This is a genomic window from Pantoea leporis, assembly GCF_028048155.1.
GTDB classification, from domain to species: Bacteria; Pseudomonadota; Gammaproteobacteria; order Enterobacterales; family Enterobacteriaceae; genus Pantoea; species Pantoea leporis.
The window spans coordinates 57,319-114,989 of sequence record NZ_JALMEU010000004.1 but is presented as its reverse complement, the minus strand read 5'-3'; the positions used below and the strand labels follow the sequence as shown (position 1 = coordinate 114,989).

The following is a 57,671-nucleotide window of genomic DNA, read 5'->3' as shown; positions in this document are numbered from 1 at the left end:
AGCGATCCGGTTTCAGCGCATCGACGCGCATCAAACCATGAATAAAGTAGGACACGCCGCCGAGCGCCGATTTCAGCTTTTCAGGCGTTTCGGTGGTGATGCGCGTGCCAAATCCGCCGGTCGCCATATTGATAAAGTAGCGATCGCCGTTCACGCGCGCCAAATCGATAGCCGTGGCTTTTCCCACCAGCGCGAGACGTAAAGCCGGTTCCATCCCTTCAGGAATACCGACGCTGGTGGCGAAATCATTGGCGGTGCCGAGCGGTAAAATGCCCAGCGCCGGACGCTGCTGCTCGGGTAATCCCGCCAGCGCGGTCGCGATCTCATTAATGGTGCCATCACCGCCGCCAGCCACCACGGTTTCTGCCTGCAAAGCGACCGCTTCTTGTACATAACGATCGCCATCACCTTTTTCCCAGGTGACGCGCACCGCCAGATTAAAGCCTTCATCACGCAGCGTATTCACCGCAGCGCGCAAATCTTCATTACCTGCGCCTTTCCCGTTGAGGATCAGCAGCGTCAGCGGTTTGTTTTGCATTATCAGTTCCTTGATGCGAGAGACAGAGCACTGGTTATAGCATAGCTGGGGAGAGAACTTTATCGGCGGGCGACGAAAAAATCGGTGGGCGATCAAAAAAGAAAACCCGCACGGGGGAGCCGGGCGGGTGAATGAGGTGGTTCCTGGTACTACCTGCTTTTATTCTTACTCGTTAGCAGCAGGCGAGATTCTAAAGCGAGGCGAAGAAAGGGTCTGTGATCCTACTCTAACTTCGCCATTTTCTTTTCTTTATGTGCGATTTTTCCCGTGAGGATCGTAGGTGCTGTGGCCATCGGTGAAATTACGCAACAGCAGGGCGAAGGCGAGGTTGACCGATTCCGGGACCGGGATCCACACGCGGTGTCCATCACCTGGCGCCACGTCCACCGCCGATCCTTTATCGTTCTGCATGGTTTCCAGCGTGCAATTGAGGTTGCCTTCGGGCGTCATGATCTCGACAGAATCCCCGAGCATAAACTTATTCTTTACCGCAATCTGCGCCCAGTCACCGCGACGTTCGCCGGTGAATTCGCCGACAAACTGCTGGCGCTCGGAGATGGAGAAACCTTGCTGGTAGTTCTGATAGCTGTCATGGGTATGACGACGCAGAAAGCCTTCGGTGTAACCGCGATGCGCCAAACCTTCCAGCGTCTCCAGCAGCGCTGGGTCGAAGGGTTTACCCGCAGCGGCATCGTCAATGGCACGGCGATAAACCTGCGCGGTGCGCGCGCAGTAGTAGAAGGATTTGGTGCGGCCTTCGATTTTCAGCGAGTGAACACCCATTTGGCTCAGACGTTCAACGTGCGCCACCGCGCGCAGATCTTTTGAGTTCATGATGTAGGTGCCGTGTTCATCCTCGAAGGCGCTCATCACCTCACCCGGCTTCATCTTCTCTTCCAGCAGGAACACGCGGTCGGTGGTCGCGCCGGCGCCCAAAGTCGGCTCCTGCACCTTAACCGGCTCATGGAAACCGACGATATTGCCCATCTCATCCTGCTTGCCTTCTTCCACTTTATATTCCCAGCGGCAGGCGTTGGTGCAGGTCCCTTGATTCGGATCGCGTTTGTTGAGGTAGCCCGAGAGCAGGCAGCGGCCGGAGTAAGCCATGCACAGCGCGCCGTGCACGAAGATCTCAATCTCCATTTCCGGCACCTGCTGACGGATTTCTGCAATCTCATCCAGCGATAGCTCGCGTGAAAGAATCACGCGCGTCAGCCCCATCTGCTGCCAGAATTTCACCGTGGCCCAGTTGACCGCGTTGGCCTGCACCGACAGATGAATCGGCATCTGCGGAAAGGCTTCACGCACCAGCATAATCAAGCCGGGATCGGACATGATCAGCGCGTCCGGCTGCATGGCAATGACCGGCGTCAGATCGCGGATAAAGGTTTTCAGTTTGGCGTTGTGCGGGGCGATGTTGACCACCACGTAGAATTTCTTACCGAGCGCATGGGCTTCATTGATGCCCTGCGCCAGAATCTCGTGGGTGAATTCGTTGTTGCGCACGCGCAGGCTGTAGCGCGGTTGGCCAGCGTAGACGGCATCAGCGCCGTAGGCAAAGGCATAGCGCATATTCTTCAGCGATCCCGCTGGAGAAAGCAGTTCAGGTTTTAACATGGATTTTCTCACTGATGTCAGGTCAGCATGCCATCGTGGATGGCAGGTGCAGCGGCCGCATTATACGGCCCTGCAAAAGGTGGGGAATTGTAGGCAGGCCCGCACCCGATGTAAATTGACCTGGATCAATGTAAGCCGTTGCAGGCTACAGCAAGCGGCAGACGTCAGCTTCCCAGCGATACCCCATGCCGTACACCGCGCGGATAAACGGCTGTTCCGCATCGAGGCTTTCCAGCTTGCGGCGCAGGTTTTTGATGTGACTGTCGATAGTGCGATCGGTGACTACGCGGTAATCGTCGTAGAGATGATTGAGCAACTGCTCGCGCGAGAACACTTTTCCCGGCTCCAGCGCCAGCGTTTTCAGCAGACGAAATTCGGCGGGCGTCAGCTCCAGCTGTTGTTCACGCCAGCTGGCCTGAAAGCGGCTCTCATCAATATGCAGAGGCGATTCCTGCTGCGCCTCTTCCGGCGAACGTTTGACGCGGCGCAAAATGGTTTTGACGCGCGCCACCACTTCACGCGGGCTGAACGGCTTGCAGATATAGTCATCCGCGCCGATTTCAAGCCCCAGCAGGCGATCAATCTCCTCGGTGCGCGCGGTCACCATGATGATCGGCAGTTCCGAGAAACGTCGAATTTCGCGGCACAGGGTTAAGCCGTCGCGGCCGGGCAGCATCAAATCCAGCAGCATCAGGTCCGGCGGCGTGTGCTGAACATAGCTCAACACCGCGTTACCGTCGGCAATGTGGTGCGTGCGATAGTTGGACGCCTGCAGATAATCAATCATCAACTGCGCCAGTTTGGGTTCATCTTCTACTACAAGGATCAGAGGATCGCTATTTTCCGGGCTCATAAGTGGCGTCTAGTGAGGAACATACGGCAAGTTTAGCGTGATTTGCAGTCCACCTAAATCAGAGTGATCCGCACTGATGCTGCCGTCATGCGCTTCCACGATGTTTTTACAGATCGCCAGGCCAAGCCCAGAGCCGCCGCTGGCGCGATTGCGTGAACTTTCCGCGCGGAAAAATCGTTCAAATAATTGTGCCTGATGGGCCGGATCAACGCCCGGCGCGCTATCCGCAAAGCGCAGCTGCCAGTTTTCGCCCGCCAGCTGCATCGAGAGCTGCACCGCGCCACCGCTGTCGGTGTAACGCAGGCTGTTTTCCAGCAAATTGGTGAACAGCTGCATCAGGCGATCGGGATCGCCAAAGCTCTCCGCCTGCGCGGGTAACGCCAGATTAAGAGCTAAGCCGCGGCTGCGATAGCGTTCGCCGAAGCTGCCGGCCACCACTTCCAGCAGAGTGACCAGATCAACCGGCTGCTTGCGATAGGCGAGGGCGCCCGCGTCAGATAATGACAGCTGATGCAGATCCTCCACCAGTTTCGTCAGCACCACCACTTCACTTTGCAATGAACTGATGGCTTCCGGCGTCAGCTTGCGCACGCCATCCTGCATCGCTTCCAGCTCACCGCGCAGAATCGCCAGCGGCGTGCGCAGTTCATGGGAGATGTCGGCCATAAAGGCGCGGCGGTTGCTTTCGTTCTTTTCCAGCGAACTGGCAAGCTGGTTGAAGTCGCGGCCCAGTTGGCCGAGTTCATCGCTGCTGCCGACTTCCACGCGGGTAGCGAAATTGCCCGCCGCCAAATGGTGCGTGCCATCCACCAGCCGTTTTACCGGTGCCAGTAAACCGCGCGCCAGCAGCCAGGTGACCAGCGCGGCGAGTAACCCGGTCAGCGCCACAATCATCCAGCTGGTGCGTCGCTGCTGCTGATCAAAGTTGATGTCGGTGCTGCGCGTCAGACGTTCTGCCGGTGAGGCAATCACCCAGCCAACAATTTTGCCGTTGCTGGTGGTGATATTGCGCCGGGTACCTTCCGGCGGTACCGGCTGGCGCGGCCCTGACAGCACTTTGTATTGCTGATCGATAATCCAGAACTGCGTGCGCCAGCCGTGCGGCGGTAACTGATTCACGCTGCCCGGATTCTGCTCCAGCGAGCGCAAAATTGAAAAAATCAGCTTGTCATTGCTGCGCAGAAAATCCCAGCTACCGTGCTGTTCATACTGATCGGCCAGCGCATCGCTCAGCAGGGTTAAGCGCTGCTCGTTGCCCTTTTTGATGTAATCCACAAAGCCGTGCTCAAAGCTGAGCCGCACGCCCCAATGCATGGTGATGATCACCAGCATGCAGGTGGAAAAAATCGCCGCAAACAGCTTGGCACCAATGCCCCATTTTACCGGCCGCTTCATCCTTTGCTCCTGCCTCTAAGGTCAACGTTTTTACTGACATCCTTCGGTACGCGCCAGAACACCAGCGCCGGCAGCGCAATCACCAGCGCCATGCATAGATAGGCGTAAATGAAGGTTTGATGCGCCGCCGGGCTGTCGGCTACCACGCCGTGGCCAAATGCGCCCAGCAGCAAACCGGCCACGGTGACGCCAATACTCATCGACAGCTGCATGATCATTGACAACAACGAGTTGCCGCTGGAAGCCAGATCGTCCGGCAGTTCCTTTAGCGTCAGGGTATTCATCGAAGAGAAGCGGATGGCGTTGACCATGCCCTGCAGCAATAACACCACCGGCAGCAGCCAAATCCATCCCAGCAGCGCCACCAGCGGGAACAGCAGCACCACCAGCGCCAGTGACAGGGTCGCGCCGACCAGCGCATTGCGATAGCCGAACAGGTTGACGATGCGCACCACCACGCGCTTAGTCCCCATATTGCCGAGCACCATTGGAATCATCATCAATCCGGCGTGGAATGGGCTATAGCCGAGGCCGACCTGCAGGAAAATGGGCGTCATAAACGGCAGCATGCCGCTACCGATGCGGCCGGTAAAACTGCCGATCAGGCCAATTGAATAGATGCGGTTATCAAACAGTTTCAGGCTGAACAGTGCGTTATCGTTGTTGCGGCCGTGCATCAGGTAGAACAACAGCGAAAACACCCCAACCAGAATCAGTAAGCCGAGCAACAGCGGCGATCCGCCGGCGCTGCGCTGACCATCCAGCGCCATCGTTAAGGTCGCCATGCCGACGGCCAGCAGCACAAAACCGAGGAAATCGAAGCGCCGCGTCTGCATGGTGTAATTCGGCATCAGCGTCAGCGTGGCAATCGCACCAATGATGCCAACCGGAATGTTGATCAGGAAAATCCAGTGCCAGCTGGCGTACTGCACCAGAATCCCGCCCAGCGCCGGGCCGAGCAGCGGACCAATTTGTCCCGGCGTGGTGACGAAGGTCATCGCCGACATATATTGCTCGCGCGGCACAATTTTCATCACCGTTAAGCGGCCAACCGGCACCATCATCGCGCCACCAATTCCTTGCACCACGCGCGCCATAATCAGCTCATCGAGCGTGGCGGAGAAGGCGCACAGCAGCGAGCCGATGCTGAACAGCACAATCGCGCAGAAGAAGATATTGCGCACGCCAAAACGGTCCGCCAGCCAGCCGCTGATCGGCAACGTAATCGCCACCGTCAGCACATAAGAGACGATCACCGAGTGCATATTCAGCGGGCTGACGTTGAGATCGCGCGCCATCGACGGGATCGCGGTATTGACGATGGTGGTATCCAGCGCCTGCATAAAGAAGCCAAACGCGACGATCCACAGCTGCCAGCGCACGGTGGCGTTTTGAGGTGACATGCAGGTACCCGTTATGTCAGATCCAGTTTTCGCAGATCAGCCCATTCACGCGTGAAAATTCACGCAAATTGTTCGATACCAACGTCAGGGCGGCACTGCGCGCATGAGCGGCGATGTGAAGATCGTTCATGCCGATCGGCGTGCCATTTTTCTCAAGCTCTGCGCGGATAGCGCCATAGTGGAAAGCGGCTTTGGCATCGTAATTCAGCACATCAAGGCGTGAGACAAAATCTTCAACGGTACGTAGGTTCCGCTCAGGAAAGGCGCTCTTTTCTGAGCCGTGAAACAGCTCCGCCAGGGTGATCGTCGAGATAACCATCCGGCCGACATTGGCGTTGAAACGTTCGAGCACTTCAATCGGCCGCCGCTTGATGACGTAGATAACAATATTGGTATCCAGCATGTAGCGATGCATTAAAACGCTTCCCGCTCAGATTGTTCCTGCGAAGCACGCTCATCCATAAAATCATCGCTCACCGTCGGACCGTCGAGGAAAAAACTGTCCCAGGCGTTCTCTATGGGCGTGAGGATGCGCTCCTTGCCAATCGCTCTGACGGTGACGTTTTTCACATCATCAGGAAAACGAACGTCTGCTGGAATGCGAACGTTTTGCGTCCTGTTGCTGGTGAACACGGTACCTTGTGACATATAAACCTCCACAGTATTGAACTGGTTAAAGTTTACGCTCTTGGTGCTACATAGCAAGCGTATGTAGCAGGTCATTCAGCGGCTAACTGAACCTTTTTCTTACGCCGCCGCAGCTTATCCATCATCAAATAGACCACCGGCGTGGTGTAGAGCGTCAGCAGCTGGCTCATCACTAAACCCCCGGCGATGGTGATGCCGAGCGGCTGACGCAGCTCCGCGCCGTCACCGCTGGTCAGCACCAGCGGCAGTGCGCCAAACAGTGCGGCGAGCGTGGTCATCAGAATCGGGCGGAAACGCAGCTGGCACGCCTGGAAAATCGCATCGCGCGGCGACAGATTGCCGTTGCGCTCGGCATCCAGCGCAAAGTCGACCATCATGATGGCGTTCTTCTTCACGATACCGATCAGCAGCAGAATGCCAATCAGCGCAATCAGGCTGAACGGCGTGTTGAACAGCTCCAGCGCCAGCAGCGCGCCGACGCCCGCCGACGGCAGCGTGGAGAGAATGGTCAGCGGATGCACGTAGCTCTCATACAGAATGCCCAGCACGATATACACCGCCGCAATCGCCGCCAGCATCAGGTAGAGCTGATTGGATTGCGACTGCTGGAACACCTGCGCGGTGCCGGCAAAGCTGCCGCGCACGCTGGAAGGCACGCCAAGCGCGGTGATGGTGCGGTCAATAGCTTCAGACGCCTGCGACAGCGATACGCCTTCCGGCAGGTTGAAGGAAACGGTGGACGCCGCCGACAAGCCTTCGTGGTTCACCGATAGCGGCGCGTTGGCCGGTTGCCACTTGGCAAACCAGCTCAGCGGAATCGCTTTGCCTTCGCTGTTGATCACAAACATCTGATCGAGTGAACTGATGTCCTGGGTGTAGCGCGAATCAACTTCCATCACCACTTTGTACTGATTAAGCGGTTGATAAATGGTGGAGATCTGGCGCTGGCCAAAAGCGTTATTCAGCAGGGCGTTAGCGGCAGAGACATCAATGCCGAGCCGCGCCATGCTTTCACGGTCGTAAGTCAGGTTCATTTCACTGCCGTTGTCCTGCTGATCCGAGTTGACGTCCGCCAGCTCGGGCAGGGCGGCGAACGCCTGACGGATTTTCGGCTCCCATTCGCGCAAATCATTCAGGTTATCCGACAGCAAACTGTACTGATAGCTGGCGTTGGACTCACGTCCGCCAATGCGAATGTCCTGCACCGCGTTGAGATAGAGATTGGCACCGGGCTCTTTCGCCAGCTTGATACGCAGCCGGGCGATCACTTCCTGCGCGCTTTCGCTGCGCTCGGAGAGTGGCTTGAGCGAGACGAACATCGAGCCACTGTTAGTGCGCGAACCGCCGGTAAAGCCGGTGACGTTATCCACTGCCGGATCGGCTTTGATGATGTTCATGAAATCCTGCAGCTTGCCGCGCATCGCCTGGAACGAAATGCTCTGATCCGCCGAGATAAAACCTTGTAAGCGACCGGTATCCTGCTCCGGCATAAAGGTTTTCGGGATCGAGATGAACAGCCACACGGTGAGCGCCACGGTGCCGAGCAGCAACATCAGCACCCAAATGGCGTGATTCAGCACCCAACCCAATGAGCGCGCGTAGCCGTTTTGCACTTTCATCAGCAGTTTGCCGAAACCGCGGAGACGCGGCTGGCTGCGTTTGACCTGCGGTTTCAGCAGATAGGCGCACATCATTGGCGTCAGCGTGACCGAGATAAACAGCGAGATCAGAATCGCCACCGACAGCGTGATGGCGAACTCCGAGAAGAAGCGACCAATAATGCCGCCAATCATCAGCAGCGGCAGGAACACGGCAATCAGCGATAGGCTCATCGACAGCACGGTAAAACCGACCTCGCGCACGCCGGTCAGCGCCGCCTGCAGCGGCTTCATGCCCGCTTCGACGTGGCGCGCAATGTTCTCCAGCACCACAATGGCGTCATCGACGACAAATCCGGTGGCGATGGTCAACGCCATCAGCGACAGGTTATTCAGGCTGAAGCCACACAGATACATGGCGGCGAAGGTGCCAATCAATGAAACCGGCACCGCAGCGGCGGGGATCAGCGTGGCGCGCCAGTCACGCAGGAAGGCAAACACCACCAGAATCACCAGCGCGACGGCGATGATCAGCGACTGCTCCACTTCATGCAGCGAGGCGCGAATCGTTGGCGAACGGTCCTGCGCAATTTGCAGATCGATGGCGGCGGGGATCACGTCGTGCAGTTCCGGCAATTCGCCACGAATGCGATCGACGGTATCGATGATGTTGGCTTCCGGCGATTTACGCACCACCAGCAGCACCGCCGCTTTACCGTTGGTCATCCCGGCGTTGCGCACATCCTGCACCGAATCCTGCACGTTAGCGACATCGCTGAGGCGCACCGCCGCACCGTTGTTGTAATGCACCACCAGCGGCTGATATTCGCTGGCGGTTTGCAATTCTCCGTTGGTACGTAACTGCCAGCGCTGCTGCACATCGTCAATCGCGCCCTGCGGACGGCGCTGGTTGGCGTTGCTGATGGCGGTGCGCACCGCATCCAGTGATACGCCCTGGTTGAACAGCGCCTGCGGATTGAGTTCAACGCGCACCGCCGGCAGCGAACTGCCGCCGACTGTCACATCGCCCACGCCCTCAATCTGCGACAGTTTCTGCGCCAGTTGCGTTGAGGCGTAATCATACAGCTGACCGGGATTATAAATGTCTGAGGTCAGCGTCAGGATCATGATTGGCGCATCGGAAGGGTTGGCTTTGCGATAGCTGGGACGACTCGGCATGCCGGTTGGCAGCAGGCTTTGTGCGGCGTTGATCGCCGCCTGCACATCGCGCGCCGCACCGTTGATGTCGCGATCAAAATCGAACACCAGAATGATGCGCGTGCTGCCTAGCGAGCTGGTGGAGGTCATTTCGTTGACGCCCGCGATGCGCCCCAGCGAGCGCTCCAACGGCGTTGCCACCGATGCCGCCATGGTTTCCGGCGACGCACCGGGCAGCGAAGCCGAAATCAAAATCACCGGGAAATCCAGCTGTGGCAGCGGCGCCACCGGCAGCAGACGGAAGCCGAGAATACCGGCCAGCGCAATCGCCAGCGTCAGCAAAGTGGTGGCGACCGGACGATGGATAAACAGCGCGAAAAACTTCACGACTGCGCCTCCGGGCGCTTAAAGCGACGGCGCGTTGCGTGCGACAGGCGATCAAACAGCAGATAGATCACCGGCGTGGTGAACAGCGTCAGCACCTGGCTCACCACCAAACCGCCCACCATGGCGATGCCCAGCGGACGACGCAACTCCGCGCCAACGCCGGTGCTCAGCATCAGCGGCAGTGCACCGAGCAGCGCCGCCAGCGTGGTCATCAGAATTGGGCGGAAACGCAGCAAGCACGCCTGATAAATCGCCTCGCGCGGCGGCATGCCTTGCTCACGTTCCGCTGCCAGCGCGAAGTCGATCATCATGATGGCGTTTTTCTTCACGATACCGATCAGCAAAATAATGCCGATAATGGCGATGATATCCAGCTCATTACCGCTCAGCATCAGCGCCAGCAGCGCGCCGACACCGGCGGTGGGCAGCGTCGAGAGAATAGTGATGGGATGGATAAAGCTCTCATACAACACGCCGAGCACGATATACATCGCCACCACCGCCGCCACGATCAGCCACACGGTGCTGGACAGCGCCGCTTCAAAGGCCAGCGTGCTGCCCTGGAACTGCGTCATCATTTCGGCGGGCATGCCCACCTGATCTTCCGCTGCGCTCACCGCTTTCACCGCATCGCCCAACGAATACCCTTCCGCGACATCAAACGAGAAGGTCGCCGACGGGAACTGGTCGAGATGGTTGATGCTGAGCGCGGCGTGGCGCTGCTCAATCTGCGCGATGGCGCTAAGCGGCACGCTGCCGCCGTCGCTGCTGGTCAGACGAATGCCGTCGAGGCTCGCCAGTCCTGGCGTGGCGTCGCTGTTCTGCTCCAGCACCACGCGATACTGATTAGCCTGGGTGTAAATGGTGGAGATCAGGCGCTGGCCAAAGGCGTTATACAGCGCGTTATCCACGTCGGCCATGCTGATGCCGAGGCGGCTGGCGCTGTCACGATCGACTCTTACAAAAGCTTCCAGACCTTGATCCTGCCAGTCGCTGCTGACGTCGCGCAGTTGCGGCAGCGTGTTAAGTTGCGCCAGCAGTTTCGGCACCCACAAACTCAGCGACTCCAGCGAACCAGATTGCAGCGTGAACTGGTACGGCGTGCGACTCGCCTGGGTATCAATGGTCAAATCCTGCACCGGCTGCAGCCATAGGGAAATGCCGGGCACTTTGGCTAACGCCTGTTGCAGACGCTGCTGCACGGCCGGAATGCGATCGTCACGCTCATCCAGCGGCTTCAGGTTGATTTGCAGGCGCGCGCTGTTGAGCGCGGCGTTGGTGCCATCGACGCCGACAAACGAGGTCATGCTCTGCACCGCCGGATCTTTCATGATGATCGAGGCGACATCGCGCGTGCGCTCTGCCATGTTGGCGTAAGAGACCGACTGCGGCGCCTGCAAGGTGCCCTGAATAATGCTGTTATCCTGCTGCGGGAAGAATCCTTTGGGGATCACGATCCACAGCAACACGGTGATCAGCAAGGTGCCGAGCGCTACCGACAAGGTGATCCACGGATGCAGCAGCACGCGCGTTAAGCCGCGTCCGTAACGGGCAATAATGCGGTCAAACATCGCTTCGCTGGCCCGCGAGAAGCGGTTCTGCTTACGCAGCGATTCAGCGCTTAACATGCGGGCGCACATCATCGGCGTCAGCGTCAGCGACACCACGGCGGAGATCAAAATCGCCACCGCCAGCGTCACGGCGAATTCTCGGAACAAGCGGCCAATCACATCGCCCATAAACAGCAGCGGAATGAGCACCGCAATCAGCGAGAAGGTGAGGGAGATAATGGTAAAGCCAATCTCGCCCGCGCCTTTCAGCGCCGCCGTCAGCGGCTTTTCGCCTTTTTCGATATAGCGCGAGATGTTCTCGATCACCACGATGGCGTCATCAACCACAAAACCGGTGGCAATGGTCAGCGCCATCAGCGTCAGGTTGTTGATCGAGAAGCCCAGGAAATACATCGCGGCAAAGGTGCCGACCAGCGACAGCGGCACGGCGACGGCGGGAATGAGGGTCGCCGGAACGTTACGCAGGAACAGGTAAATGATCATCACCACCAAACCCATCGCCAGCATCAGTTCGTGCTGGGTATCGCTGACCGACGCGCGGATGTTGGTGGTGCGGTCGGTAAGCAGTTTCACCTCCACCGATTTCGGCAGCGTGGCGGTTAATCCGGGCAGCATGGCGCGAATATTATCGGCGGTGGCGATGATGTTAGCGCCGGGCTGGCGCTGCACGTTGAGCACAATCGCCTGCTGACGGTTCGCCCAGGCGCCCAGCCAGCTGTTTTCGGCACCTTGTTCGATGGTCGCCACATCGCCCAGTCGCACCGGCGCGCCGTTGTTATAGCTGATGATCAGCTTGCGATAGTCTTCCGCCGAGGTCATCTGATCGTTAGCCGACAGGGTAATTGAGCGCGTTGGGCCGTCGAGGCTGCCTTTCGCCGAATTGACGTTAGCGTTAGTAATGGCGGTGCGCACCGATTCGCTGGTCAGGCCGAGCGCAGCCAGCGCCTGGGTGTTCATCTTCACACGCACCGCAGGACGTTGCCCGCCCGACAGCGTGACTAAACCCACGCCCGAAACCTGAGAAATCTTCTGCGCCACGCGCGTTTCCACCATGTCCTGCACCTGCGTGAGCGGCATGCTGGTGGTGGTGACGGCGAGCGTCATGATCGGCGGGTCGGCCGGATTTACTTTGCTGTAGACCGGTGGATTTGGCAGATCGCTCGGCAGCAGATTGGTGGCGGAGTTGATCGCCGCCTGTACTTCCTGCTCGGCAACATCCAGTGGCAGCGTCAGCTGAAACTGCAATGTGACAACCGACGCGCCGCCCGAACTCTGCGACGCCATCTGCTTCAGGCCGGACATCTGGCCAAACTGGCGTTCCAGCGGCGCGGTAATGGAAGAGGTCACCACATCGGGAGAAGCGCCGGGATAGAGCGTAACCACTTGAATGGTCGGATAATCGACTTCAGGTAACGCGGAGACCGGCAGAAAACGGTAGCCGAGCACGCCGGCTAACAGAATGGCGATCATCAGCAGCGTGGTGGCGACCGGGCGCAGAATAAACAGGCGCGAAGGTCCACCGCTGCTGTCAGGAGGCATCACCTGCATTATTGACGCTCTCCGCGTGCGGGCTGCGCAGCGCGCGTGCTGTGGGTCGCGACGCTTTGCGGTGCCACCACTTCAACGGTGGCACCTTCCGTCAGGCGATCGAGCCCGTCGGTCACCACGCGTTCGCCTGCTTCGAGGCCCGCGCTGATCACCACTTTCTGGCTATCCTGCAAACCGGCGGTGACGCGTTTTTTGCTCACTTTGTTGTCGCTGTTGACCACCCAGACAAAGTGACCGTCGTTGCTCATCTGCAATGCGGCGGTGGGGATCACCACCGCATCCTGCAAGGTGTCCACTTTCAGACGCGCATTGACAAACTGATTCGGGAACAGCGTGTCATCTTCGTTGCTGAAGCGTGCTTTGAGTTTGATGGTGCCGGTGGTGGCATCGATCTGGTTATCGAGGCTCAACAGCGTGCCGCTGGTCAGCAGCGTTTTGTTGCTGCGATCCCAGGCTTCGACGATCAGCGGCTGTCCGCTTTTCTGCGCCTTGAGGATTTGGCTGATGTTGTTCTCGGCGACGCTGAACACCACGTCAATGGGGTGCGTTTCGGTGATCACCACCAATCCGGTGGTATCGCCGGAGGTGATGTAGTTGCCGACATCCACCTGCTTCAAGCCGACCCGTCCACCAATCGGCGCAGTAATGCGGCTGTAGGTGAGATTAAGCTGGGCGCTGGCGACGTTGCCTTCATCAGCTTTAAGGGTGCCGAGCGTTTCGCTCACCAGCGAACGTTGCGTATCGAGTTCCTGCTGCGACACCAGCGAGGTTTTCGCCAGTTTTTCATAGCGACTGAGATCGCGGCGCGCGTTGGCGAGCGTAGCCTGGTCTTTTGCCAGTTGGCCCTGCGCCTGAGTTAATGCCACCTGATAAGGGCGCGGATCGATTTCCGCCAGCAGCGCGCCAGCGGCCACTTGCTCTCCTTCCTGGAAGTGCAGCGCCATCAATTGGCCGTCAACGCGGCTGCGCACCGTAACGGTGTTGGCGGCGGTCACGGTGCCAAGGCCACTGAGGAAATACGGCACGCTTTGGGTGGTGGCAGCGGCGGCTTGCACTGGCGCTAAGGGGCGTTTGCCACCTGCGCCGCGACCACGCTGCTGCTGACCTTCGGCCTGCGGCTGTTTATTCGGTTCCGCTGGATGCTGCCACCAATAATATCCGCTCGCCAGCACGGCAATCACGGCTACGGCCAGTAAGCTTGTTTTAATTCGACGGTTCATCAAGGCGTGTGCTCTCCAGCATTTTTCGTTTTCCCCAATGCGAAATATAAAAATAGCCATTTCGCAAACGAATGATTGTAGTCGCCCGGACCGGGCAAAAATTGAAGGAAATAAGAATATCGCCCCATTAAAGGTAAGTATTCATATTCTGTAAATATTCTGCCAGCAATAGGCATAAGCGCGGCAATTTCCTTTGCTAAGCTCAATACAGACCTGTCTCGTTTGAATAAGGAGAACAAAATGAGTCAACAGAAACTCCGCCAGCTCGGCGACAGCGGTATTGAAGTTCCCCGTCTCACCTTTGGCGGCAATGTGTTTGGCTGGACGGTGGGTGAGAAAACCTCATTTTCCCTGCTTGATGCGCTGGTGGAGAAGGGCTTGTTCTTCATCGATACCGCCGACGTTTATTCGCGCTGGGCGCCGGGTAACGAAGGTGGCGAATCGGAAACCATCATCGGTAAATGGCTGAAGAAAAGCGGCAAGCGCGACAGCATCGTGCTGGCCACCAAAGTCGGCATGGAGCTGTCGCCGGAGAAAACCGGCCTCAAGCCGGCTTACATTCGTCAGGCGGTAGAAGATTCGCTGCGCCGCCTGCAAACCGACGTCATCGATCTTTATCAGGCGCACCGCGATGATGACACTACGCCGCTGCTGGACACGCTGAAAGCCTTCGATTCGCTGATCAAAGAGGGCAAAGTGCGTGCCATTGGCGCGTCTAACTATAACGCTAAACGTCTGCAGGAAGCGCTGGACGTGAGCAAGCAACATGGCCTGGCGCGCTATGAAACCCTGCAGCCGGAATACAATCTCTACGATCGTCAGGAGTATGAAAGCGGTTTGGAGCAGGTTGCGGTGAAAAATGGCCTCGGCGTGATTAACTACTATTCGCTGGCCAGCGGCTTCCTCAGCGGTAAGTACAAAAAGCCAGAGGATGCCAGCAAAAGTCAGCGCGGGCAGGGCATCGTCGACAAGTACCTGAATGAACGCGGCAAGCGCATTGTTGAAGCACTGGAAGATGTTGCCGCCTCGCACGATGTGTCGGCAACGCAGGTGGCGCTGGCGTGGCAGATTGCCCGTCCGAGCATTACCGCTCCGATTGTCAGCGCCACGTCGCTGGAGCAGTTGGATGAGTTGGTGAAAGCCACCCAGCTCGAGCTCAGCAAGCAAGAGATCGAAGAGCTGGCGAGCGCCAGCAAACTGTAAGGTTTTCAGGGACGCTGCGGCGTCCCGCTATTTTCCAGCTCTGCCTCACAAAAAATGCCATTTCCCACAAAAGATTTTCAATCATCGACAGATGTCACAATTGCGCTAACGCACTATCATCCTGCAGTAAACTGCGCACATATTTGCAAAAACTGACAAATCCTCAGCACTATCCTCTGTTCGATCCATTCCAGTAACTTCATATAAGAATAACCATCATGAACAGAAAAGAAGCAGTGCAGCATTTACCCCGCCTGGCAGCGGGAACTCTGATGTTTGCGATGCTGAGTGCATCTGCGCTGGCCGCTGATGCTTTCAGTTACGACTCTCCCTATATGTTTGGTGATTGGGGCGGTTACCGAACGCAGCTGGAAAATGACGGCATAAAATTCGACGTTAACTACACCATGGAAAGCGGCTCCAATCTGGCGGGCGGCGCCGATACCAACACCTCAATGCGCTACAGCGATCAGTGGGCGTTTGGCGCTAACTTCGACCTGGAAAAACTGCTCAACTGGCAGGATGCGCAATTCCAGATGACGATTACCGATCGTAATGGTCAGAACATTTCCGACAAGGTCGCCGATCGTCGCACCGGCATGTTGTCCTCCACTCAGGAAGTGTACGGACGCGGCCAAACCTGGCGTTTAACCCAGTTCTGGTTAAGCAAAGGTCTGTTCGATAACACCGTGAACCTGAAAGCCGGTCGCGTTACCGTCGGTGAAGATTTCGATAACTTTGACAGTAAGTTCCAGAACCTGGCGTTCGGTAGCGGCCAGGCCGGTAACTGGCGTGGCGATCGCTGGTTCAACTGGCCGGTGTCCCAATGGGGCGGCCGCGTGAAGGTGAATATCACACCTGAAGTGTTCTTCCAGGTGGGCTTCTATAACCAGAACCGCGCCAACTACGATCGCGGCGACGGATTCCGTCTTGATACCAGCAACTCCGAAGGCAATCTGGTGCCGGTAGAGTTGGGCTGGAAACCGACGTTAGGCGCCGACAAGCTGCCGGGTAATTACCGTATCGGCTATTACTACTCTTCGGTTAACGGCGACAACTACGGCAGCTGGCGCGATGGGGCTTATCAAAGCCAGGATCACGCTTACGGCGGCTACGTGCTGTTGCAACAGCAGCTGACCGCGCAGGGCGGCGATGCCAGCAGTGGTTTGGGCGTCACCGTTCAAGCGGTGATGAACGACCATAAAACCTCGAAAACGGATAACTATCAGTCGGTGAGCTTCACCTGGAAAGGGCCGTTTGATGCGCGTCCGCAGGATGAGATTGGTGTGGGTGCGGCACGTATTCATGTTAACAGCGCCTACACGCGTTCGCAGCGAGAGCAGAACAACGCGAACGGTGAGACCGACTTCAATAGCCCAACCTACCTGCCGATTCAGGATGGCTCAGAGTACAACTATGAGATCTACTACAACGCCCAGCTGACCAAATGGCTGCAATTGCGTCCGAACCTGCAATATGTGGTGGCGCCGGGGGCGGTAAGTGAAGTGAAAGATGCGTTTGTGGGTGGGATCAGTGCGAACGTGAATTTCTAATCTGGCAGAATCTGTGACTTTGCCCTCTCCCTTTGGGAGAGGGCAGGGAGAGGGGATTATCTGAACATCACTTCAGCCCAGCGGGCGAGGCCGGCGGTCACCGAGGCGAAGTCATCGCCGCTGGCGATAGGCGTATCGGGCAGCGCCTGCTGTAACGCCGCACGCAACACCGGAGAACGTGCGCTACCGCCGGTGAGATAAATCACTTCCGGCTTGGTTTCGCAGGTGGCGAGCGCCAGATGCACTTGCTCCAGAATGCGCTCCAGCGGTTGATTAATCGCTTCTTCCAGCTGCGCAGCGCTAATTTGCGCCTGCAATTGCGCGGCGATAAACGCCAGCGAGGCATCGGTCTCTTTCACCTCCGACAGCGCAATCTTGCTCTCTTCCGCTGCACGCACCAGACGATAGCTCAGCTTCTGCTGCCACACTTTCAGCAGGTGCGCCACTTTGTCGCTGTGTTCAGCATCGCGAATCAAATCGCGCAGCAGTTTGCCGCTGGCCGCGGAATAGAAGTCGCTTTGTGCCGGAACGTCGTTGATCGCCACCGCATTCCACCACGGCAGCGCGGGCAGCGCGGTGCCTTTCTGCGTATTGCCACCGAGCCCCAGCAGCGGCATCAGGGTTTTAAACGCCAGCATAATGTCGAGATCGTTTCCGCCCACGCGGCATCCGCTGTGGCCAAGTAAACTTTCACGGCGATCGGTTTTATGACGCCATTCCGGCCCCATCAGCAGCATCGAGCAGTCGGTGGTGCCGCCGCCGATATCGACGACTAATACGCGCGTCTCTTTCTGCAGCGTGGCTTCGAAATCGAGGCCCGCCGCCACCGGCTCAAACTGGAACTCCACATCACGAAAACCGGCGCGCTGTGCCGCTCGCAGCAGAATGCCTTGCGCCTGCTGGTTAGCCTCTTCGCCGCCTAAACCCTGGAAGTTAATAGGGCGGCCAATCACCGCTTGCTCAATCGGGCGATCGAGCTGGGTTTCGCCTTGCTGACGAATGTGCAGCATCATCGCGCACACCAAATCTTCAAAGAAGGCGATCTGCTGTGGCTTCAGGCCGTTAGCGCCGAGGAAGGATTTCGGTGACTTCACGAACCACACTTCTTCGGGATCGACCATATATTGCTGCAGCGCGGTCAAACCGAACTGCACGCTGCCTGGCGTGACGTCGATATCTTCTTCGCGGTTATAGCGCAGCGCACGCTGCAATAAGGCGGTGCCTTCGCTGTCGGGCGTTGGCACCTGATGATGGCGATGCAGCCATTCGCTGATCGCTTCACGCGTTGGCGCGCAAATCATGGAGGGAAGCAAGCGCTGACCATTCTCCAGTGTCAGCAGGCGCGGCGTGCCATTATCGCTGACCGCAATTGAGCAGTTTGCTGTGCCGTAATCGAATCCGATAAACATATTTATCCCCCATGCCGGAAAAAAGGGGGCGACTTTAGCGCAGCCAGCGCGGGCTGGCAATGGGCAGACGTGGCAGATTACATCTGCACTTCCTGATAAACGTGATACTGACCACGGCCCGCGTGTTTTGCGCTGTAACAGGCGACATCGGCCTGTGACATCACCACATTGCTGATGCAGTTGCGTTGATCAATTTGCGTGATGCCGGCACTTGCGCCGACATGATAAGTCTGCTCCTGCCACATAAAGCGATATTCGCTCACGGCGGTGACGATACGCTGCACCACGTCGCGCACCTGATCCACTTCGCAATTCGGCATTAGCACGCCAAATTCGTCGCCGCCCAAACGCGCCAGCATATCGCTGCTGCGCAGATGATGCGGCATCAGCTCTGCCAGTTCGCGCAGCAGCGCATCACCGGCGGCATGCCCGGCGGTATCGTTCACCGCCTTGAATTTATCCAGATCGATAAATACCAAGACGTGATGGGTGTGGTTGGCCGCCGCATCGTTCACCAACTGCTTCAAACGCTGCTCGAAGCTGTGGCGATTTGGCAGGCGCGTCAGCATATCGTGTGAAGCGCTGTAGCTCAGGCGCTTCATCACCTTGCGCGATTCACTGACGTCCTGAATAACCATCACCGCGCCGATGCTGGCGCCGGTCAGGGTTTTCAGCGGCGTGATGCTGTAGTGGATCTCCACGCGCGTGCCGTCTGGTGTATGCAGCACCAGCTCTTCATCGAGTTCGGGAGAGATTTTTTCGTCCGGCAGCTGGCACAACAGCAAATTATCGACGCGCGGGCCGCTCGCGCCGCGCGTGATGTTAAGCAGTTCGGTAATGGGTACGCCTGCGGCTTTTTCCTGTGGCCAGCCGCTCAGCGTTTCGGCCACCGGATTCATAAAGGTGACGCGCATTTCATCATCGGTACTGATCACCGCTTCACCGATGGAATCGAGGGTGATCGCCATGCGCTCTTTTTCCTGGAACAGCGCTTCATTCAGCGCGCGCAGCGGCGTGATGTCCTGACAGATGCCGAGCATACGTTCAATCTGCCCATCCTGACTCAGAATGCGGTTGGCCTCAGAGCGCACGTAGCGCGGGCCTTCCGGTAGATTAATCCGGTATTCCAGCTGGAAAGCGCTGCGGCGTTCGATGGCCTGCTGCACCGCAAGCGTGGCGGTTTCCCGCTCGGCCGGATCAAGCAGATGCACCCACAGATCGTAGGTGGGCGTCTGGTGCGGACTTAAGCCAAATAGCTCATACATGCGCTTGTCCCACAACATCTCGCCGGTCAGCAGATTCCACTCCCAGACGCCAATGCCGCCAGCTTCATTGGCCAGCGTGATGCGCTCCATCAAGCGTCGATTAATCTGCTCACTCTGCTTCAATTCGGAGATATCGATAATCTGCGCGATGAAGTAGTGCGGCTGTTGCGCGGCGTCGCGCACCATCGATACCGTCAGGCGCGCCCAGACGATTTCGCCATCCTTGCGGAAATAGCGCTTCTCCATGGTGTAGGTCATGATTTCACCCGCCACCAATCGCTCCAGCTGCTGTAAATCGTTGTTGAGATCGTCGGGATGGGTGATTTGCTGGAAGGTGAGCTTTTTCAGCTCATCGGCCGGGAAACCCAGCGTCTGGCACAGTGAATGATTGACCTGCTGCCAACCGCCATTCGGCGAAACCAGCGCCATGCCAATCGCGGAGTATTCCATAGCGTTACGGAAGCGGGTTTCACTCTCGCTGATATGATGCTTCTCGCGCTGGAAGGCATCCATCACCAGCGCCATCACGTGGCTCGGCAGCAGCACCAACAGAAATGGCAGCCAGGTGCTGACCTGGCCGAGCAGCATGCCGTTTTGCGCCAGGTTGACCCAGTTAAAGGCCAGCAGAATCGAGATGAAACTGGCGTTGAGGAAGAACAGCAGAAACGCTTCGAACTTGGGTAGCCGCACCGAGCACCAAAAAAGAATCACCACAATAAAAGTGAAGGGCCACGGCAGAAAACGCAGCGACAAATAGCTGGCGAGCAGCGTGACAAGCAGCGTCAGGCCGGTTTCCAACTGACGGTCTGGCGTCAAAATCTGGCGCAGCGGTTTATTTGGCCACAGCAATAACACCGGGCCAAACGCCAGCACGCCGATCACCTCAGAAATCACCCACGTCGAGAAGAAGGGCAGTGACGCATTGCTGCCCACATGCAGCATCCACAATGCCACGACGCCACCTAACAGCGGCGCAATCAGGCCGGCGCATAGGGCAAAGCGCACCCAGTCGAGTAACGAATTGAGCGGGGCGCGGCGATCGAGCAGCGCGCGCAGCATCACGCCGCCCAGAATCGCCTGTACCATATTTAAGATGGCGAACTTAATGTTACTGAGTGCGGGACCAATAATGATCAGATTGGCCAACGCGGTACCCAGTACGCAGGCAAGCAGCAGTAAGGGAACGTGTTTGGAGTGGGCGCGAAACACGATCACCGTCATCAGCGCGGTGGAGTACCAAAGCGGCGAAATACGGCCACTGACAACAATCAGTTCCAGGCAAAATAGCGTCAGTAGAAAAGTGAGCCCGCCAATGAGCAAGGCATTGAGCCAGGTTCGCTGTGGCCTTTCCTGTGAAGTTAGTATCTCGAGGGTCATGCAAGAATCCAGCAGCGCGCACCTGATTCACGATGGAAAATGCGCCAATCAATCACTATTTTGCATGCTAGCACATCTGTTTGAGATGTCTGCGGGGAATTCGACTTTAGTCGTTATTCACTGAATTGATTGGCCCTTTGCGCGCAAAGGGCCAAACGGTATTAGCGAAAAAGATCGGCGCGGGTAAACGGCTTTTCTAAGCCGGCAAGATTGGCAGAGAAGCGTTCGAGGAACTGTTGGGTGGTGGCGACGCGGCCGTGGCTCAGCAGCAACAGCGGCACCAGCAGCGCGACGCCAATCTGCGGCAGGCTAAAGCCCTTCAGTGAAGTGCGGCGCTGCGTCAGCAGGAATGCGGTGCTAAGCGTAAAGCCAAGCATCAGGCCCGCCAGCACTTCGCTTTTGGAGTGCGCGTGGATGACCAGGCGCGACAGGCCAACCATCAACGGGATCAGATAGCCGATGCCAATGGTAAACAGGCGCCAGCGCGGCGACCAGCGGCCGGAGATCAGCCACATCATCACCGGCCAGAGCGTGGCCGACATCGCGCTGTGGCCGCTGAAGCCGGTAAAGTTGAATCGGGCGCTACCAATGCCAAAGCCGAGAAACAGGATTTTCGAGACGCTCACCACCAGGCCAGCCAGACCAAACGCCAGCACCCAATACCAGACGGTTTGGCGGTTGTCGCTTTTCCATGGCAAGACCAGCGCGATGATCACCGCGGTCGGGATCAGCAACATGCTGTCGCCAAAATAGGTCAGGGTTTTCCAGCTCATACTTTTCCTTGCGGCTATATTCGGAGTGCCAACGCCGGCTACAGTGTTGGCAGATGAACAGTGTATCGATTAAGCGTCTGGCTGCAAAAGGGGATATTCTGAAAAGCCGTTGGCCCATTTCTCTGGCATCAACCCGGTGAAATACCTATAATTGCCGCCAACTAACCCTCTCATTCGGCCCGTTGCAGCTTCGGCTTAGGCAGGCTCCAGTTATCAGGTCTTAAAAAAGTATGACTGACAAGTCTCATCAGTGCGTGATCGTTGGCATCGCAGGTGCATCCGCATCCGGAAAAAGTCTTATCGCCAGCACGCTCTATCGTGAAATCCGTGACCAGGTCGGTGACGAGCATATCGGTGTGATCCCCGAAGATGCCTACTATAAAGATCAGAGCCACCTCACCATGGAAGAGAGGGTGAAAACCAACTATGACCATCCGAGTGCGATGGATCATGATCTGTTGTTGCAGCATCTGCGCGCGCTTAAAGCTGGTCAGGAAATTGAGTTGCCGGTTTACAGCTATGTTGAGCACACCCGCACCAGCGACTGTATTCATCTCAAATCGAAGAAAGTCATTATTCTCGAAGGCATCTTGCTGTTAACCGATGCCCGCCTGCGTCAGGAGATGAATTTCTCTATCTTCGTCGATACGCCGCTGGATATCTGTTTGATGCGCCGCATGAAGCGCGATGTGAATGAGCGCGGTCGCTCCATGGATTCGGTGATGAGCCAGTATCAGAAGACCGTGCGTCCGATGTTCCTGCAATTTATTGAACCTTCCAAGCAGTACGCTGACATCATTGTGCCGCGCGGCGGAAAAAACCGTATCGCCATTGATATCCTCAAGGCCAAGATTAATCAGTATCTTTGACGACATAGCGTCCGCCCCGGCGTGACGCGCTGTCGTAGCCATTCGCTACACTTAATTCATGGAGTACCTGCGATGAGATTATGCGATCGCGATATTGAAGCCTGGCTGGACAACGGAAAGTTGGCGATTGAGCCGCGCCCGCCAGTGGAACGCATTAACGGCGCCACAGTGGATGTGCGCCTCGGCAATCAGTTCCGCACTTTTAGCGGTCATACGGCGGCGTTTATTGATTTGAGTGGTCCAAAGCATGAAGTCAGTGCCGCGCTGGACCGTGTGATGAGCGACGAGATTGTGCTGCCGGAAGGCGAAGCCTTTTTCCTGCATCCTGGCGAGCTGGCGCTGGCGGTAACGCTGGAATCGGTCACCATTCCTGACGATCTGGTCGGCTGGCTGGATGGCCGCTCTTCGCTGGCACGCCTGGGTTTAATGGTGCACGTCACGGCGCACCGTATCGATCCGGGCTGGCAAGGCCGCATCGTGCTGGAGTTCTATAATTCAGGCAAACTGCCGCTGGCGCTGCGTCCAGGCATGTTGATTGGTGCATTGAGCTTTGAGCCGCTGTCGGGCCCAGCTGCGCGACCGTATAACCGTCGCGAAGATGCCAAATATCGTGGTCAGCAGGGCGCGGATGCCAGCCGCATCGACAAAGACTGACTACAAAATGCTTGCCAAAATACGTCGAGGTGCAGCAAGGCGGCAAGCGAGTCAATCGCCGGCAGCTTACATCAGTAAGTGACCGCGGGGAGCGAGCGCAGCCAACGCTGCTGCAACGTGAAGTATGAAGGCAATGAGGATGTGATGAGAAGAGTGATAACAACGCTGGCCATCCTGTTAGTGGTGGTGGTGGCGGGCATGACGGCATTGGTGTTGCTGGTCAATCCCAACGACTTTCGTACCTACATGGTAAAGCAGGTAGAACAGCGCAGTGGTTATCAGCTTCAGGTAGGCGGCGATCTGCGCTGGCACGTCTGGCCGCAGCTTAGCATTCTCGCCGGACGCATGAGTCTGACCGCGCCGGGTGCGACGCAGCCGATGGTCACCGCCGATAATATGCGCCTGGATGTCCATCTCTGGCCGCTGTTGTCGCATCAGCTTAGCGTCAGCCAGGTGATGCTGAAAAACGCCATCATCCGCGTCACGCCAGACAGCGCCGCACAAAAGCCGAGCGGCGCGCCAGTGGGGCCGGGTGATGCCGAGCCAGTGAGCAGCAGCGATAACGGCTGGTCATTCACGATTGGCAAACTGCGTCTTGCCGACAGCCTGCTGATTTGGCAGCAGCCCGGCGGCGACGAATATAATTTCCGCGACCTCAATCTCAACCTCGATCAGGATGCCAGCAAGCAGGCCAGCATCAATCTGGCTACCCGGATTTCGCGTAATCAGCGCAATGTTAGCGTCAATCTCAAAGGGCAGATGAATGTGGCGCAATATCCACATCGTCTGGTCGGACAGCTGGATGAGTTGAATTACGCCATCGACGGCGCCAATCTGCCGACGCAGGGCATCAAAGGCACCTTGAGCGGGCAGGGCGAATGGAACGGTGACAATCAGCGTTTTTCCCTACAGAAGATGCAGCTCACCGCCAATGACAGCGCACTGGATGGCAGCGCCGAGGGGCGTCTGGCGCTGCCGCAGCAGCTTAATCTGGCGCTGCATGCCACTCGTTTAGACATCGACGCGTTGATGGCGAATGCACCGGTGACGGATAGCAGCGCGCCGCAGCGAGCCAATGTGGTGAGCACGCCAGTGATTGCTGAACCGCGAATGCGTGATAACAGCAACTCGCCGCTGAATCAGCTGGATTTGACGCTCAATCTCACCGCCGATAGCAGCGTGTGGCGCGGCCTGACGCTGACCAACCTGCAGATCGATGCCAGCAATCAGCAAGGTTTGATGACGCTGAGTAAGCTGCAAGGCAAATTTGGCGAAGGCCATTTCTCCGTTCTCGGTTCGGTGGATATCCGCAAACCGGTGACGCAAGTGGCATTCCAGCCTGAGCTGGATAACATCGCCATTGCGCCGCTGCTGAAAGCATTAGAACTGCCAGAAACGCTGCAAGGCACGGTTTCACTGCAAGGCGATGTGAGCGGTGCTGGATTGAGCATTGAAGAGGCAAAACGTAACTGGCAGGGCAGTGCGGATCTGGAAGCCACTAATTTGCAGCTTTCGCAGCTGAATCTGCAGCAGATGGTGCGCCGTGCGGTGGCGCGCGTCAGTAATCGTGTCACCAACGATCAACCCGACGATCAGGGCATTCAGCAGTTGAGTGGGCGCGTGAGTCTCAAGCAAGGCATCTTCAGCTTGCCGGATCTGCAGGGCGGCAACAGTCGTCTGGCGGTGCAGACCAAAGGCAATGTCGATATGGTCAAACAGCAGCTCGACGTCACCATTAATATGATGCTGCGCGGCTGGCAGGGCGACGATAAATTAGCTGCGCTGCTGAACCAGCAAACTATTCCGCTGCGTATGTACGGCGGCTGGAATAATCTGCAGTACTCGTTGCCGGTGGATGACGTGGTGCGTCAGCAACTGCAAAGCGAAGCGAAGTCGCGGCTCAATCAGTGGCTGGATCGCCAACAACCGGCGAAGCAGCCGTAGGGGCGCCATCCAGGGCGTAATGCCGAACAGTTAAGCGCAAGAGCGACTTTCGTTCGCCTTGCGCTAAGGCAGTTGCAGCATGTTCGTGCGGCGACCTGGTTAATTATGGTGCTATCGGCACTATCTCCACTTTCTGCACACGGTGATTTTCTACCTGCAACGTTCGCAGCAGATAATCACCGATCTGCAACTCTTCGCCTTCCTGCGGCACATGTTGCAGGCTGTCCATCAGTAATCCCGCCAGCGTGTGGTAATTGCGCTTTTCATCGAGTGGCAGCTGCACGTAGACGGCTAAATCCTCTAACGGCATATGACCATTCGCCACCCAACCGCCGTCGGGCAGCACTTGAATATCATAGCGCGCATCGATTTTTTCCCCTTCATTCGGCAGATTGCCGGCGATGGTTTCCATCAGATCGCTCAGCGTGACCACGCCTTCCACCGAACCAAACTCATCCACCACAAAGGCGAAGTGGGTGCGCGCGTTGCGGAACTGTTCCAGCGCCTGTAATAAGGTGACGCGCTCAGGAAAGATCAACGGCTGGCGAATCAGCGAGCGTAAATCCAGTGATTTGCTGTGCAACGATTGATGCAGGAGATCAATCACGTGCACCACACCGAGCGGGTCGCGGCCCTGTTCGGTCACCAGAATACGCGTGTGTTGATTGCGATCGAGCTTCGCCATAATCTCCGCCGGATCTTCGGTGAGGTCGATATGCTCGACGTCGTGGCGCGACGTCATGATGCTATTAATCTGGCGCTGACCCAGCCCCAGTACGCGCGCAATCATGCGCCGTTCCTGACGGTTAAATAGTGCGCCTTCTTCGCTATCGCTGACCAGTGACGCGGTATCGGCGTCCAGTTCCGCACGCTGCGCCTCGCCGCGCAGAATGCGCAAAACGGCTTCTGACGTGCGCTGACGCAGTGGACGGCCGGCAGTGAGAAAGCGGCGGCGATTGAACATCGCCAACTGATTGAGTATCTCAATGACGATAGAGAAACCAATCGCCGCGTAAAGATACCCTTTTGGAATAATGAAGCCTAACCCCTCGGCCACCAGGCTGAAGCCGATCATGAGCAGGAAGCTCAGACAGAGAATCACGATGGTTGGATGGCCGTTAACGAAACGCGTCAGCGGCTTACTCGCCAGCAGCATCAGCAGAATCGCTATCGTTACTGCCGCCATCATCACCGGCAGCTCGTTGACCATGCCAACGGCGGTAATCACCGAGTCCAGCGAGAAGATGGCGTCCAGCACCACTATTTGCGCCACCACCGGCCAGAATTTAGCACCGTTCTTATTTTGACCAGTTTCCTCGTCGGCGCCTTCCAGGCGACTGTTTAACTCGGTGGTGGCTTTATAAAGAAGAAAGAAACCACCGCACAGCAGCAGCAGATCGCGGGCGCTGAAGTCGTGGTGCAACAGAGTAAACAGCGGTTGTGTCAGGGTTACCAGCCAGGAAAGTGAGGCGAGCAGCGCTAAACGCGACACCAGCGCGAGAAGCAGGCCGATAATGCGCGCACGGTCGCGTTCCTTCGGCGGCAGCTTTTCGACGAGGATGGCAATGAAAACCAGGTTATCAATGCCCAACACCAGCTCCAGAACGATTAGCGTTACTAATCCTGCCCAGAGCGACGGATCAATGATCCACTCCAACATGTGTTAATCACCTTAATGTCTGTGTTATGCGCTTAATCTGATGATAGTGAAACGGCGTTAAGCCTGTAAATAGCCGCTGACTCGGTCAATTGGCGGGTCAGCCACGAGAGAAGAATATCGCTGATTGCCGATTTGCACCGATAAGATGAAAGTATGGATAAAGATTGCACCTGAATGAAAGAGACAATTATTTTTTTTCAGCAGATAACCGCGTGCATTTTTAATGCAGTCTATTGCGTGATTGAGTATCGAATTAATCTGAATTTTGCAGGGGAATGGCCTGAAAGGGCTGGCATCAATACTTATCGCTGGTAGTCTTTTTCCTAAAATAGTGCAGGGAACACGGGGCCTACTTGTAAACAAGCCAGTAATAACTAGTATAGCAACGTGTTAGTAAATGTCTGCGCCAAAGTTGTTTATAGCGTGCTCCTTAGCCTCTTAATGTTGCGAACTGTGATCGCACGCGGACCACGGCCAGTAATTAGCGCAAAAATGCCGCATAAAACAAGTTGTAATTAGGATGAAAGCGGTATTGGCAGCGACAGCCAAGGGCGGTAGCGTGCCTGAAGCGCCTTTCTCTTGGTTTAATGGTCTGCCACTGTGGTAAGGGAAGTCGGACTAATCTGTTGGTATTAATCACAATTCTCTTGCTTACTATTGTGAGAATTGATTTGGCCTCAGAGAATTTACCGCAGATTGCCTCAACAAATGCAGTGAATATTTCGCTCATTTATCAAACAGCGTTGAGGCATTAGGGATTAAAGAAATAATATAAAAGAGTTAACTATGCGCGATAACGAAATTACATATAAAAGTCTTCTGACAAAAATTTTACTGGCGTGCTCGGATTTAATTTGTTTCAACGCAGCATTATTTATTGCGATGGCATTGATTAATTCGTTTACCCATTCTCCACTGGCAGATATATCTGAAAAATACCTGCATTTAAAAATTGCTACGCACATTGCGCTTTCCGTTATTTGCGTGGGCTGGTTCTGGGTTCGCCTGCGTCATTATACCTATCGCAAGCCATTCTGGTTCGAGCTCAAAGAGATCTTTCGTACCATTCTTATTTTCTCTGTCATCGATTTGTCAATTTCAGCCCTTTCACAGTGGCAAATGTCGCGCTTTGTCTGGGTGGCGACCTGGGTTCTGGCGTTGATTATGATTCCTTTAGCGCGCGCCATCTCTAAGCGTGTGCTGAATCATTACGGCATGTGGAAGAAGCAAACCATCATCATCGGCAGCAGCCGCAATGCCCAGGAAGCCTGGCAGGCGCTGCAGAGCGAAGAAGTAATGGGCTTCGATGTTATCGCCTTCTTCGATGTCGATAAGAGCAGCCCACAGGCCAGCATCTCAGGCGTGCCTGTGCTGCACAATGAACAAGAGTTGTGGCAGCTGACCAACAGCGAAACCCAATTCATCGTGGCGGTTGAGTTCGAACAGAGCCAGCACCGCGACCACTGGCTGAAAACTCTGGCGATGCACAATTGCCGCTCGGTTTCTGTTATTCCAACACTGCGCGGTGTACCGCTGTACGGCACCGACATGGCTTACATCTTTAGCCATGAAGTGATGATTCTGCGTGTGAATAACAATCTGGCGAAGCGCACGTCACGTTTCCTTAAGCGTGCATTCGATATCGTCGGCGCGCTGAGCATTATCCTCGCGCTGTCCCCGGCGTTGCTGGTCCTTGGATTTATGGTTGGCCGCGATGGCGGACCACCGATTTACGGTCATGAACGTGTGGGCTTAGGCGGCCGTAAGTTCAAATGCCTGAAATTCCGCTCAATGGTGATCAACTCGAAAGAGGTGCTGGAAGAGGTACTGCGTACCGATCCTGTTGCCCGCGCCGAGTGGGATAAAGATTTCAAACTGAAGAACGATCCGCGCATCACCAAAGTCGGCCATTTCATCCGTAAAACCAGTCTGGATGAGCTGCCGCAGCTGTGGAACGTGGTACGTGGCGATATGAGCCTGGTGGGGCCGCGCCCGGTGATTGAAGATGAGCTCTGCCGTTATGCCGGTGATGTCGATTATTACCTGATGGCGAAACCAGGCATGACGGGATTGTGGCAGGTTAGCGGTCGTAACGACGTTGACTATGAAACACGCGTCTATTTCGACTCGTGGTATGTCAAGAACTGGTCGCTGTGGAATGACATCGCGATTCTGTTTAAGACGGTTGGCGTAGTGCTGAAACGCGACGGCGCCTATTGATAGACAGCGAAGCCGGGGAGGGCATGAAGCTTCCCGGTTGAAAACTGCGGGTGCTGGGTGTGTCGTTATTAGACAGCTGCACTGATTGAGTCTGTATAACCATTTTAATTGATGTCGTCTTTAGACTCGGTGACAACATAAAACCAAGGGAGCGCATAATAATGACCCACAGTTTCAGTGTTTAACCCGTCACATTCCATTTTTGTAAGACGCTACACAGCGGGCGATTTCGCCTCTATCAATCAATAACTGATAGCGAAGAATCAGATGATAATGAAAATTAAATTGATACCTTTACTGGTATCCGCGACTTTTCTCTCCGGATGCACCATTGAGCCGGGTTCTCACCTTTCCACCAGTGGAAAAGATGTCATAGAGCAACAGGATAGCAACTATGACATCGACAAATATGTCAACGTCTTCCCGCTGACGCCGCGTCTGGTTGAACAGATGCGTCCGAAGCCGTTAGTCGCGCAGGCTAACCCGATGCTGCAAAATGAAATTCAGAGCTACGAATACCGTATCGGTGTCGGCGACGTGCTTAACGTCACCGTCTGGGATCACCCAGAGTTGACCACACCTGCCGGTCAGTACCGTAGCGCCAGCGACACCGGTAACTGGGTACAGGCAGATGGCACCATTTTCTACCCGTACATCGGTAAAGTGCGCGTAGCAGGCCGAACGGTTACCGAGATCCGCAGCGAAGTGGCGCGTCGTCTGGCGCAATACATCGAAAGTCCGCAGGTTGACGTTAACGTCGCCTCGTTCCGTTCGCAGAAAGCGTACGTGACCGGTTCGGTCACCACCTCCGGACAACAGGCGATCACTAACGTGCCGCTGACCGTGCTGGATGCCGTCAACGCCGCCGGCGGTTTAGCGGCTGACGCTGACTGGCGCAACGTGGTGCTGACGCACAACGGCAAAGAACAACGTCTCTCGTTGCAGGCGCTGATGCAAAACGGCGACCTGAGCCAAAACCATCTGCTCTATCCGGGCGACATCCTTTACGTGCCACGTAACGACGATCTCAAAGTCTTCGTGATGGGTGAAGTGAAGCAGCAGTCAACGCTGAAGATGGACCGCAGCGGCATGACGCTGGCTGAAGCATTGGGCAACTCGCAGGGTATGGATCAGACCACCTCTGATGCCACCGGCGTGTTCGTGATTCGTCCGATTCGCGGCGCCAACCGCACCAAGATCGCCAACATCTATCAGTTGAATACCAAAGATGCGGCATCGATGGTGATGGGCACCGAATTCCAACTGGAGCCGTACGACATCGTCTATGTCACCGCGACACCAATCACCCGTTGGAACCGTGTGATTTCGGGCCTGCTGCCGACCATCGTAGGTATTGACGATGCCAGCTCCTCGGCCCTTCGTTTCCGCAACTGGTCGAACTAAGGGTTCGCCATGATTAAGTCCGTGTTAGTCGTCTGCGTCGGCAATATCTGCCGCTCCCCCACCGGGGAGCGTCTGTTCAAACGCGCGCTACCAAACATCCGGATTGCCTCCGCAGGGCTCAGCGCGCTGCAAGGCTATCCGGCGGACCAGAAAGCCCTGGCTGTGGCCGCCGAACACGGCGTGTCGCTGGAAGGGCATCAGGCTCAGCAGTTAACGGCCAGCATGTGCCGTGACTATGACCTGATTCTGGTAATGGAAAAGCGCCACATTGAACAGGTGAATCGCATCGATCCAGCCGCACGCGGAAAGACCATGCTGCTTGGCCACTGGCTCAATCAGCAGGAAATTGCGGATCCGTACAAAAAAAGTCGCGAGGCCTTTGAAGAGGTCTACGGGTTACTGGAAAACGCTACCCAGAAATGGGTCAACGTATTAAGCCGATAGTTGGGAATATCCATGAATATCAAAAACAAGGTTATGACCGCGCCAAAGGAAGATTCGAATGGATGGGATCTGGCGCATCTTGTGGGACAGCTGATTGATCATCGCTGGATCATTGTTGCCGTTACCGCCTTCTTCATGCTGGTAGCCACGCTCTACACACTGTTTGCTACACCAATCTACAGCGCGGATGCGTTAGTCCAGGTTGAACAGAAGAATGCCAGCTCAGTACTGAATGAGTTAGACAGCATTCTGCCGCCAACGCCGGCGTCCGATACCGAGATTCAGATTCTGGAATCGCGCATGGTTATCGGTAAAACCGTTGACGATCTGGGTCTGGACACCGTTGTCACCCAGAACTATTTCCCGGTGATTGGTAAAGGTCTGTCGCGTTTGATGGGTAACAAGCCATCAACCGTCGCCATCTCCCGCCTGGAAATTCCACGCACCATCGATAAACGTACCGTTGAACTGGAAGTGACCGGTCCTGACTCGTATACCGTGTCAGCGGACGGTGATGAGCTGTTCAAAGGTAAAGTTGGTCAGCTGGAAACGCACGGTGAAGTGACCATGCTGGTAAGCGGCATCAATGCCGATGAAGGCACCAGCTTCAGCGTTACCAAACTGAACGAGCTGCAGGCGATTAACTCCGTGCTGGCCAACCTGACCGTTGCGGATAAAGGCAAAGATACGGGCGTGCTGGGTCTGGAGTATCTGGGTGAAGATCCAGAGCAGATCAGCAAAGTGCTGAACCAAATCGTCAATAACTACCTGCTGCAGAACGTTGAGCGTAAATCTGAGCAAGCGGAAAAAAGCCTGGAATTCCTGCGCAACCAGCTGCCGCAAGTGCGTGGCAAACTGGATGATGCCGAAGACAAGCTGAATACCTTCCGTCGCCAGAACGAGTCGGTTGACCTGTCGCTGGAAGCGAAATCGGCGCTGGATTCTTCTGTCAGCGTGCAGAGCCAGTTGAACGAACTGACCTTCCGTGAAGCCGAAGTGTCTCAGCTGTTTACTAAAGATCACCCAACCTACCGCGCGTTGCTGGAAAAACGCAAAACGCTGGAAGGTGAGCAGGCGCAGCTGAATAAAAAGATTTCTCAGATGCCACAAACGCAGCAAGAGATCTTGCGTCTGACGCGTGATGTGCAGTCTGGTCAGGAAATCTACATGCAGTTGCTGAACCGTCAGCAAGAGCTGGGTATCAGTAAAGCCAGCACCGTGGGTGATGTACGCATCATCGATGGCGCAGCAACCGGCAACAGCCCGGTGGCACCGAAGAAACTGCTGATCATCGCGGCGAGCGTGATTCTGGGTCTGATGGTTTCTGTTGGTCTGGTGCTGCTGAAAGCGCTGCTGCATCACGGCATCGAAAATCCAGAGCAGCTGGAAGAGCTGGGCATGAACGTCTATGCCAGCGTACCGCTGTCAGAATGGCAACGTAAGAAAGATACCGAAGCACTGGCGCGTCGTGGCAACAAGGTGAAAACCGATCCCCACGAAACGCTGCTGGCGCTGGGCAATCCAACTGATCTGTCAATTGAAGCGATTCGTAGCCTGCGTACCAGCCTGCACTTCGCGATGATGGAAGCGAAAAACAACATCCTGATGATCACCGGCGCCAGCCCAGGTATTGGTAAAACCTTTATCTGTGCCAACCTGGCAACGCTGGTCGCCAAAGCGGGCCAACGTGTGCTGTTCATCGATGGTGATATGCGTCGCGGTTACACCCACGAACTGCTGTCAGCCGATAACAAATCCGGTCTGTCTAACGTGTTGTCAGGCAAAACCGAGTTCAGCCCGGCGCTGATTCAGAAAGGCCCGTACGGTTTTGACTTCCTGCCACGCGGTCAGGTGCCACCAAACCCATCTGAGCTGCTGATGCATCGTCGCATGGGTGAGCTGCTGGATTGGGCGAGCAAGAACTATGACCTGGTGTTGATTGATACGCCTCCGATTCTGGCGGTCACCGATGCGTCTATCATCGGTAAGTTGGCCGGTACGTCGCTGATGGTGGCGCGTTTCGAAACCAACACGCCGAAAGAACTGGATGTCAGCTTCAAACGCTTTGCCCAGAACGGTATTGAGATTAAAGGTGTGATCCTCAACGCCGTGGTGCGTAAAGCCGCCAACTCTTATGGTTACGGTTACGACTATTACGACTACGAGTATGGCAAACCGACCAAAAGTTAATTTGCCCGTCATTCACAGTTAATGATGAGGGTAATCCGGTGAAGAAAGGGGCGGGTTGACCGCCCCTTTTGATCGCACCGTTTGAATGACGACACGCAACGATTTACACAGGTGATTCTCTCTATAACGCCATTAAAAGCCACCGCTGGCACGAGAACTTGTGGAATTAAGGAATCACACCATGGCTCCATATTGGTATTTATCAGGGTTTTTGCTGTTGCTTGCGCTGGTCGAAATCCTGTTGAAGAAAGACGAACGCACCACCCATATTCTGACTTACCTGCTGTGCATCGCCACGGTCACGCTGATTATTTTCGCCGGTATTCGCGGTCTCGGTACCGGGATGGACGACTATCAATATCGCAGCTTCTTTGCCGACTTCGTCCGCCGTATTGAGGTCAACGGTTTTGCCAACACCGTCGCCTTCTTCCGTTATGAACCGCTGATTTTTGCTATCGCGTGGATCACCAGCCTGTTTTCACACAATGCCAGCGTGTTCCTGTTTGTGTTCAGTATTCTGGCAGTTTCAACCAACGCCATCTTTTTCAAAAAGATGTCACCGTATCCGGTGTTGGCATTGGCGCTTTATTCGGCGCATATCTTTATCAACAAAGATGTAAACCAGATTCGTTTTGGCCTGAGCTCGGCGCTGTTCCTTGGCGTGATCTGGACTATCTACCTCAAGCAATACTGGTGGGCGTTTGCCTTCTTTATTCTGTCCTTCCTCAGCCACAACACCGCAGTAATGGTGGTGACCATCATTCCGTTCCTGTTTATTCGGGAATCGCGCTGGTGGCCGGTGGCCATCATTATATTCAGTGTGCCACTTTCGGTGGTGGGCGGGACCGGCTTTATTGCCTTGATCGCCGGACATCTGGGATCGATGGGCGAGAGGGCCGCAGGCTACAGTAACGAAGCCTCGAATGCCGGTGACGGCAGCGTGGTGTCAGTCTCCAACCTGAAAAACATCATGCTGGTGTTTATCTTCGTCTACTTCATGCTGAGCAACCAGCTCAAGCGTGAACAGTACGACGTGTGGAAGCTGAACTACCTGTTGATTCTCACTTTTGCCATTGGCGGCGGCATCAGGATCTTCTTCTACAACTACTCATCGGGTGCGCGCCTGTCGAACTATCTGCTGCAGGTCGAACCGATTATTTTGACATCGCTAATCTTCCAGTCAAAACGCGTACTGAAACCCGCGATGTTTGCGATGTTCGCTTTCTTCCTTGTTTATTACCTCTACTACAACACGATCTCACTGAAGCAGGCCGTTGTGGGCTATGAAGTTGCTCGTGAATTCAAATTGTTTCATTAACCGATGAGAGGAAATATGCGGAAGACTTTACTGGCAATTCTGATCACCTCTGCGCCGCTACTGGCGCAGGCAGAGGATCATCCCGGCACCTTCATCATCGCCGCCTACGGTGACTCCACCACCGCTGGCGTTACCGCGTCGGGCAATCGCAATATCCTCAGTAAAAATAATGAAGTGAGTTTTTTGCAGCAGATGTTGCGTGAGAAATACGGCAACAACATTGAGGTGAAGAACCACGGCATGCCGGGCGCACAGGTTTCGGTGCTGGTTTACGACAAAGACAATACGCCGATGGATTGGTCAGAACGCATGGCGAAATCCGATGCCAACATGATTCTGATTAACTATGCCATCAACGATGCGCGCATCAACTTCTTCAAAGACAAAGGCGAGCGCATTGAAACGCCGCAAGAGTATAAGCGCATCATCACCGAGCTGGTCAAAGGCGCGAAGGCGAATAACAAGCTGGTGGTGTTACAGGAACCGAATCCCATTTGTGGCAAAGCCGAGCGCTGGAACGTCTGGCCGTATGTTTATCAGTTAAATGAAGTGGCTAAAGAGCAGCAAGTGCCGATTGTGAAGCAGTACAGCGTCATCAAGCAGAACCGTGACTGGCAATCTGAGATGTCGCCTGATTGCATTCACCCGAACGAGATGCTTTATAAGCAGAAAGCAGAAAGAACCTTCAACGTCTTAAGCAGCACTTTCGATAGCGTTTTGTCGCGGCACAGCAGCTAACCCAACTCAGATTCAGGAGCTGACATGTATGTATTAATCATGGTGCTGTCATTTTGTCTGGCGCTAATCATTCTGCGAGTATTCTCCTTCCACAAAGGCGTGTACAACAGTAGCGGTATTAAAAGTATCTCTGGCATGCGCGCGCTGCTGGCCAGCATCGTGGCGTTCTCACACTTCGCGCACTACATCTATTCGCTGGATGGTCAGTGGGTGTTCGATAAAGACTATTTTGCCTGGTTCTCCGAAGGCAACTTCTTCGTTAACTCCGGTAAATTCGGTGTACTGCTGTTCTTCATGATCTCCGCCTTCCTGTTCTATCGCTGGCTGGATAATGAAACCCTGACGCCAGGGCAGCTGACTCACAAGCTGCTGAAGTCGCGTATCCGCCGTATCGTCCCGATGTTCTGGTTCTCCGGTTTTGTCATCATCGCGGTAGGCGTGGTGCAGGGCGACCTCACTTACAGCCTCACGGCGGTGAAAGATGCCGTGCTGTGGTTGCTGTTTATTGGCAGCTACCGCATGGGTGATTTCCTGACTGCGGATGTCAACGCCGGTGTGGAATGGACGCTGCGCCTCGAATGGTTGCTGTACCTGTCGATTCCGCTGATTTACGTGCTCAACCGCGCCACCAAAGGTAAATACAAAACGCTGCTGATTCTCGGCTCGATCGGCGTGATTTTCTGCGTGGCGGTTGGCCTGCGTCTGTGGGGCAAAACCTATACCGATCCGCGTCCGGTGCTGGGCTTCGCCATGGGTTATCTGGCGTATAAGTATCGCGACATGTTTGCGCACTACAGAACCTCCAGCCTGGCCGGTTTTGCGGTGATTGTGCTGTCGCTGTTCTCGCTGTCGTTCACCAGCAACACCTTCTGGTATCTGATTTTCCTCTGCTGCCTGACGGTAATCTTCTTTATTGTCAGCAGCGGCAACGCGGTGTTTGGCATTCTGGAAAACAAAACCCTGATGTCGATTGGTGAGGTGAGTTACAGCCTGTATCTGATTCACGGTGTGGTGCTCTATTTCATTAAGCAGATTCCGGAAACGCTCTATCCGCATTCGTTCCTGTTCTACACCTTGCTTTCAACGTTGTTCTTTGTCGCCTCGTTCTATGTGGCGAAATTGACGTATCTGTTTGTCGAGAAACCGTTTATCGGCAGTAGCAACAAGAAGAAAGTGGCGATGAAGACCTCGCCGACAAATTAGGACATCACCCATTATTCTTTTGAGCCCACAAGTTATATCATTGATTTTGTAACTTTTTTAATGAGGTGCTGGCAATGCAGGAGATTCGCTTCTCAATTGTTATTCCCGCGTATAACGCGTCGAAATCGATTGTCACGACGCTAGATTGCGTCAAAGCGCAAACCTATCGCAATTTTGAAGTCATTATTGTTGATGACAAATCGGCCGATGCGTCTGAACTGGCGCAGGTGGTACGCAGCGAACGTTATCAGGATTTGGCTATCAAACTGGAGCTGTCTGAGGTCAAACTCAACGGCGCTGGCGCCCGTAACAAAGGTATTGAGCTGGCAACCGGCGACTTTATCAGCTTCCTCGATGCCGACGATGAGTGGCATCCGGACAAGTTATTGGTGGCGAGTGAAACCATCGCCAAACTGGAAGCGCAGGGCAAATCGCGCTACGTCATCTTTAGTCAGGTGAACATCCATCAGGATGGCAGCTTCCTCAAGGTGATGCCGATGCAACCCCCCGGCAAAAACGAAACCGTGGCCGAGTATCTGTTTGGCTGTTACGGCTTTATTCAAACCAGCACCATTGTGCTGAAGCGCGAAGATGCGGCGCAGATCCAGTTTGATGCGCGCTATATTCGCCATCAGGATTATGACTTCTGCATCCGCGCCGATCGCATGGGTTACGCCTTCGTGATGATCGATAAGCCGCTGGCAACCTACCATCTGGTGACCAAATTTGGTTCCAAGCACAAAGGCGAATCGGTCAAATACTCCTTCTTCTGGCTCGATACCATGAAGCCGCATCTGACCACGCGTGACATCCATACTTATAAGGCGTTCAAGCTGCCGCTGCGCTACAAGATGGATGGTAAATCGCTGCAGGCCAGCCTCAGCTTTGCACGCTACTTCTTCCTTACTAACCGTGACAATCGCGCCTACTTCATGAATCGCCTGCTCGATAAGGTGAAGTCGCGCTTCTCGGGCAGAAGAGCCGTCTCCTGATTCACTTTTAAACACTTTCACTTGCTCCCTACACGGGGGCAATTTTTTGGTTCCTGAAACTCCGGGTAGACAAATGACAAATCATGTTGGCACCGTCGGTATTGTGATGCCGATGTATAACGCGCGAAATACCGTTCTGCGCGCGGTTGAGTCGATCATCAACCAGACCTACAGCGACTGGCATCTTTACCTGATCAACGACAAATCCACCGATGATTCACTGGCCTTGGTGCGTGAACATTGTCAGGACGCGCGTATCACCATTCTCGACAACGAGGTCAATCAGGGCGCAGCCGAAACCCGTAACGTGGGGCTGCGCGCGGCGAAAGAAGCGATCATCGCGTTTCTTGACAGCGACGACGAATGGCACCGCGAAAAACTGGCCGAACAGACGGCCGCGATCGCCGCCGGCGACGATTTCGTGATCACGCATTATCACTACAAAACCAAAACCGCTGACCACGATATCAACTACAGCAAACCCTACCTGCAGCAGGAAAACTTCGTGAAGAAGCAATATCGTGTTTGCTTCTCCTCGGTGTGTTTTCGCCGTCCTCCACAGGGCATCTTCTTCCAGCGTAAAGGCCACGAAGACTTCCTGTTCCTCTATGAGTTGTTCCTCCGCTACAAACAAGCCCGCGTGATCCAGAAAACCCTGGTCAACTATTACGAGTTGGGCGATTCACTGTCGCGCAACAAAAATAAAGCGGCGAAGTGGCACCTCGAATTATTAAGAATTATCTATAAAAACAATCCGTTAAAAGTATATTACTATTATACATGGTACATGGTGAACGGGGTTCTTTTTGCCTTAAAACACCGCTAAGCGCAACGGTGATTTAGCTGCTTATATATTTTTGAGGTGGAAAGGATTGTATGAAAAAGATCGTTTTGGTGATTAAAGATGCCTACTCGTATGCGGGCACGGAAAACATCTGCAACTTTATGTCTGAATGCCTCGGCGAGCAGCATGAAGTCACCATTTACTCGCTGGAAGGCCATGGCAAAACCTTTTATCCGTTCGAACGGGTGAAAAAAATTGTCAGCTTTGAAGGCCACAGCAACCCAATTAAAAGCGCCGTTAGCAGCATTCATCAGGAAGGCTTTGACAGCGTATTCCTGATCAGCATGGGTCGCCTGAGCGTGATGTTCGCCTTCTGGAACCTGATGGCGCTGAAGAAGAAGCGCTTCAAGGCGTATGCCTGCGAACACATTGCGATTAACTCGTTCAGCAAGCCGATTAAGCTGCTGAAGTGGCTGATGCTGCGCTATTACGACCAGGTGATCGTCCTGACCGACAAAGATCATCAGGTGTTTAACCGCTGGAATATTGCCAGCCAGCAAATCCCCAATCCGGTGGTGTACAAAGCGTTTCAACGTCAAACGCGCAGCCGTCAGGCGCTGGCGGTGGGACGTCTTGATAACCAGAAAGGCTTCGACCTGCTGCTGGATATCTGGGCCGACTTCAGCAAGAAACATCCCGAGTGGAAACTGGTGATTGCCGGTGACGGCGAACTGCGTCAGCAGCTACACGATCAGGCTGCGGCGTTAGGTATCACTAATAGCGTTAACTTTGTCGGCAAAGTCAGCAACATCAACGATTACTACCGCGAAAGCGACATGGCGCTGATGACGTCGCGCTATGAAGGCTTGCCGCTGGTGCTGCTGGAAGCCAAATCCTGGTCGCTGCCGGTGGTGGCGTACGATTGCCCAACCGGGCCGCAGGAGATCATCAACCACGGTGAAGATGGCTTCCTGGTGCCGATGAATGACAAAACCACCTTTATCAAGCGGATGGAGCAGCTCGCCAGTGATGATGGCCTGTTCTACGCCATGAGTGAAAAAACCAAAGAAACCGCGCTCAAGTTTGACGGTAATCAGATCAAGCAGAGCTGGCTCGCCCTTGTTTAGCGACAATTATCGTGCCTCGGGAATCCTTTTTGGCCGCACAACCACGGGAATTGAAGCATGAAAAGAAGAGAAGTCTTGCAGGCCGCAGCCTCCTCGATTGTTACTGCGCTCTCAGTGAGTGCGTTTTCCAGCTACGCCGCAAAAAGTGGTCAGCCAACGTTAAAATCCGTCGATCCCGCCAGCGTACCGGCAGGCGATGTGCCGATTCTGACGCCAGAAAACGTCTATACCATGCCGCCGCAGTTCTGGCAGAACTTCGAGGGCAAACTGTGGATCGGTAAAGCGGGCAGCGATGCCAGCCAGGCCGGCAACCAGATCCCGGTGTTTCTGCGCGATGCCAATGGCAAAGTGTCACAAATCAGCCAGCCGATTGCGCTGAACAAGGGCAACTTCGCCCAGTTCATTCACGACAATGCGGCGTTGATCGCCAATCCCGCGCACTCAATGGTGGTGGAGGACGATCAGGGCCACACGCTGTTCTCCATTAGCGATGTCTCGCGCCCCAATCAAAGCAACTTCAGCCAGCGTCTGGCGCAGCCGAACGGCTACCAGCTGATTGGTGAAATCCCATCGGTTGAAGAGCTGCGCAAAACCCGTCCGCTGTTTGCCGGTGCCAAAATCAAGCTGAAAAGCTGGCACGAAGGGCTGGAAGTGGGCGGCGGCGAGTTCGTCGGCACCTTCGGCGATGGCAAAGATGATGGCGGCGTGAACTTCAGCGGCAACGGTTTTACCTGGCGTCGCGTGGTAGAAGATTTCAACCGCCTGACGCTGTTTGATTTCGGCGCGATCGCCGACGGCAAAACCGACACGGCACCGGCGATCAAAGCCATGTATCAATGGTCGATTGATGCCAGCCAGCAGATCTGCGTGCAATTCCCGGCCGGCACCTTCTTTGTCTCTGAATGTGATTTCGGTGACGAAGGACGTCGCTTCTTCCGCATTTCCGGCGCGATGGTCAACTTCGGTTATTTCCCGGCGACCACGCTGGTTTCCGACGGTCGCTCCGAATTCCTGTTTCAGGTGAATGCGCGCTGGACGGAAATCTCCAACCTGAATTTCAACGGCAACACCGACAAGCGTCCGAACAAACAGGGTTTGTTCCGCAATACCTGCCCGGGCGGCCAGTTCTTCCGTGGTGCCTGCTTGCGCTTCAATCAGGTGGGCGGCGTTTCGCTCAGCCTGCTGGATACGCTGGATTGCAAAATCGATCAGTGGTACGCCAACGCCTGTACCGGCGATGTGATTAAAGCCAGCTGGTCGGGGCAAAAGGCCGGTGCCTGGGATCACAGTACCGCGATTGAGCTCTCCAACTTCAACGCCCAGCACTGTAAAGGCGGCATGGTGTTGAATCTGCCGCGCTGCAGCCAATCCATCATTCATAACGGCTGGATTGAGCACAGCGATTTCCCTGGCGATATCTCGAACGGCCAGTGGATTGTCGATGCGCTAAGCATTGAGGATTGTAAGAACCCGCTCAACGCACGTAACTCGCGCCTTAATATGCGCCAGACCAATCTGCAGTCGGGCAGCTGGATTGATAACTCGCTGGAAGGCGAGCGCTGGCTGAACATCTGGGAAATGGGCTCAACGCGCGTTGAATCTTACGGCGTCGCCATTGATGGCAGTCTGAAATACAACTACATCACCTCGCGCTTCCGCCTGACCAACAACAGCGATCAGCAAACCTGGTTTGAACTCGGCAACTTCTACTCGCCAACGGTGGGCGATAGCTGGGAGATCGAGGTATTTGGTCAGTCGCAGTTCAATAACGGCACCGCCAATCAGCCGCTGATGGATGTCATCGACGGCAAAGGCACCGGCGGACGCGCGGTGATTCATCTGCAGCGCAAGAAAAACAAAGCGGAAGCCAGCTGGTCAGCGGAAGGTAGCTCGCCGGTGGTGGAGGTACGTTTCGAACCGCGCACCGATACCGACACCAAAGTGTTCGTGAAGTTAGCGGGCTGGACGCCGACCACCGCTGTGCTGATCAAAAGCACCGCCAAGGATCGCTTCCTGACCGGTCGCTGCGCGCGCGTTGATGCCGTGATGGACAAAGGCGCGCCGGGCAGCACAGCGCAACAGGCCCCGCAGCGTTTTAGCCTGCACAACGGCAAAGCCGGCGTCGGCGGTAACGAGCAGGGCGATCTGCTGCTAGCCTCGCGCGCGCTGAAGCCGGAACAGGTGGATACGCGCGAACCTAAAGGTTTCATTTCGGTAGTAATCAATGGCGAGCAGGTGGCTATGCCGTATTTCGCCGTGAAGTCATAACGCACACTAATCGTAGCGGCGCAATTTATTGCGCGATAAATCGCGCCGCTACGGAATGTGCATAATTTGTAAGCAGTACTGAATAGAAATGCAATTAGCACCACTTTTTTGGGGTTTACTCCCATTGCAGTCCTTTGAATCAGAGTTCACTTTGCCAGTGCAGCTATTGGCGGCTTGTAAAAATTACAAAAATTTTTCCGGAGTTTTTTTATGAAGATTTTATTGGTAGGAAACCATACCTGTGGAAATCGTGGGGATGGCGCGATTTTACGTGGGCTGATTGATTCACTGAAATCCGCGCGTGCGGATTTGGATATCGATGTGATCAGCCGTTATCCAACAAGCTCTGGCTATTTACTGCAGCAGGATATCCAGCAGGATTCCCTGTTCCTGCACAACAGCAAGTCGGGCAAAGGGTTAGTGGGCAGCCTGAAACGCAAGGTGGCGAACCGCTTGATGCCGGACATCATGATGGCGCACCTTGGCAAAGGCGGCGTGTACAAATCCTTCTCGGTGCCACCGCATCTGGCGGCGTTCACCCAAAGCCTTGCGCAGTACGACGCGATTATTCAGGTTGGCGGCTCGTTCTTCGTCGATCTCTACGGCGTGACCCAATTCGACCACGCGCTCTGTGCGCTGATGGCGAAAAAGCCGCTGCATATGGTCGGTCACTCGGTGGGTCCGTTCGAGAACCCGCGCGTTAATGCGCTGGCGAACTTTGTCTTTGATCGCGTTGACAGCCTGGTGCTGCGCGAAGAGGTGAGCTACGACCGCCTGAAGCAAGATGGCGTGACCACCAGCAAAGTGAAGAAGGGCGTTGATACCGCGTTCCTGGTTGAAGCGCGTGAAGTGGCTAATCCAAGCCATAACCTGCTGCACTGGCAGGCGATTATTAGCGCACGCAAAACCATTGCGATTACCGTGCGTGAACTGGCGCCGTTCGACAAACGTCTTGGCGTAACACAGAAAGAGTATGAAGCTGCCTTTGGCCGCGTGATTAACGCAATGATTGCCGAAGGTTATCAGGTGGTTGCCTTCTCTACCTGTACTGGTATTGATAGCTACGCCAAAGATGACCGCATGGTGGCGCTGACGTTGCGCGATCATGTCGAGCATCCCGAGCATTACCATGTCATCATGGACGAGTTCAACGACCTCGAACTCGGCATCCTCCTCAGCCATTGTCATCTGACCATTGGTACCCGCCTGCACTCCGCCATCATCTCCATGAACTTTGGTACGCCAGCCGTGGCCATCAACTACGAGCACAAGTCGCTCGGCGTGATGAAACAGCTTGGCCTGCCGCAGATGGCCACCGATGTGCAGAGCCTGATGGACGGTTCGCTCATTGATAAAGTGCAGACGGTGCTGGCCGACTACGACAACGTGAAACACAAAGTTGATACCGCGGTGGCGCAGGAGCGTGAGATTGGTAACCGCATTACAGCAGAAATTCTCAACGTCCTGGGGTGAAGTGATGAAGCTGACCTTTTTCACCATGCGTTTTCCTGTTGCCTCTGAGACCTTCGTGCTCAATCAGGTGACGCATTTCATCGATGCAGGCTACGACGTGGAGATTATCTCCGTGTTTCCGGGCGATATGATTAATCGCCACGCCGCGTTCGATGACTACAATTTGGCAGCGAAAACCCACTATTTACTGCCGGAAGAGAAAGTATCCAACCTTGATAAGCTGACGCAGCGTATCGGGTTGATACTGCCGAAAATCACCAAAGGCGCGCTGCTCAAGTCGCTGAATGTGCGTCGCTACGGCGCACAGGCCAGCAAACTGCTGCTGCCGGCGATTGTCGCCAATACCAGGCAGCCTTACACCGCCGATGTGTTTCTGGTGCACTTCGGCTATGCCGGCGCACTGGCTAACAAGCTGCGCGAACTCGGCGTGCTGAAAGGCAAGCAGGCGACGGTGTTCCACGGCGCGGATATTTCGCGTCGTCACATCCTGGAAGAGCACAAGCTCGACTACGTCAACCTGTTCAAACAGAGCGAACTGATGCTGCCTATCAGCCACTTGTGGGAGAACAAGCTGATTGAGATGGGTTGTCCGCGCGCCAAGGTGCATGTCACGCGTATGGGCATCGAGCCGGAGAAGTTTAACTTCCGTCCGCGCGAGGCGTTCCATCAACCGTTGCGCATCGTCTCAGTCGCGCGTCTGACCGAGAAGAAAGGGTTGGATGTGGCGGTGAAAGCCAGCGAAATCCTGCGCAATAATGGCGGCCAGTTTCAGTTCACCATCATCGGTAACGGCGAGCAGGATGGCATGATGCGCGAGCACATCGCGCGCGCTGGATTGCAGGATTACGTCACCATGCCGGGCTTCAAGCCGCAGGATGAAATTCGTCAGGCGCTGAACGAGGCGGACATCTTCCTGCTGCCGTCTAAAACCGCCGCAGATGGCGATATGGAAGGCATTCCGGTGGCGCTGATGGAAGCGATGGCAGTTGGCTTGCCGGTGGTGTCGACCTATCACAGCGGCATTCCTGAACTGATTGAGAATGACGTCAGCGGATGGCTGGTGGCCGAAAACGATCCTGACGAGCTGGCAGCGACGTTGCTGCGCCTGTCGCGTGGCGACGTGGATGTGGCACCGGTGGTCGCCGCTGCGCGGCAGAAAGTCGAAACTGAGTTCAATCAGCACATCGCTTACGGTGAGCTGGCGAAAATTCTGGAGCGCATGGTGTGAGCGGATTAAAAAAACAGGCCGTTTGGCTGTTTGGTAGTACCTGTTTTGCCGCATTGCTCCAGGTGTTACAGCTCGCCGTGCTGGCGCGCAAACTGGAAACGCACGAGCTGGGTTTACTGGCGATCATCAATGCGATTCTGGCGGTGGCGACCGTGCTGCAGGATATGGGCATGAGCAGCTATATCGTGCATCGCCAGGATATTAATCGCCGTGAGCAGAGCACCATTTACTGGGTGAACGTGTCGCTCAGTTTCTGCACCGGCTTAATTATGCTGGCGATTGCCTATCCGGTAGCGTGGTTCTATCACTTGCCGGAGCTGGTGGGCCTGATCATGCTCACCAGCCTCAACTTCCTGGTGCTGGGACATCTGTCGCAGTATCAGGCGCACTATGTGAAAACCAAACGCATGGTAACGCTGGCGAAGATTGAGATGGCCACCAAGCTGTTTGCGTTCCTGTGTACCGTGGCGATGCTGTATTACACCTCGCTTACCGTGGCGGCGGCGATTCTTGGTCTGTTCATCAACGCCTTCACGCGCATTCTTTGCATGATCTACTTCGGCGAGAGATCGTGGCGTCCGACCTGGGAGTTCGACGGCAAAACCTTCGTCAGCGCCGTACGTTATGGCGTGTATCAGCTCGGTTCGCAGACCATCAACCAGCTGCGTACCCAGGCCGATGCGCTGATCGTCGGTAAAGTGATGGGTGCGGAGATGCTGGGGATTTACTCGCTGGCAAAAGAGCTCATTCTGCAACCGCTGAAGCTGGTTTCGCCGGTGATTAACCGCCTGGCATTGCCGCGCTTCGCTGAGAAGCAGCACGATCCAGAGCAGCTGAAAAAGCTGTTCCTTAAAGGCACCTTCGTCATCATGCTGTTCAGTAGCGCGATGTATCTGGCGATTGGCATTCTTTCCCCGGTCATTGTGCGCGTGCTGTACGGCGCTTCACATGAGCAGGTTTACCATCTGATCCCGCTGATGCTGCTGTTTGGCATGCTGCGTCCGATGGGCGGCTTAACCGGCGCGATTTCGCAGGCCAACGGCCGCACCAATGTTGAGTTCTACTGGAACATTGTGGCGAGCTTAGTGGTGGTTGCGGTGCTGGCGACGACCTACATCTGGCCGAACGTGCTGTATGTGGCGCTGACGCTGTCGATCTCGCAGGTGCTGATTTCGGCCTTTGCCCATCCGTTCTTCATCAAGCCGGTGATTGGCATCCGCTTTATGCCGTATGCGCGTCAGTGGGTTTCGGTGTCGGTGGTGTTTGTTGCGCTGATGATGCTGGTAAACCACTTCAACCTGTTCGTGATGCCGGAATGGTTTGAGGGCTGGCTGTAGCCATCAACATCCAACCCGCGTGATGAATCGCGCCGCTACAGATGACTCAATGTTTGCACGGTCCGTAGCGGCGCCATTTATGGCGCATTATCGACACAGCTTTCAGTCAATCTCTGGTCTCGTCATCTCAAATCCTTTCACGATTTTTCAGCGGTTTAGCGCATCGGTTCCTCATTGGAATTTCGGCGTTTTTACCGGCCAAATTGGCGATTTTTGATGGTGTGACAGAGAGTTAGTGCCGGTTTTTCAGATAAAGATTATACTTGCTCGACCGGCCGATCCTGCATAATCGACCCCACGTATTCACTTCATGAAATGGAATAAATATGACCAAGCTTAAAGCAGTAATCCCCGTTGCGGGTCTCGGTATGCATATGCTTCCTGCGACCAAAGCCATTCCGAAAGAGATGCTGCCAATTGTCGACAAACCAATGATTCAATACATTGTTGACGAATGCGTCGCGGCTGGCATCAAGGAGATTGTGCTGGTCACCCATGCTTCCAAAAATGCAGTGGAAAACCACTTCGATACTACTTACGAGCTGGAAGCGCTGCTTGAAGCGCGCGTTAAACGTCAGCTGCTGAGCGAAGTGCAGTCAATCTGTCCGCCGGGCGTGACCATCATGAACGTGCGGCAGGCCAACCCATTGGGCCTGGGCCACTCCGTGCTGTGCGCGCGTCCAATGATTGGCGACAACCCATTTGTGGTGGTGCTGCCAGACGTGCTGCTGGATGACTCCACCGCTGACCACCTGCGTTATAACCTTGCCTCAATGGTTGCTCGCTTCGAAGATACCGGCCACAGCCAGGTGCTGGCGAAACACATGCCGGGCGAAGATCTTACTGAATATGGCGTGCTGACCACCGAAGAGCCGATTGATAACCCAGGCGATATCAGCACCATCACCAGCTTTGTTGAGAAGCCAGAAGCGGGTTCTACCGACTCTGACCTGACGGCAGTTGGCCGTTATGTGCTCTCTGCGGATATCTGGGAAGAGCTGGAGCGCACTGAGCCGGGCGCATGGGGCCGCATTCAGCTGACCGATGCTATCGCCTCTCTGAGCAAGAAGAAGCCAGTTGATGTGCAGCTGCTGACCGGTACCAGCTACGACTGCGGTCGTAAACTCGGTTATATGCAGGCATTCGTCTCTTACGGCTTGCGTAACAACGATCAGGGCCGCGATTTCCGCGAATCTATTCAGAAAATCCTGGCGAAATAAGCTTTCTCATTCTCTACCGCGCCTTTAGCGCGGTTTAAAGGAGTACACATGGCTATTTTGGTAACGGGCGGAGCGGGATACATCGGCTCCCATACGGTGCTGGCGCTGTTAGAGCGCGGCGACGACGTTGTGGTCCTGGATAACCTTTGCAATGCTTCCCGCGAAGCCATCAACCGCGTGGAAAAGCTCTCAGGCAAAAAAGCGGTGTTCGTTGAAGGCGATATCCGCGATCGCGCCTGCCTGCGTGACCTGTTTGCCACTAACGATATCAGCGCTGTGATTCACTTCGCCGCACTGAAGGCCGTTGGTGAATCCACGCGCATGCCGCTGGAATACTACGAAAACAACGTGGCTGGCACCGTGGTGCTGCTGGAAGAGATGCGCGCTGCTGGCGTGTGGAACTTCATCTTCAGCTCATCTGCGACCGTTTATGGCGCCGATGCGCCGGTTCCTTACGTGGAAACCACGCCAATTGGCGGTACCACTAGCCCGTACGGTACTTCAAAGCTGATGATCGAATTCGTGATGCGCGATTTCGCTAAAGCCGATCCGAATTTCAAAGCCATCGCACTGCGCTACTTCAACCCGGTTGGCGCGCATGAGTCTGGTGAAATCGGTGAAGATCCAACCGGCATTCCTAACAACCTGCTGCCGTACATCGCGCAGGTGGCGATTGGCCGTCTGGAGAAGCTGGGCGTGTTTGGCGATGACTACGACACGCCGGATGGCACCGCACAGCGCGACTACATTCACGTTGTCGACCTGGCAGAAGGGCACCTGAAAGCGTTGGACCACTTAGCCAAAGTTGAAGGCTACAAAGCTTACAACCTCGGCGGCGGCGTGGGCTTCTCCGTGCTGGAGATGATCAAGGCGTTTGAGAAAGCGTCTGGTAAGCCAATTCCGTTTGAGTTTAAGCCTCGCCGTGACGGTGATTTGCCGGCGTTTTGGGCAGATGCGACGCTGGCGAACAACGAACTGGACTGGCGCGTGACGCGCGGGATTGATGCCATGATGCGTGATACGTGGAACTGGCAGAGTAAGAATCCTAACGGATTTAAGTAGATATTTTACACTCTTGTAAGCCTGTCAATGACAGGCTTTTTGTTTTTTATAGGATTCGTCTAATCTATGTTAAAAATGGCTTCGTCTCAGCTTTAAGATTTATATCGAAAATGTTAGCATTCTGGGCTGCATATTGGAAAATATGGTCCAGTTTATAAGGACCTTGGCTGAGAAAACTGGAAATTTTACTGCTAACTCCTTCGTTTATAATATAGGTTCAGGGGTAATCATCATACCTGATCCCATAGAAGTTCAAGTCAGGTACGCCTAGTGCACTGGTAGCTTTAAGCCAGGGGCGGTAGCATTCTCATAACATAGTAGCGCGAAGTAATTCGTACGTTTATTAGGCAAACTGAGCAATTTATATGAAGTATAATTTTGGTTATCTTTTTGATTTAATAACTGTAATCACAGAGAAAGAATTAAAGGTCAGGTATAAAAGTAGCTTTTTAGGCTATCTTTGGTCTATCGCAAATCCCCTGTTGTTTGCGATGATTTATTATTTTATATTTAAACTTATCATGAGAGTTCAAATACCGAATTATACTGTTTTTTTAATAACTGGCTTATTTCCTTGGCAATGGTTTGCAGGTTCAACTAGTAACTCATTATTTTCCTTTATTTCAAATGCACAGATTATAAAAAAAACAGTCTTCCCACGTTCAGTAATCCCTTTCTGTAACGTCTTTATGGAATTCTTACATTTTCTTTGTACCATTCCTGTTATCATCGTTTTTCTAATTATTTATGATATGAGCCCTTCACTTTCATGGCTGTGGGGGATTCCATTGATTGGTTTAGGGCAAATGATATTAACCTACGGATTAGCATTAATATTATCAACACTTAACTTATTCTTCAGAGATCTAGAGCGTTTCATTAGTCTGGGCATTATGCTTATGTTTTATTGCACACCTATCCTTTATTCAGTAGATTTAATACCTGCTGAGTATCATTGGTTGATCGACGCAAATCCGCTTTCTTTAATGATTCTTTCCTGGCGTGATTTATTTATGCATGGTGTAATTGATTATGGAAATATTTTGCATTTATATTTCTATTCATTTACAACTTTACTCATTGGAGTTTGGGTGTTTAATAAATTAAAATTCCGTTTTGCTGAGATATTGTAATGAGTGTAGCGATTGAGTTTAAAAATGTCACAAAAAGGTACCCTCTATATCATCATATTGGATCTGGCATCAAAGAGTTGATATTCAATCCTAAACGTGCATTATCGATGTTATCCGGCAGATCTTATTTAGCAATAGAAGATATTTCATTTCAAGTCTTAAAAGGCGAATCAGTAGCGCTAATTGGCCGAAATGGTGCAGGTAAAAGTACATCACTTTCGCTGGTGGCTGGAGTGATAAAGCCTAGCACTGGTTCAGTCTTTGTTAAAGGTAGGGTGGCCTCTATGCTTGAGCTGGGAGGAGGCTTTCATCCGGAACTTACAGGAAGAGAAAATATTCGTTTAAATGCAACTTTACTTGGTTTAAGAAGAAAAGAACTAAATGCAAAAATTGATAAGATAATTGAGTATTCTGAACTCGGAGAGTTCATTGACGAGCCCATTAGAGTATATTCAAGTGGCATGTTGGCTAAGCTAGGATTTTCAGTTATCACTCAAGTAGATCCTGACATTCTAATAATAGATGAAGTTCTAGCTGTCGGGGATATTAGTTTTCAAAAGAAATGTATTAAAACAATAAATGAATTCAGAAGTAAAGGTGTCACAATATTATTTGTAAGCCATAATATGGATGACATTGAGAAAATCTGTAATAAAGTTATTTGGATTGAAAATCATAAAGTTAGACGTATTGGTAATAGTAAAGAAATTATTAACGACTACCGCGCATTCATGCAGTGATTGAAGGTAAATGTGATGAGCAAAAATATTCTTGTTGTTGGAGCTGGTTTTTCAGGTGCAGTTATAGCTAGAGAGCTTGCAGAAAGTGGGCATAATGTTGAGGTAATTGATTCTCGAAATCATATTGCAGGTAATTGCTACAGTGAAAGAGAACATGTGTCTCAAGTGATGATCCACACATATGGACCGCACATTTTCCATACTGATAATGAAAAGGTTTGGGCTTATATTAACAAGTATGGCAATATGATGCCTTACACAAACCGTGTTAAAGCAACAGTAAATAATAAAGTTTTTTCTTTACCTATTAACCTTCATACAATAAATCAATTCTTTGAAAAGACTTGCAATCCTGATGAAGCAAAAAAATTAATTGAAAGTAAAGGTGAAAAATCCATCTCGACACCAGTAACTTTCGAAGAACAAGCTCTACGTTTCGTAGGTAAAGAGTTATACGAAGCCTTTTTTAAAAGCTATACCATTAAGCAATGGGGAATGCATCCCAAAGAATTACCAGCATCAATTTTAAAAAGATTGCCCGTACGTTTTAATTATGATGATAATTACTTTAATCATAAATACCAAGGCATGCCAGAAAATGGTTATACGGCGATCGTGGAAAGCATTCTTGATCATAAAAATGTAAAAGTGTCACTGAATACTAGTTTTGATCTGAAAACTCGAGAAAATTATGATCATGTATTTTACAGCGGACCACTTGACGCATTTTACGAGCATGAGTTTGGGCGATTAGGTTATAGAACTTTGGATTTTGAAGAGTTTACCTATGAAGGAGATTATCAAGGATGTGCAGTAATGAACTACTGTGAACCTGATATACCTTACACTCGTATTACGGAGCATAAATATTTTGCTCCTTGGGAAAAACACGAAAAGTCTATTTGCTATAAAGAATATAGTCGTAGTTGTGGTGAGAACGATATTCCTTATTATCCTATTCGTCAAGTTGGGGAAATGGATATGTTGTCAAAATATATTAGTTTGGCTGAAAAAGAATCGAAAATCACATTTATCGGCCGGTTAGGTACTTATAGATACCTAGATATGGATGTAACCATTGCTGAAGCACTTAATACTGCAGAATGTTACCTAAAATCATTGAAATCTGAAGATAAAATGCCGGTATTTACGGTTGATGTAAGATGAATGCAACAGCATTAATAGTTACCTTTAACCGTCTGAATAAACTAATAAAGACTATTGAGGCAACGCTTGCGTTGCCTTTTCAGCATATAGTTATCGTTAACAATGCATCTACAGATAATACGAGTCAATGGTTATCACAATTACATGATTCACGCATTAAAGTTATCGAATCTAAATACAATATAGGTGGCGCAGGCGGTTTTTATTTAGGCGCTGAATTTATATCCAAACATGTAAAAACCAAATGGATTGTTTTTTATGATGATGACGCTTACCCTGAAAAGGATTTTTTGAATAAATTTGAAAGTTTAAATCCTGATGAACATGTGGCCTACTGTTCTAAAGTTTTGGATTTAAAAAACAATATATGCACAATGAATAAACCATGGATAAGAAAAACAACAACTTTCACGGATAATTTTTTATATTGCATTAATAAGGATAAGTTTGTAGTGAGTTCTGAGCTAGATTCAGAGAGTATAACCTTTTCCTTTGTTGGTTGCATAATCAGTCATGATGTTTTAGAAAAAACTTATTCTAATATTGATAGGAAATTATTCATATATTACGATGATGTTTTTTACTCTTACTTTTTATTAAGAATGGGTGTCAAAATTCGCTATGAAGCAGCACTTGTTTTCAGACATGATATTGTTGCGGAAAGCTCAGTAAAATTGCCCCCTTGGAAAATTTACTATTTAGTAAGAAATATCATTATAGGAAAAAAGAGTTATGGCAAAGAATGTTTCTTTTCAAAAAGAGCCATCGCTGTAAGGTTGATAGTTTATTTCATCCACACTTTAAAAAGTAATAATATAAAACTGAGTGTTAAATACTACTTTAAAGGTGTAAGTGACGGTTTAAGGAATTTAAGTGGGAAAAGACACTGAAAACGTCTCAATGAAAAAAATTTGCTTCTTTGTGAATTCTGGCTGGTATTTTGAACTTCATTGGTTGGATAGGGCAAATGCTTTAAAAAATGGAAACAATGAAGTCCATATTGTCAGTAATTTTAGTGACGCTGAAATGCAAAGATTAGGAACACAAGGATTTCACTGTCATCAAACTGGAATGCGTGAAAGAAGTTTAAAGATATTCCATGCTATCTCTGATTTTTTCAATAGCATAAAAATTCTCAAACGAATCAATCCTGATTTAATTCATTGCATTACTATTAAGCCGATAATAATTGGTGGTCTTTTTTCTCGCTTCATGCATAAACCCTTTATCGCAAGTTTTGTTGGGTTAGGGCGTGTTTTCATGATTCAAACATGTAGTTATAAGCTATTAAAAAGAATAGTTGGGTTTATTTACAAGTTAATTTTTAAAAATAAAAAATCCTTACTATTATTTGAGCATGAAAATGACCAAAATATATTGTTGCAATTAATAAGTATTCCAAGAGAAAGATGTGTTGTAATTAATGGTTCAGGTGTGGATCTTGAAAAATTCAATTATGTTCAAGAAGAAGACTCATTAAAACCTAGTGTTTTATTCGCTAGTAGACTCCTTTGGTGCAAGGGTTTAGGTGATTTAGTAAAAATAAAAAAAGATATATCAGCACATATCGAGTTTGATTTAAATGTTGCCGGCATAAGTGTTGAGGGAGACCCCGACTCCATACCTTTAAGTACCATCGACGTGTGGAATGAAGAATCAATAATTACTTGGTTAGGAAAAAGGGATGATATTTCTAACCTTATTGAAAGTAATAGTATTGTTGTTTTACCATCAACTTATTTTGAAGGTGTTCCCCGAATTTTGATTGAAGCTGCTGCTAAAGGCAGGCCTATCATTGCTTATGATACCGGGGGGTGTGGAAATATTTTACATAATGGTATTAATGGCTATCTAATTGAAAAAGGCAATATAGATGAACTTAAAAATAAAATTATATTCCTTCTTTCAGATATCAATATACGAAGGCACATGGGTGAAAATGGACGAAGGTTAGTTGAGACGCATTTTGGCTCTGTTATTATCATTAAACAAACTATGTCTGCTTACTCTAGAATATTGTCATCATAAGGATATACTGTGTCAGAAAATATTAAAGTTAAAATATTGGTGTGCCATCATAAAGAGTTTGAATACATTAGCAACGATTGTATCTTGCCAATTCAGGTTGGTAGGGTATTATCACCTGTGAAATTAGATTATTGCATTGGAGATGATAGCGGCACCAACATTTCTGCCAAAAACAAATCTTGGTGTGAGTTAACAGCAATCTTTTGGGCTTGGAAAAATCTCGATGCAGATTATTATGGTTTAATGCATTATCGCAGATATCTTTCGATGGAGTCTGACGATGGATTCTCAGTTGTAGACAACTTAAATGCAGATGTTGTGAAGGCTAATGGGTTAAGTGCTGAAGCGATAATTACAAAATGTAAAAATTATGATGTTATTACTTCTCCTGTGTGGAATGTGCATCCTGCAGGTTTACCTTCAAGATTACTAACAAATTATCAGCATTATGAATTAGATCATTATAAAAAAGATCTTGATATTATTATTGATATTGTAAAGAAAAATTATCCAGATTTTTATTTACCCCTGCTTGATAGTTTACATTCTACTTCTTGTTTTTTTGCAAATATAGCAATAATGAAAAAAGAATATTTTCATGAATATTGTGACTTTGCGTTTGGTGTTTTATTTGAAGCCGAGAGTATGATATCTCTCGATTCTTATGATAATTATCAAAAAAGAATCTGGGGGTTTCTAGCCGAGCGCCTTATCAATGCTTATGTAATATATGCCAAGAAGAAGTATAAAGATATAAAAATTAAAACTGCAGGCTTACTTTATGTGACTGAAAAAAACACTTTAAACTTTGAGGAGATATTAACCAAAGAATTATCTTTTGCAAAAAATAATGGACTTTCTTGCAACGCTTCTCTTCAGACTAGTGTTGAAATCAACATATGCATGTCTTTTAATGATAATTATTTCGTTCACGCTCTTACTACTATTCAATCACTAATTGCAAATAATAAATCATGTAGTAAGGTCAAGTTATTTATATTGTGTGATGCTCAATTAAGTCAGAATAACCGTAATAAGCTATCAGTTTATTTTGCGGAGCAAATTGATGTCTCGTTCTTAGACGTTGATCCAGATCTATTTAATGCTTTACCGTTAAATAGGCACTATATATCATTAAATACATATTATCGATTAGTTATCCATAAACTAATACCTGAAATTGACAGGGTCATATATTTAGATTCAGATATCATTTTTTGTGATGATATAACTGAGCTTTGGTCTCATGATTTGCAGGGGAAATCTTTAGCCGGTTCTTTGGATGAGGGGGGAGTACTTCAATCTCGTCGACTTCAACTTGGGATTGAGAGTTCTTATATTAATGCAGGTGTATTAATTATGGACCTAAATAAAATCCGGGAAAAGTATAATGATGTTTTTATCGAATATATGGCTAATTACTTTACAAGAAAACAGGATATAATCTTACAAGATCAAGACATCCTTAATTTAACCTATAACAATGATATTAGTTTATTACCACTTAAATGGAATGTGAATAGTAGGATGTTTTGCCTAAATGATTTGGAACATAAGTATTCGATTTCAGAAGAAATGGAAGCCATTAATGACTTGGGTATAATTCATTTTACAGATAGAAAAAAACCTTGGAATATTCTCTGCTCACATCCTTTGCGAAAATTATATTGGTACTACCGTGGGAAGGCTTCACCTGAGACTATCAAACTTAAAGAAAGGCTGGTAAGACAATACTCTGGAAGACTTAACTACCAATTTGAAGGAGACAAAGTCTTATTTGATTTTTCATTAATTAAATTCAGGATAAAAAAAATAATTATAATTAGACTTATACAGGTTTTAAAGTTATTTAAACTTTGGAAGTAATTCAATCACTTAAATTAATTTTAGAAAATAATGGGCTTATCATGAGAATTTGTTTTTATAATTGGGTTGACTATGATGATAAACGCAAAAGAGGAGGTGGTGTAACTGTTTATCAAAAGAATTTAATTGATGCTTTGAATGCAAACGAAAAAACTCAGGTCTATTTTATCTCTTCAGGTGTTAACTATAACCCCTTTAATACGGAAATAAAGTTTAAAAAAAACGGAAATAAATATGAAATTATTAACTCTGCAACTTTAGCGCCTTCTCATCTTTCTTTCTCCTCTTCAACTCAAATTAGTCATGATGCTACTGAAAAAGTTTTCTTGGAGGCGATTTCTGATATTGGGAAATTAGATGTTATTCACTTCAATAATTTAGAAGGAATTCCCGTTAAAATAATTAAAAGGATAAAAGAGACGTTCCCAAGTATAAAAATTGTTTTCTCGGTTCACAATTATTATCCTTTTTGCCCACAGGTCAATTTGTGGGAAAGAGAACGCAAGAATTGTAGGGACTATAATGGAGGGCGAAAATGTGTTACTTGCGTTACGCACAACCATGGGGAAGGTTATTTTAAGAAAAACTATTATCTCGACAATTTTTTACTTTCAAAAAATATAAAAGATAATACTTTGCTATCTAAATTTAGTTGGTCGATGGCTCACAAAGTTAATAATAGTTTCTATAAAATCAAACGTTTTGCTACTCCCCCGCAATCGAATTCTCCCATGATAAACTTTTCAGAAAATGCTCATTATTTTTTGAATAGAAGACAAGAATTCATTCAAACAATTAATGAAAATTGCGATGTGATATTGACTGTTTCTAAAAGAGTGGCAGATATTTGTTTAAACTTTGGCATTAAGAAAGAGTTATTAAAAGTTTCCTATATTGGTACCGCCCATTACTCTAAATATTTAGACTCGCAACCTAAAGGGGAAGGTATTTCGACTATTGCCTATCTCGGTTATATGCGAAAAGATAAAGGGTTTGAATTTTTCATTGACGCTCTGCGAAAAGTACCTGAAGATATTGCAAAAAACATTAATATTGTTGTTGCGGCTAAACGACACAATGAGCATTACTATTACCTTCTAAAGGAATTAACTGCGCGATTTAATAATGTGATTTTTGCTGATGGGTATTCTCACAAAAATATAGATAAAATTCTGGAAAATGTTGACCTAGGCATTGTTCCTGTTCTTTGGGAAGATAATCTTCCACAAGTTGCTATTGAAATGCATTGTCGTCGAATTCCCATTTTGACCAGCAACTTAGGTGGCGCTTGCGAGTTACATAATAAAAATGAGCGTTTTACATTTCAGGCCGGCAACTATAAAGATTTCGTTAATAAATTAACAGACCTTACACTTAATGGTTATGATTCAAGAGAATACTGGTTTAATGCCCTTTCACCAGTATCCATGGACCAGCATTTGAATGAATTATTAAACGTTTATAATGATAGAAATAGTCTCATCCATATTGAATCACTTTAAAATAAAATCCTTGTTTTTCATTTTATAAATACTGGTGTTTTGATTATGATTTATTCAGTTGAAAAAAGATTTCTTTTTATACATAACCCGAAAGTTGCCGGAACGTCAGTTAGAAAAGCCTTACAGAAATATGATAGCTCAGGGGAGAAGTACTGGCGACCATACTATGTTGAAAAATATGATCGAATCGTAGACAGGGCCCATATCCAAGCCTCTGAATATGAAGTCCATTCGTTGGAGGAAATTTCAGACAGATTTTTCACTTTTGGATTTGTTAGAAATCCTTATGAGCGATTTTTAAGTGCATGGGAGGAGTTTAAACTCCAGCATAACCTTGATGATTATGAGGATATAAATGACTGGGCCATTGCTAATATTAACGAAATTGCTGTTCGTTATGACTGGAGATTAATTCATTTTTGCCCACAACATTATTTTTTTTATGTAGGCCAGAAGTGCGTTGCTGATTTTATTGGTAAACAAGAGTTCTTAAATCAGGATTGGCTGCGAGTACAAAATATAATTGGTGTCAATGAGCCATTGGGACATTTCAATAAAAAAAGAGATAGCGTTCAAAGTAGGTTGACTGATATTTTGAGTGAAGAAACAATATCTTTAATTAATAAAATTTATGCGAAAGATTTTCTTTATTTTAATTATCCTATGCATGATGCAAAACCAGTTTCAAGTTCAGATCCTTACTTGGATTACTATGAGAATGCATTACTTCCACAACGAAAGCTTTATCAAGCTATGAATCAAGAAATCAAATCTCTTCGTGATGAGCTTGATAAAAACCTTAAGGAATTAAGCCATCTTAGGAACAGAGAACTACATTTACACAATGATAATGAAAATTATAAAAATAAAATATTTGAATGTGAAAAATGTATAAGTTTAATTCAGGAAGAAGTTTCAAAGAAAAATGAAGAAATTTCAGCAATGTTTGATAGCAAATCTTTCAAAATCACAGCACCGTTAAGAACCATTGCGCGCGTAATAAGAAAAATTAATTATTAACATCTGTTAACAGAGTTATAAGAGCTCTTTACTTCCAAACGCTTTGTGCGATCTAAGTTATAATTGTTTGACCGATAGTAACAGTGATGTTACTGATAATATACTGTATTAAAAGGCTTTTAAATAGGAGTAAAAAATGTCCAAGCAACAAATCGGTGTTGTAGGTATGGCAGTAATGGGCCGCAACTTGGCTCTTAACATTGAGAGCCGCGGTTACACTGTTTCTATCTTTAACCGTTCACGCGAAAAGACTGATGAAGTCATCGCTGAGAACCAAGGTAAGAAACTCGCTCCTTTCTATACTGTTGAAGAGTTTGTTGAATCGCTGGAAAAACCACGTCGTATCCTGCTGATGGTACAAGCAGGTGAGGCAACTGATAAAACTATCGCTTCCCTGACTCCTCATCTGGATAAGGGTGATATCCTGATCGATGGCGGTAACACCTTCTATAAAGACACCATCCGTCGTAACAAAGAGCTGTCCGATCAAGGCTTCAATTTCATCGGTACCGGTGTTTCTGGCGGTGAAGAGGGTGCATTGAAAGGCCCATCAATCATGCCTGG

General features: G+C 51.5%; 44 protein-coding genes (2 of these 44 only partly in view). 30 read left to right on the top strand and 14 right to left on the bottom strand.

Translation table 11 applies throughout. The features are described from left to right. The 10 genes from yegS to MWH02_RS13210 form a co-directional block, all read right to left on the bottom strand. Nucleotides 1-538, bottom strand: partial view of a lipid kinase YegS gene (yegS, locus tag MWH02_RS13255; protein WP_110866633.1) — the 5' portion only. The gene continues 362 nt to the left of window position 1, outside the view; only the first 538 of its 900 coding nucleotides appear in the window; its start codon is at nt 536-538; the stop codon falls past the left edge of the window. Between the two features lie 249 nt (nt 539-787). Then, the gene (gene trhP / locus MWH02_RS13250; protein ID WP_271460814.1) at nt 788-2,155 is read right to left on the bottom strand and encodes a prephenate-dependent tRNA uridine(34) hydroxylase TrhP; all 1,368 of its coding nucleotides are present in this window, start codon (nt 2,153-2,155) and stop codon (nt 788-790) included. 145 nt (nt 2,156-2,300) lie between these two features. After that, a complete protein-coding gene (gene baeR, locus MWH02_RS13245; protein ID WP_101763346.1) occupies nt 2,301-3,008 on the bottom strand; it encodes an envelope stress response regulator BaeR in 708 nt (235 codons plus the stop codon). 9 nt (nt 3,009-3,017) lie between these two features. After that, nucleotides 3,018-4,403, bottom strand: a complete 1,386-nt coding sequence (baeS, locus tag MWH02_RS13240; RefSeq protein WP_101763347.1) for an envelope stress sensor histidine kinase BaeS — start codon at nt 4,401-4,403, stop codon at nt 3,018-3,020. Then, the gene (gene mdtD, locus MWH02_RS13235; RefSeq protein WP_271460813.1) at nt 4,400-5,806 is read right to left on the bottom strand and encodes a multidrug transporter subunit MdtD; all 1,407 of its coding nucleotides are present in this window, start codon (nt 5,804-5,806) and stop codon (nt 4,400-4,402) included. Before mdtD ends, baeS begins: the two co-directional genes overlap by 4 nt. Nucleotides 5,807-5,822: 16 nt before the next feature. Continuing rightward, nucleotides 5,823-6,221: a type II toxin-antitoxin system tRNA(fMet)-specific endonuclease VapC gene (gene vapC, locus MWH02_RS13230; protein WP_271460812.1), complete on the bottom strand. Its 399-nt coding sequence runs from the start codon at nt 6,219-6,221 to the stop codon at nt 5,823-5,825. Beyond that, nucleotides 6,221-6,454: a type II toxin-antitoxin system VapB family antitoxin gene (gene vapB, locus MWH02_RS13225; protein WP_101763423.1), complete on the bottom strand. Its 234-nt coding sequence runs from the start codon at nt 6,452-6,454 to the stop codon at nt 6,221-6,223. The genes vapC and vapB overlap by 1 nt, the downstream gene beginning before the upstream one ends. 71 nt (nt 6,455-6,525) lie before the next feature. After that, nucleotides 6,526-9,597, bottom strand: coding sequence for a multidrug efflux RND transporter permease subunit MdtC (gene mdtC, locus MWH02_RS13220; RefSeq protein ID WP_271460811.1), 3,072 nt, complete (start codon nt 9,595-9,597; stop codon nt 6,526-6,528). After that, nucleotides 9,594-12,716: an MdtB/MuxB family multidrug efflux RND transporter permease subunit gene (locus MWH02_RS13215; protein WP_271460810.1), complete on the bottom strand. Its 3,123-nt coding sequence runs from the start codon at nt 12,714-12,716 to the stop codon at nt 9,594-9,596. The genes mdtC and MWH02_RS13215 overlap by 4 nt, the downstream gene beginning before the upstream one ends. Continuing rightward, nucleotides 12,716-13,936, bottom strand: coding sequence for an MdtA/MuxA family multidrug efflux RND transporter periplasmic adaptor subunit (locus MWH02_RS13210; protein ID WP_271460809.1), 1,221 nt, complete (start codon nt 13,934-13,936; stop codon nt 12,716-12,718). The genes MWH02_RS13215 and MWH02_RS13210 overlap by 1 nt, the downstream gene beginning before the upstream one ends. A gap of 240 nt (nt 13,937-14,176) precedes the next feature. Here MWH02_RS13210 and MWH02_RS13205 point away from each other — a divergent pair, with 240 nt between their 5' ends. Together MWH02_RS13205 and MWH02_RS13200 are read left to right on the top strand one after the other, a co-directional pair. Then, nucleotides 14,177-15,139: an aldo/keto reductase gene (locus MWH02_RS13205; RefSeq protein WP_271460808.1), complete on the top strand. Its 963-nt coding sequence runs from the start codon at nt 14,177-14,179 to the stop codon at nt 15,137-15,139. Nucleotides 15,140-15,357: 218 nt separating this feature from the next. Then, a complete protein-coding gene (locus MWH02_RS13200; RefSeq protein WP_271460807.1) occupies nt 15,358-16,692 on the top strand; it encodes a carbohydrate porin in 1,335 nt (444 codons plus the stop codon). Nucleotides 16,693-16,748: 56 nt separating this feature from the next. Here the strand turns inward: MWH02_RS13200 and yegD are convergent, their stop codons facing one another. The 3 genes from yegD to MWH02_RS13185 all read right to left on the bottom strand — a co-directional run bounded on the left by yegD (nt 16,749) and on the right by MWH02_RS13185 (nt 21,516). After that, nucleotides 16,749-18,101, bottom strand: a complete 1,353-nt coding sequence (gene yegD / locus MWH02_RS13195) for a molecular chaperone (protein ID WP_110866643.1) — start codon at nt 18,099-18,101, stop codon at nt 16,749-16,751. A gap of 77 nt (nt 18,102-18,178) precedes the next feature. Next, complete coding sequence (locus MWH02_RS13190) at nt 18,179-20,743, bottom strand: diguanylate cyclase (protein WP_271460806.1); 2,565 nt, start codon at nt 20,741-20,743, stop codon at nt 18,179-18,181. A 161-nt stretch (nt 20,744-20,904) separates the two neighbouring features. After that, entirely contained in the window at nt 20,905-21,516 is a 612-nt protein-coding gene (locus MWH02_RS13185) for a phosphatase PAP2 family protein (protein ID WP_101763357.1), read from the bottom strand. A 230-nt stretch (nt 21,517-21,746) separates the two neighbouring features. Between MWH02_RS13185 and udk the strand changes: the two genes are divergently transcribed. The 3 genes from udk to asmA all read left to right on the top strand — a co-directional run bounded on the left by udk (nt 21,747) and on the right by asmA (nt 24,983). Then, nucleotides 21,747-22,385, top strand: a complete 639-nt coding sequence (gene udk / locus MWH02_RS13180) for a uridine kinase (RefSeq protein ID WP_008104883.1) — start codon at nt 21,747-21,749, stop codon at nt 22,383-22,385. Nucleotides 22,386-22,457: 72 nt separating this feature from the next. After that, nucleotides 22,458-23,039 carry a dCTP deaminase gene (gene dcd / locus MWH02_RS13175; RefSeq protein ID WP_007888946.1) on the top strand — a complete coding sequence of 194 codons (582 nt, stop codon included), beginning with the start codon at nt 22,458-22,460 and terminating at the stop codon, nt 23,037-23,039. A 144-nt stretch (nt 23,040-23,183) separates the two neighbouring features. Next, nucleotides 23,184-24,983 (top strand): outer membrane assembly protein AsmA, encoded by a 1,800-nt coding sequence (asmA, locus tag MWH02_RS13170; protein ID WP_271460805.1) that lies wholly within the window; start codon nt 23,184-23,186, stop codon nt 24,981-24,983. Nucleotides 24,984-25,086: 103 nt separating this feature from the next. Here the strand turns inward: asmA and MWH02_RS13165 are convergent, their stop codons facing one another. After that, nucleotides 25,087-26,643 (bottom strand): TerC family protein, encoded by a 1,557-nt coding sequence (locus MWH02_RS13165; protein ID WP_137386122.1) that lies wholly within the window; start codon nt 26,641-26,643, stop codon nt 25,087-25,089. 786 nt (nt 26,644-27,429) lie between these two features. On the opposite strand from MWH02_RS13165, the gene wbaP reads away from it, so the two are divergent. From wbaP to gnd, 25 genes are all read left to right on the top strand, one after another. Beyond that, entirely contained in the window at nt 27,430-28,863 is a 1,434-nt protein-coding gene (wbaP, locus tag MWH02_RS13160; RefSeq protein WP_101763360.1) for an undecaprenyl-phosphate galactose phosphotransferase WbaP, read from the top strand. A 273-nt stretch (nt 28,864-29,136) separates the two neighbouring features. Then, nucleotides 29,137-30,267, top strand: coding sequence for a polysaccharide export protein (locus MWH02_RS13155; RefSeq protein ID WP_101763361.1), 1,131 nt, complete (start codon nt 29,137-29,139; stop codon nt 30,265-30,267). 9 nt (nt 30,268-30,276) lie between these two features. After that, nucleotides 30,277-30,711: an arsenate reductase/protein-tyrosine-phosphatase family protein gene (locus tag MWH02_RS13150; RefSeq protein ID WP_101763362.1), complete on the top strand. Its 435-nt coding sequence runs from the start codon at nt 30,277-30,279 to the stop codon at nt 30,709-30,711. Between the two features lie 12 nt (nt 30,712-30,723). After that, nucleotides 30,724-32,901: a tyrosine-protein kinase Wzc gene (wzc, locus tag MWH02_RS13145; protein ID WP_192411528.1), complete on the top strand. Its 2,178-nt coding sequence runs from the start codon at nt 30,724-30,726 to the stop codon at nt 32,899-32,901. 181 nt (nt 32,902-33,082) lie between these two features. Then, entirely contained in the window at nt 33,083-34,219 is a 1,137-nt protein-coding gene (locus tag MWH02_RS13140) for an EpsG family protein (protein ID WP_137386120.1), read from the top strand. A gap of 15 nt (nt 34,220-34,234) precedes the next feature. Next, on the top strand, nt 34,235-34,957 hold the full coding sequence (locus MWH02_RS13135; protein WP_271460804.1) for an SGNH/GDSL hydrolase family protein: 723 nt from the start codon (nt 34,235-34,237) through the stop codon (nt 34,955-34,957). Nucleotides 34,958-34,981: 24 nt separating this feature from the next. Continuing rightward, the gene (locus MWH02_RS13130; protein ID WP_101763366.1) at nt 34,982-36,160 is read left to right on the top strand and encodes an acyltransferase family protein; all 1,179 of its coding nucleotides are present in this window, start codon (nt 34,982-34,984) and stop codon (nt 36,158-36,160) included. A 74-nt stretch (nt 36,161-36,234) separates the two neighbouring features. Then, on the top strand, nt 36,235-37,152 hold the full coding sequence (locus tag MWH02_RS13125) for a glycosyltransferase family 2 protein (RefSeq protein WP_271460803.1): 918 nt from the start codon (nt 36,235-36,237) through the stop codon (nt 37,150-37,152). A 73-nt stretch (nt 37,153-37,225) separates the two neighbouring features. Further along, nucleotides 37,226-37,978 carry a glycosyltransferase family 2 protein gene (locus tag MWH02_RS13120; RefSeq protein ID WP_210081884.1) on the top strand — a complete coding sequence of 251 codons (753 nt, stop codon included), beginning with the start codon at nt 37,226-37,228 and terminating at the stop codon, nt 37,976-37,978. Nucleotides 37,979-38,028: 50 nt separating this feature from the next. Beyond that, complete coding sequence (locus tag MWH02_RS13115; RefSeq protein WP_101763369.1) at nt 38,029-39,063, top strand: glycosyltransferase; 1,035 nt, start codon at nt 38,029-38,031, stop codon at nt 39,061-39,063. 57 nt (nt 39,064-39,120) lie between these two features. After that, entirely contained in the window at nt 39,121-41,331 is a 2,211-nt protein-coding gene (locus tag MWH02_RS13110; protein WP_217548634.1) for a phage tailspike protein, read from the top strand. A gap of 210 nt (nt 41,332-41,541) precedes the next feature. Further along, the gene (wcaK, locus tag MWH02_RS13105) at nt 41,542-42,804 is read left to right on the top strand and encodes a colanic acid biosynthesis pyruvyl transferase WcaK (protein WP_101763371.1); all 1,263 of its coding nucleotides are present in this window, start codon (nt 41,542-41,544) and stop codon (nt 42,802-42,804) included. A 4-nt stretch (nt 42,805-42,808) separates the two neighbouring features. After that, on the top strand, nt 42,809-44,032 hold the full coding sequence (locus MWH02_RS13100; RefSeq protein ID WP_101763424.1) for a glycosyltransferase: 1,224 nt from the start codon (nt 42,809-42,811) through the stop codon (nt 44,030-44,032). Next, the gene (locus MWH02_RS13095) at nt 44,029-45,369 is read left to right on the top strand and encodes an MOP flippase family protein (protein WP_192411532.1); all 1,341 of its coding nucleotides are present in this window, start codon (nt 44,029-44,031) and stop codon (nt 45,367-45,369) included. The genes MWH02_RS13100 and MWH02_RS13095 overlap by 4 nt, the downstream gene beginning before the upstream one ends. 326 nt (nt 45,370-45,695) lie before the next feature. After that, entirely contained in the window at nt 45,696-46,589 is an 894-nt protein-coding gene (gene galF / locus MWH02_RS13090; RefSeq protein WP_101763372.1) for a UTP--glucose-1-phosphate uridylyltransferase GalF, read from the top strand. 48 nt (nt 46,590-46,637) lie between these two features. Next, nucleotides 46,638-47,651 carry a UDP-glucose 4-epimerase GalE gene (gene galE, locus MWH02_RS13085; protein ID WP_154183664.1) on the top strand — a complete coding sequence of 338 codons (1,014 nt, stop codon included), beginning with the start codon at nt 46,638-46,640 and terminating at the stop codon, nt 47,649-47,651. Nucleotides 47,652-48,016: 365 nt separating this feature from the next. After that, nucleotides 48,017-48,784 (top strand): ABC transporter permease, encoded by a 768-nt coding sequence (locus tag MWH02_RS13080; RefSeq protein ID WP_271460802.1) that lies wholly within the window; start codon nt 48,017-48,019, stop codon nt 48,782-48,784. Continuing rightward, the gene (locus MWH02_RS13075; RefSeq protein WP_271460801.1) at nt 48,784-49,524 is read left to right on the top strand and encodes an ABC transporter ATP-binding protein; all 741 of its coding nucleotides are present in this window, start codon (nt 48,784-48,786) and stop codon (nt 49,522-49,524) included. Before MWH02_RS13080 ends, MWH02_RS13075 begins: the two co-directional genes overlap by 1 nt. 12 nt (nt 49,525-49,536) lie before the next feature. After that, entirely contained in the window at nt 49,537-50,691 is a 1,155-nt protein-coding gene (gene glf, locus MWH02_RS13070; protein ID WP_271460800.1) for a UDP-galactopyranose mutase, read from the top strand. Then, nucleotides 50,688-51,581, top strand: coding sequence for a glycosyltransferase (locus MWH02_RS13065; RefSeq protein ID WP_271460799.1), 894 nt, complete (start codon nt 50,688-50,690; stop codon nt 51,579-51,581). Before glf ends, MWH02_RS13065 begins: the two co-directional genes overlap by 4 nt. Then, on the top strand, nt 51,565-52,719 hold the full coding sequence (locus tag MWH02_RS13060; protein ID WP_271460798.1) for a glycosyltransferase family 4 protein: 1,155 nt from the start codon (nt 51,565-51,567) through the stop codon (nt 52,717-52,719). Before MWH02_RS13065 ends, MWH02_RS13060 begins: the two co-directional genes overlap by 17 nt. Before the next feature lie 9 nt (nt 52,720-52,728). Continuing rightward, nucleotides 52,729-54,585, top strand: a complete 1,857-nt coding sequence (locus tag MWH02_RS13055) for a DUF4422 domain-containing protein (protein ID WP_271460797.1) — start codon at nt 52,729-52,731, stop codon at nt 54,583-54,585. Continuing rightward, nucleotides 54,576-56,087, top strand: a complete 1,512-nt coding sequence (locus MWH02_RS13050; protein ID WP_271460796.1) for a glycosyltransferase — start codon at nt 54,576-54,578, stop codon at nt 56,085-56,087. The genes MWH02_RS13055 and MWH02_RS13050 overlap by 10 nt, the downstream gene beginning before the upstream one ends. A gap of 45 nt (nt 56,088-56,132) precedes the next feature. Continuing rightward, the gene (locus MWH02_RS13045; RefSeq protein WP_271460795.1) at nt 56,133-57,107 is read left to right on the top strand and encodes a sulfotransferase family 2 domain-containing protein; all 975 of its coding nucleotides are present in this window, start codon (nt 56,133-56,135) and stop codon (nt 57,105-57,107) included. 136 nt (nt 57,108-57,243) lie between these two features. Next, nucleotides 57,244-57,671: the beginning of an NADP-dependent phosphogluconate dehydrogenase gene (gnd, locus tag MWH02_RS13040; protein WP_271460794.1), read on the top strand. It continues 982 nt past the right edge of the window; only the first 428 of its 1,410 coding nucleotides appear in the window; the start codon lies at nt 57,244-57,246; the stop codon falls past the right edge of the window.

Coding starts and splice junctions, on each gene's coding strand:
- trhP (WP_271460814.1), bottom strand. CDS start 2,155: ATGTTAAAACCTGAACTGCTTTCTCCAGCGGGATCGCTGAAGAATATG.
- baeR (WP_101763346.1), bottom strand. CDS start 3,008: ATGAGCCCGGAAAATAGCGATCCTCTGATCCTTGTAGTAGAAGATGAA.
- baeS (WP_101763347.1), bottom strand. CDS start 4,403: ATGAAGCGGCCGGTAAAATGGGGCATTGGTGCCAAGCTGTTTGCGGCG.
- mdtD (WP_271460813.1), bottom strand. CDS start 5,806: ATGTCACCTCAAAACGCCACCGTGCGCTGGCAGCTGTGGATCGTCGCG.
- vapC (WP_271460812.1), bottom strand. CDS start 6,221: ATGCATCGCTACATGCTGGATACCAATATTGTTATCTACGTCATCAAG.
- vapB (WP_101763423.1), bottom strand. CDS start 6,454: ATGTCACAAGGTACCGTGTTCACCAGCAACAGGACGCAAAACGTTCGC.
- MWH02_RS13215 (WP_271460810.1), bottom strand. CDS start 12,716: ATGCAGGTGATGCCTCCTGACAGCAGCGGTGGACCTTCGCGCCTGTTT.
- MWH02_RS13210 (WP_271460809.1), bottom strand. CDS start 13,936: ATGAACCGTCGAATTAAAACAAGCTTACTGGCCGTAGCCGTGATTGCC.
- MWH02_RS13205 (WP_271460808.1), top strand. CDS start 14,177: ATGAGTCAACAGAAACTCCGCCAGCTCGGCGACAGCGGTATTGAAGTT.
- MWH02_RS13200 (WP_271460807.1), top strand. CDS start 15,358: ATGAACAGAAAAGAAGCAGTGCAGCATTTACCCCGCCTGGCAGCGGGA.
- yegD (WP_110866643.1), bottom strand. CDS start 18,101: ATGTTTATCGGATTCGATTACGGCACAGCAAACTGCTCAATTGCGGTC.
- MWH02_RS13190 (WP_271460806.1), bottom strand. CDS start 20,743: ATGACCCTCGAGATACTAACTTCACAGGAAAGGCCACAGCGAACCTGG.
- MWH02_RS13185 (WP_101763357.1), bottom strand. CDS start 21,516: ATGAGCTGGAAAACCCTGACCTATTTTGGCGACAGCATGTTGCTGATC.
- udk (WP_008104883.1), top strand. CDS start 21,747: ATGACTGACAAGTCTCATCAGTGCGTGATCGTTGGCATCGCAGGTGCA.
- dcd (WP_007888946.1), top strand. CDS start 22,458: ATGAGATTATGCGATCGCGATATTGAAGCCTGGCTGGACAACGGAAAG.
- asmA (WP_271460805.1), top strand. CDS start 23,184: ATGAGAAGAGTGATAACAACGCTGGCCATCCTGTTAGTGGTGGTGGTG.
- MWH02_RS13165 (WP_137386122.1), bottom strand. CDS start 26,643: ATGTTGGAGTGGATCATTGATCCGTCGCTCTGGGCAGGATTAGTAACG.
- wbaP (WP_101763360.1), top strand. CDS start 27,430: ATGCGCGATAACGAAATTACATATAAAAGTCTTCTGACAAAAATTTTA.
- MWH02_RS13155 (WP_101763361.1), top strand. CDS start 29,137: ATGAAAATTAAATTGATACCTTTACTGGTATCCGCGACTTTTCTCTCC.
- MWH02_RS13150 (WP_101763362.1), top strand. CDS start 30,277: ATGATTAAGTCCGTGTTAGTCGTCTGCGTCGGCAATATCTGCCGCTCC.
- wzc (WP_192411528.1), top strand. CDS start 30,724: ATGAATATCAAAAACAAGGTTATGACCGCGCCAAAGGAAGATTCGAAT.
- MWH02_RS13140 (WP_137386120.1), top strand. CDS start 33,083: ATGGCTCCATATTGGTATTTATCAGGGTTTTTGCTGTTGCTTGCGCTG.
- MWH02_RS13135 (WP_271460804.1), top strand. CDS start 34,235: ATGCGGAAGACTTTACTGGCAATTCTGATCACCTCTGCGCCGCTACTG.
- MWH02_RS13130 (WP_101763366.1), top strand. CDS start 34,982: ATGTATGTATTAATCATGGTGCTGTCATTTTGTCTGGCGCTAATCATT.
- MWH02_RS13125 (WP_271460803.1), top strand. CDS start 36,235: ATGCAGGAGATTCGCTTCTCAATTGTTATTCCCGCGTATAACGCGTCG.
- MWH02_RS13120 (WP_210081884.1), top strand. CDS start 37,226: ATGACAAATCATGTTGGCACCGTCGGTATTGTGATGCCGATGTATAAC.
- MWH02_RS13115 (WP_101763369.1), top strand. CDS start 38,029: ATGAAAAAGATCGTTTTGGTGATTAAAGATGCCTACTCGTATGCGGGC.
- MWH02_RS13110 (WP_217548634.1), top strand. CDS start 39,121: ATGAAAAGAAGAGAAGTCTTGCAGGCCGCAGCCTCCTCGATTGTTACT.
- wcaK (WP_101763371.1), top strand. CDS start 41,542: ATGAAGATTTTATTGGTAGGAAACCATACCTGTGGAAATCGTGGGGAT.
- MWH02_RS13100 (WP_101763424.1), top strand. CDS start 42,809: ATGAAGCTGACCTTTTTCACCATGCGTTTTCCTGTTGCCTCTGAGACC.
- galF (WP_101763372.1), top strand. CDS start 45,696: ATGACCAAGCTTAAAGCAGTAATCCCCGTTGCGGGTCTCGGTATGCAT.
- galE (WP_154183664.1), top strand. CDS start 46,638: ATGGCTATTTTGGTAACGGGCGGAGCGGGATACATCGGCTCCCATACG.
- MWH02_RS13080 (WP_271460802.1), top strand. CDS start 48,017: ATGAAGTATAATTTTGGTTATCTTTTTGATTTAATAACTGTAATCACA.
- MWH02_RS13075 (WP_271460801.1), top strand. CDS start 48,784: ATGAGTGTAGCGATTGAGTTTAAAAATGTCACAAAAAGGTACCCTCTA.
- MWH02_RS13065 (WP_271460799.1), top strand. CDS start 50,688: ATGAATGCAACAGCATTAATAGTTACCTTTAACCGTCTGAATAAACTA.
- MWH02_RS13045 (WP_271460795.1), top strand. CDS start 56,133: ATGATTTATTCAGTTGAAAAAAGATTTCTTTTTATACATAACCCGAAA.